Origin of the sequence: Ramlibacter sp., from assembly GCF_050250995.1 — a bacterium.
In the GTDB taxonomy this organism is placed as follows: Bacteria; Pseudomonadota; Gammaproteobacteria; order Burkholderiales; family Burkholderiaceae_C; genus Ramlibacter.
Genome location: NZ_JBFWNP010000047.1, coordinates 1 through 41,579 on the forward strand (window position 1 = coordinate 1; position 41,579 = coordinate 41,579).

The window sequence follows — 41,579 nt, forward strand, 5'->3', positions numbered from 1 at the left end:
AGAGGAAGGCGATCTCGAGGTCGAACAGGATGAAGAGGATGGCGACGAGGTAGTAGCGCACGTCGAACTTCATGCGCGCGTCTTCGAAGGCCTCGAAGCCGCATTCGTACGGCGAGTTCTTCGCCGCGTCGGGCTTGTGGAAGCCCAGGAATTTGGAGGCGCCCCAGCCGATCACCTGCGGGGCGACACCGACGCCGATGCCGACAAGGATGAACAGGAGGACAGGGAGGTACTGGTCGAGGTTCATCGTTGGAGGCAGGGTCCGGTCCGCGCTGGACGCTCGCGGGTGCGTTGCCCGCGAGCCTGTTGTGTTGGTGCCGTCGGCGAGACTCGAACTCGCACAGCTTTCGCCACTACCCCCTCAAGATAGCGTGTCTACCAATTTCACCACGACGGCTATTTTTACCTTGCCCGGACAGGCGTGAGGACTGCGTTCCGGACAACCATGGAGTGTACTCCGATTCGCGACCGCTTCCTTCGCGGTCGCGTCCCGTGTCGCACTACCGCGCAGGGATTTGCGCGGCGCCCGAGGCGGCGCTGGCGGGCACGGCGGGCGCGGTCGGAATCGCGGCCGTCGCGGCGGACTGCGGCGCGGGGATCAGCGCGGCGCCCGACGCCGGGGCGGCGGGAACGGGCGGCACGGCCGACGCCGGCGCGCCCGCGCGATCGAGCACGCTGCCGCCGTCGACCGGACGCAGGTTGCCGAAGTAGGCGAGCGCGAGCGTGCAGGCGAAGAACACGGCCGCCAGCACGGCGGTCGTGCGGGAGAGAAAGTTCGCGCTGCCCGTCGCGCCGAACAGGCTGCCCGAGGAGCCGCTGCCGAAGGCCGCGCCCATGTCGGCGCCCTTGCCGTGCTGGATGAGGATGAGGCCGATCATGCCGAGGGCCGTGAGCATCTGCACGGCGAGCACGATGGTCAGGATTGCATTCATGGGGTTCGTAGCTCCGAGGGTGTGTGTGCTCAGCGTGACGCCGCGTTCGCCGCGGCCACGATCTGAAGGAAGTCCGCCGACTTGAGCGACGCGCCGCCGATGAGGCCGCCGTCGATGTCGGGCTGCGCGAGCAGCGTGGCGGCATTCGCCGCGTTCATGCTGCCGCCGTAAAGAATGTGGACGCGTTCGGCGTGTTCCGTCGCGGCCGCGAGCTGCTTGCGCAGCAGCGCATGCACCTGCTGCGCCTGCTCGGGCGTCGCGGTCTTGCCGGTGCCGATGGCCCAGACGGGTTCGTAGGCGACGACGATCTCGCTGATGCAGTGGCCGTTGACGTGGATCACCGCGGCCATCTGGCGCTTGACCACGTCCTCGGTCCGCCCGGCTTCGCGCTCGGCGAGGGTCTCGCCCACGCAGACGATGGGCGTGATGCCGCTGGCGAGCGCCGTCTTCGCCTTCTCGGCGACGAGCGCGTCGCTCTCGCCGTGGTATTGCCTGCGCTCGGAATGGCCGACGATCGCGTAACGCACGCCGAACTCGCGCAGCATGGCCGCGCTCACCTCGCCCGTGTAGGCCCCCTGGGCGTGCGGCGACACGTCCTGCGCGCCGAGCTCGAGGGGCGTACCCGCCTTGAGCATCTGCACCTGCGCGAGATACGGCGCGGGCACGCACACGGCCACGAGGCAGGAAGCATCCTTCACGCCCGCCGCGACGGCGCGCACGAGCGCGTCGTTGGCCTCCAGCGTGCCGTTCATCTTCCAGTTGCCGGCGACGAGTTTCTTCTTCATTGCCTCATTGCCTCACTGCCAAGTGAGCACGATCTTGCCGATGTGCTGGTTGGTTTCCATCAGCGCATGCGCCTGCGACGCATCGGCCGCGGCGAACTTGCTGTGAATGACCGGCTTGATCCGGCCGCCTTCGATCAGCGGCCAGACCTTCGCCTTCAGCGAAGAGGCGATGTCCGTCTTGAAGGCGACCGGGCGCGGACGCAGCGTCGAGCCCGTGATGGTCAGGCGCTTGCGCAGCACGAGGCCGGCATTGAATTCGCTCTTCGTGCCGCCCTGGATCGCGATGATCACGAGCCGCCCGTCTTCGCTCAGGCTCTCCACTTCGCGGGCAACGTACGCGCCCGCGACCATGTCGAGGATGACGTCGACGCCCTTGCCTTCGGTGATCGTCTTGATCTCGGCCGCGAAGTCCTGGGTCTTGTAGTTGATCGCCTTGTCTGCCCCCAGCGACAGGCACGCCTGGCATTTCTCGTCGCTGCCCGCGGTCGCGATGACCTTCGCGCCGAGCGCCTTGGCCATCTGGATCGCGGTGACGCCGATGCCGCTCGTGCCGCCCTGCACCATGAACCACTCGCCGGCCTGGAGGCGGCCGCGGTCGAACACGTTGCTCCAGACGGTGAAGAAGGTCTCGGGCAGCGTCGCGGCCTCGATGTCGCTCAGGCCGCCGGGCACCGGCAGGCACTGGCCCACCGGCGCGACGCAGAGCTCGGCATAACCGCCGCCCGCGACGAGCGCGCAGACACGGTCGCCCTTGCTGAAGCCGGCGGCCGCCATCGCCTGCTCGTCGCCGCCGACGATCTCGCCGGCGACTTCGAGGCCCGGGATGTCCGACGCGCCCGGCGGCACGGGGTAGTGCCCCATGCGCTGCAGCACGTCGGGCCGGTTCACGCCGCTTGCTGCGACGCGGATCAGCACCTCACCCGCCGAAGCGACGGGATCGGGCCGCTCGCCGATGCGCAGGACCTCGGGCTTGCCGTACTGGCCAATCTCGACGGCTTTCATGGCGCTCAGGCGTTGCTGCTGCCCGAGCCGCCCTGCGGCGGATACGGGTCGCGCGGCTGCTGCTGCGGCGGCTGCTGCGACGGTTCGCCGTCCTGCACCAGCGGCAGCTGGCCGCCGTCCTGCGGGCGGCGTTCGCCGCGCGTTTCGCCACGCGATTCGCCACGGAACTCGCCGCGATCGCCACGCGGCTCGCGGTCGCCACGGGGTTCGCCCCGGTCGCCACGCGGCTCGCCACGGTCGCCGCGAGGCTCACGGTCGCCGCGCGGGGGACGGTCGCCCCGGTCGCCGCCGCCGCGGTATTCGCCGCGCGGCTCGCGGTCGCCCCGGTACTCGCCGCGCGGCTCGCGACGCTCGCGCGGCGCTTCCTCGGGCATGCCTTCCGGACGATCGAGCAGCGCCTTCATGGACAGCTTCACGCGGCCCTTGTCGTCGGTCTCGAGCACCTTGACCTTGACCACCTGGCCTTCGCTCAGGAAGTCGGTCACCTTCTCCACGCGCTGGTGCGCGATCTGGCTGATGTGCAGCAGGCCGTCCTTACCGGGCAGCAGGTTCACGAGCGCGCCGAAGTCGAGGATCTTGGTGATCGGGCCCTCGTAGACCTTGCCGATCTCGACTTCCGCCGTGATCTGCTCGATGCGCTTCTTCGCCTCGGCGGCCTTGTCGGCGTCGGTCGAGGCGATGGTGATGGTGCCGTCCTCGCCGATGTCGATCTGCGTGCCGGTCTCCTCGGTCAGCGCGCGGATGACCGCGCCGCCCTTGCCGATCACGTCGCGGATCTTCTCGGGGTTGATCTTCATCGTGTAGAGGCGCGGCGCATAGTTGCTGACCTCGGTCTTGGCCTCGCCCATCGCCTCCTGCATCTTGCCGAGGATGTGCATGCGCGCTTCCTTGGCCTGCGCCAGCGCGACCTGCATGATCTCCTTGGTGATGCCCTGGATCTTGATGTCCATCTGCAGCGCGGTGATGCCGTTCGTGGTGCCGGCCACCTTGAAGTCCATGTCGCCCAGGTGATCCTCGTCGCCGAGGATGTCGGTCAGCACGGCGAAGCGGTTGCCGTCCTTGATCAGGCCCATGGCGATGCCCGCGACGTGCGCCTTCATCGGCACGCCCGCGTCCATCAGCGACAGGCAGCCGCCGCAGACCGAGGCCATCGACGAGGAGCCGTTCGACTCCGTGATCTCGGAGACCACGCGCATCGTGTACGGGAACTCTTCCTTCGACGGCAGGCACGGGATGAGCGCGCGCTTGGCCAGCCGGCCGTGGCCGACTTCGCGGCGCTTGGTGGAGCCCATGCGGCCGACTTCGCCGGTGGCGAAGGGAGGCATGTTGTAGTGGAACAGGAAGCGGTCGTGGAACTCGCCGGCGAGCGCGTCGATGCGCTGCGCGTCCTGCTCGGTGCCGAGGGTGGTGATCACGAGCGCCTGCGTCTCGCCGCGCGTGAAGAGCGCCGAGCCGTGGGTGCGGGGCAGCACGCCGGTGCGGATCTCGATGGGGCGCACGGTGCGCGTGTCGCGGCCGTCGATGCGGGGCTCGCCGGAGAGGATCTGGCTGCGCACGATGCGCGCCTCGACGTCGAACAGCAGGCCTTCGACCTTGACGGCGTCGAATTCGCCGCCCTCGGCCTTCAGCGAGGACAGCACGCCGGCGGTCGCTTCGCGAAGGGCTTGCGTGCGGGCCTGCTTGCTGCGGATCTGGTAGGCCGCGCGGATCGGGCCTTCGGCGAGTTGCGTGACCTTGGCGATGAACGCCTCGTCCTTCGCGGGCGGCTGCCAGTCCCACACCGGCTTGCCGGCTTCGCGCACGAGTTCGTGGATGGCGTTGATCGCGATGTTGCCCTGCTCGTGGCCGAAGACCACGGCGCCGAGCATCGCCTCTTCGGACAGCTGCGACGCCTCGGACTCGACCATCAGCACGGCGGCTTCGGTGCCGGCGACCACGAGGTCGAGGCTCGACGACTTGCGCTGCGTCTGGCCGGGGTTGAGCACGTACTCGCCGTTGATGTAGCCCACGCGCGCGGCGCCGATGGGGCCGGCGAAGGGGATGCCCGAGACGGCCAGCGCGGCGGACGTGCCGATCATGGCGGCGATGTCGGCGTCGACTTCCGGGTTCAGGGACACGGTATGGATCACCACGTGGACTTCGTTGAAGAAGCCCTCGGGGAACAGCGGACGGATCGGGCGGTCGATCAGGCGCGAGGTGAGCGTCTCGTGCTCGCTCGGCTTGGCTTCGCGCTTGAAGAAGCTGCCGGGGATCTTGCCGGCGGCGTAGGTCTTCTCGATGTAGTCGACGGTCAGCGGGAAGAAGTCCTGGCCCGGCTTGGCGGACTTGGAGGCGACGACGGTGGCGAGCACCACGGTGTCGTCGATGTTCACCAGCACCGCACCGCCGGCCTGGCGCGCGATTTCGCCGGTTTCCAGGGTGACGGTGTGGCTGCCCCACTGGAAGGTCTTGGTGACTTTGTTGAAGATGCTCATGTTCGCCTTTCGTTGGCTTTGGGGGGCGCCGGGGGCCGAACACGATGCCATTCCATCAGGAACCGGGGGTTCCTCATGGAATGACACAGCGCGCGTTGCAGTCCTCGGCTTCGGAGTGAAAAGTGAAAAACGCCTGAGCTAGAGGTCTCTAACCCAGGCGCTTTCCATGTGCGGTTCGCTTCGCGGTGCGCTTACTTACGCAGGCCGAGCTTGCCGATGAGGGCCGTGTAGCGCTCGGCGTCCGTCTTCTTCAGGTACGCGAGCAGGCTCTTGCGGCTGTTGACCATGCGCAGCAGTCCGCGGCGGCCGTGGTGGTCCTTGGCGTGCGTCTTGAAGTGCGGGGTGAGTTCGTTGATGCGTGCGGTGAGCAGCGCGACTTGAACTTCGGGGCTGCCGGTGTCGTTGGCGCCACGGGCGTGGGCCTTGACGACTTCGGCCTTGTTGAGGGCGGTCATGTCTGTCTTTCCTGGGGTGACTTGCGCCGTCGCGGGAATTCGCGGCGGCGTGCGCTCTGCGGGGAGCAAAGCCTTGGAATTATAACGCGCTGCCGCGAGTTCAGCCCAGCCATCGCCGAAGGCGCGCCACGCCCTCGACCAGCCGCGCCGGATCCTTGCTCGCGAAACACCAGCGCAGCCACCCCTGCGCCTCCGGCGCGAAGGCATTGCCGGGGGCGAGACCCAGGCCCGCTTCGGCCACCAGCCGCTTGGCGACGGCCAGGCTGTCGTCGAAACCGTCGAGCTGGAAAAAGGCATACATGCCGCCCCGGGCCGGCTGGACCCGGACCCGCGGCAACTGCTGCAGGAGCGGCACGAGCGTGTCGCGGCAAAGCTTGAGATGCGCCACCACGCGCGGCGTCACCTCGTCCGTGCGCTCGATGGCGACCTGCGCGGCGCGCTGCGTGAAAACGCTGGCGCACGAGGTGTTGAACTCGATGAGCTTGCCCATGTGATGCGTCAGCATCGTCGGCATCACGAGCCAGCCCAGCCGCCAGCCGGTCATGAGGAAACTCTTGGAGAAGCTGTGCGCGACGACGAGCCGGTCGTCGGCCGTTGCGAGGTCGAGAAAGCTCGGCGCGCAGCGGTTCGGCGTGTCCTCGTAGTACAGGCGTTCGTAAACCTCGTCCGCCAGGATCCACGTCCCCGTCTTGCGGCAGTGATCGAGGATCGCCTGCTGTTCCTCGCGCCCGAGCGTCCACCCCGTGGGGTTGTTCGGCGCATTGATCACGAGCAGCCGGGTGCCGGGCGTCACCGCGGCGAGCAGTTCGTCGACATCGAGCTTCCACTCCCCCTCGTGGGGCTTCAACGACACCCGCACCAGATCGGCGCCCAGGATGACCGGCTGCGCGGTGAGGTTCGGCCACACCGGCGTCACGCACACCACGCGGTCGCCCGCATCCACCAGCGCCTGGACCGCGAGCATCAGCGCATTCACGCCGCCGGAGGTGATGGCGATCCGCTCGCTCGCGACGGGCCCGTGCAGCTTCGTCGTGTATGCGGCCACCGCCTCGCGCAACTCGGGCAGGCCGAGGTTGTGCGCGTAGAAGGTCTCGCCCTTGCGGATCGATTCGATGGCGGCTTCGCGGATGAATTCCGGCGTGGCTTCGTCGCTCTCGCCGAACCAGAACGCGAGCACGTCCGCGCGGCCCATTCCCGCGTTGGCGACTTCGCGGATTTTCGATTCTTCTAGATTCTGGATGGCGGTGCGCATTCCTGGAGTTTCACCCAGGTCGGATCATCCTGCAGGTGTGGGGCATTTCGGCCTGGTTCGGCGCCACGCGGCGGACCACGCGAAAGCCATACCCCGACCCCTCCACGTCGAACTTCACGCCCGGCGTGCCCTGGCGGTCCATCACGCCGACGGCGAGCCCCTGCTGGAACTGGTGGTCCGCCGCGCGCATCGTGCCGGTCTGGCCCGCGAACGTCACCGAGACCCGCTCCAGCGCCGTCGCCACGGCGACCGCCTCCACCGTCCCCGCGCGGTCGATCGCCTGCGCGAGCGCCTCGATCATCAGCTGCATCCGCATGTGGACGTAATCGTCCGCAGGGCTGGGATAGCGCTGGCGGAAGGCGCGGTAGAACGCCTCGCTCTCCGCCGTGGGCACGTTGGGCAGCCAGTCGGCCACGGCGAACACGCGGCCGATGCCCGCCTCGCCCATCGCCGCCGGCGCACCCAGCGCATTGCCGTAGAAAGTGTAGAAGCGGCCGTCGAATCCGGCCTCGCGCGCGGCCTTCACGAGCAGCGTGAGGTCCGCACTGAAGTTGCCGGTGATCACCGCGTCGGCCCCGCTCGCCTTGATCTTCGATGCATACGGCGCGAAGTCCTTGATGCGCAGGAGCGGATGCAGCTCGTCGCCGACGATGGCCACGTCCGGCCGCTGCGCGCCCAGCTGCCGCCGCGCCTCCCGCAGCACGGCCTGGCCGAAGCTGTAGTCCTGCCCGAGCAGGTACACCGACTTCAGCGCCTTGTCCTCCTTCATCACGGACATCAGCGCGGCCATGCGCATGTCGGCGTGAGCGTCGAAGCGGAAATGCCAGAAGCTGCATTTCTCGTTCGTCAGGATAGGGTCGACCGCGGAGTAGTTGAGGAAGACCACCCTGCGCTGCGGCTCGCGTTCGTTGTGCTTGTTGATCGCATCGATCAGCGCGGCCGCCACCGACGACAGATTGCCCTGCACGATGAAGCGCGCGCCGTCGTCGATGGCCGACTTCAGCGCCGAGAGCGCCTCCTCGATCTGGCCCTTGCTGTCGTAGCGAACCAGCTCGAGCATGCGCGCGCCGTCGCGGGTCTTCACGCCGCCGCGCTGGTTGACGCGCTCCACGGCCCACACGAGGTTGCGGAAGACCGCCTCGCCGCCGTTGGCGTTTCCGCCGGAGAGGCCTTCGACCATGGCGATCCGGATCGTCTCGACGCGGGGCTGGGCGAACACGGCCGGCGTCAATAGGGTCAGGCCGGCGCTTTTCAAGAGCAGGCGGCGCGCAATTTTCATGGAAAAACTTTCTTGAAAAACTTCGAGATGCGCACACCTCTTGCGGTGCGGCGATTACTGTTGGCGCCGCAAAGTTTACGGGGGTAGCGGTACGAATCCGTGCCGAGCCACCCGCTTTCAACGCCAAGGAGACCTGCCATGTTCTACGCCCCTGTCCTTCGCACCCGCGGCTACGTTCCCGCTGCCCGCACGCTCGACCGCAGCTTCGACCGCTTCATCAACGACACCTTCTTCAGCCCCGCCCAGAGCGGCGTGCAGGTCACCCAGGACGACAGCGCCTGGACCGTGACGCTCGACCTGCCCGGCGTGGCGCGTGACCAGCTCACCGTCGACGTCGAAGGCGCCGCCGTCCGGATCGCCACGACCGAGACCGCGCAGCGCAAGTTCAAGGCTGCCTACGAGCTGCCGGAGGAGATCGATGTCGAGGCGACCGAAGCGAAGCTCGAGAACGGCGTCCTGACGCTGAAGCTCGGCAAGAAGAAGCCGGTGTCGAACGCGCGGTCGATCGAGGTGAAGTAACGTCGGACGTCATTCCCGCGAAGGCGGGGACGACGAATCAAACCTCCGCCAGAGGCCACCTCGGTTTCACGTCGAAAGCGTAGACCGTGGTGGCCTCCTGCATTCCGGCCTGCAGGCGCATGGCCGCGGCCATGGCGATCATCGCGCCGTTGTCGGTACACAGGTGCAGCTCCGGGTAGTGCACGCGCACCCCTCTCTTCGCGCAGGCGGCATTCAGCTGCTCGCGCAGCACGCGGTTGGCGCCCACGCCGCCCGCCACCACCAGACGCTTCTCCCCGGTGCGGTCCAGCGCCGCAAGGGACTTCTTCACCAGCACCTCGACGATGGCCGCCTCGGTCGACGCGGCGAGGTCCGCCGTGCGCGCACCAAGTTCGTCCCCCAGCTTCTTCGCCTGCGTGAGCACGGCGGTCTTGAGGCCCGCGAAGGAAAAATCCAGGTCGCCGCTGTGCAGCAGCGGGCGCGGCAGCTTGAACGCGGTGCCGCTGCCGCCCTGCGCCGTGCGCGACAAGGCCGGCCCGCCCGGGTAGCCGAGGCCGAGCAGCTTCGCCGACTTGTCGAAGGCTTCGCCCGCCGCGTCGTCGATGGTTTCTCCGAGGAGCTCGTAGCGGCCCACGCCCTCCACCCGCATCAACTGCGTATGCCCCCCGGAGACGAGCAGCGCGACGAAGGGAAAGGACGGCGGATCGGCGCTGAGGAACGGCGAGAGCAGATGCCCCTCGAGGTGATGCACGCCCAGAACCGGCTTGCCGAGCGACGCGCCGAGCGCGCAGGCCACGCCGGCGCCCACCAGCAGTGCGCCGGCCAGGCCCGGCCCGCGCGTGTAGGCCACCACGTCGACGTCCTCCACGGTCCAGCCCGCTTCGGCCAGCGCGTGACGCGCGAGCGGCAGCACGCGCCGGATGTGATCCCGGCTGGCGAGTTCGGGCACCACCCCGCCATAGGCCTGGTGCATTTCCACCTGGCTGTGGAGGGCCTGGCCGCGCAAAACGGGCAGCTGCGACCCCAGCGCCTCGACCAGCGCGACGCCCGTCTCGTCGCACGAGGACTCGATGCCCAGAACCTTCACGCAGCCTCCGCCCGATGGACCCCGGAGGGGATTGCAAAGCATGGAAAGGCCGACGGGAGCATCATCATGTTCCGCCCAGTTTAAGTGCGCGGCACGGTTGTTGCTGGTGCAAGGCCATCCATGAAGTCGGGACTGAGTTTTCTCCTCGCCGCTCGCGAATGCGAGATCGCCGAGCTCGAGCGCCTTGCGCAGACGAGCGAGCTCGTGAGCATGCTCGGCCGCTTCATCCACGCGGTGCAACGCGAACGAGGCATGTCGAACATCTACATCGCCTCCGGCGGCAAGCGGGCCTCCGGCGAGCGCGGGCTGCTCGCCCTGCAGACCGACGCCGGCCACCGCGAAGTGCTGGCGCAGTTCGACGCGCTCGACACCGAGCCGAGGCGCGCGCACAACGGCGCGCGCCTCTTCAGCCGCATCGCCGTGGTGCTGCACGGGCTCGAAGGCCTGCCCGAGCTGCGCGAACGCGTGAGCCAACTGGAGATTTCCAGCGCCGAGGCGACGGGCGCCTACTCCCGCATCGTGTCCAGCCTGCTCGCCGTCGTCTTCGAGGCCGCCGACAGCGCGGGCGACCCCGAGATCTCGCGCGCGCTGGTGGCGATGTTCAATTTCATCCAGGGCAAGGAGTTCGCGGGGCAGGAGCGCGCGGTGGGCGGCGGCGTCTTCGCCTCGGGGCGCGTCGACGCGACTGCGCGCCAGCAGTGGACGCACCTCATCGACCTGCAGCAGGGCTGCTTCCAGCTTTTCCTCGATTTCTCCGATCCCGGCGTGCTGGCCGTCGAGCATGCGAGCCACGACCTCGCCATCGACGCCGACATCGAGCGCATGCGCCGCCTCGCCACGTCCCCCTCGCCGCGCAAGGAGGTCGACACGGCCCTGACCGAGCGCTGGTACGAGGCCTGCACCCAGCGCCTCGATGCGATGCGCACCGTCGAGGACGCGCTCGCGCTGAACCTGCGCCGCGTCTGCGCGCGCCAGATCGAGCATGCGCGCGAGGAACTGCGCGACCAGCAGGCGCTGCTCGCCGAGCTGCTGCGCCCTCCGGGGGAGTTGGGGGAGTTGCCGGCCACGCTGCCATCGCGCTTCGGCCCCAATCTCGAGCGTTCGATCGTCGCGATGGTGCAGGACCAGTCGAAGCGGCTGCAGGCGGTGAGCAATGAACTCGACACCGTGAAGGCCGCGCTCAACGACCGCAAGGTGGTCGAGCGCGCGAAGGGCCTGCTGATGGCGCATCGCCAGCTCACAGAAGACGAGGCGCACCGCGTGCTGCGCACGATGGCGATGAACCAGAACCGGCGGCTGGTGGATGTGGCCGAGGCCATCCTGACGATGGCCGAGGTGCTGCCGGGGCGCACACACACATGATTTTGCAAAGCTGGCACGGTCCCTGCTAACTCTCCGTCAAGCCCGGGCCAACGTCGGCCCGGGCGCACCGGACAACGGCGTCCATCTCCCGCAGGCCTCCACTCGGCCAGGCGGTCGATGGGCGCCATTTTTTTTGGATTTTCTTTCTTCAAGCCACCAGGAGCCCGCCCATGAACGACGCATCTTCCTCCACTCCTCTGTCGCGCCGCACCCTGCTGCAAGGCGCCGGCGCCGCCGCCGTGGGCAGCCTGCTGCCGGTGGCAAGCGTGCGCGCGCAGGCCGCGCTGGAGACCAAAGCCGCGAAGCTGGGCTTCATCGCGCTCACCGACGCCGCGCCGCTCTTCGTGGCCGACGAGAAGGGCTTCTTCAAGAAGCACGGCATGACGGACGTCGAGGTGCTCAAGCAGGCGTCCTGGGGCACCACGCGCGACAACCTGGTGCTCGGCTCGAAGAACAACGGCATCGACGGCGCGCACATCCTCACGCCGATGCCCTACCTGATCACAACGGGCGCCGTGACGGCGAACAACGTGCAGGTGCCCATGAACATCCTCGCGCGCCTGAACCTCGGCGGCCAGTGCATCTCGGTGGCCGAGGAATACAAGGGCCTGAAGGTCGGCGTCGACACCAAGGAGTTCGGCAAGGCGCTGCTCGCCAAGCGCATCAAGACGGGCAAGCCCGTCAACGCCGCGATGACCTTCCCCGGCGGCACGCACGACATGTGGATTCGCTACTGGATGGCCGCGGGCGGCGTGGACCCCAACAAGGACATCAACACCATCGTCGTGCCGCCCGCGCAGATGGTGGCGAACATGAAGGTCGGCAGCATGGACAGCTTCTGCGTGTGCGAACCGTGGAACCTGCAGCTGATCAACCAGAAGATCGGCTACACCGCGCTCACGACCAGCGAGCTGTGGATGAACCATCCCGAGAAGGCGTTCGCGATGCGCGCCGACTGGGTGCAGGCGAACCCCAACTCGACCAAGGCGCTGCTCAAGGCGGTGATGGAAGCGCAGATGTGGTGCGAGGATCCGAAGAACCGCGCCGAGGTCGCCGAGATCTGCTCGCGCCGCCGCTGGATCAGCGCCCCCGTCGCCGACGTGCTGGATCGCGTGAAGGGCGACTTCGACTACGGCACCGGGCGCGTCGAGAAGAACAGCAAGTTCCAGATGCGCTACTGGAAGGACCAGGCGAGCTACCCCTTCCAGAGCCACGACCTGTGGTTCCTCACCGAGAACATCCGCTGGGGCTACCTGCCCGCGAACCTCGACACCAAGGCGCTCATCGCCAAGGTGAATCGCGAAGACATCTGGCGCGTCGCGGCGAAGGAACTCGGCGTCGCCGCCGCGGACATTCCCGCATCCACCTCGCGCGGCGTCGAGAAGTTCTTCGACGGCAAGGTGTTCGATCCGGCGAATCCGAAGAAGTACCTCGACTCGCTGTCGATCAAGTACCTGAAGAACGCAGCCTGAACGGAGTGATCCAATGACTGCCGAAACCATCGAATCCTTCCCGCTCGCGCAGCCGGCCGAGCCCGGCCCGCTGCGCGCCTTCCTGCTGCGCGCGATCCGCGGCTTCGTCACGCACGTGCTGCCGCCGCTCATCGTCATCGGCCTGCTCCTGCTCGTGTGGCAGATGCTCGGCTCGCGCCCGGGCTCGGGCCTGCCGGCGCCGAGCAAGGTGGTGCAGGAGACCTGGGAGCTCATCGTCAATCCGTTCTATGACCGCGGCGGCAACGACGTGGGCATCGGCTGGCAACTGCTCGCGAGCCTGAAGCGCGTGGCCTACGGCTACTCGCTCGCCGTCGTCGCGGGCGTGAGCCTCGGCGTGCTGGTCGGCCAGTCGACCTGGGCGCTGCGCGGCCTCGACCCCGTGTTCCAGGTGCTGCGCACCGTGCCGCCGCTCGCGTGGCTGCCGATCTCGCTCGCGGGCTTCCGCGACGGCCATCCGTCCGCGATCTTCGTGATCTTCATCACCTCGATCTGGCCGATCATCATCAACACGTCCATCGGCATCCGCAACATTCCGCAGGACTACACGAACGTGTCGAAGGTGATCCGGCTCAACGGCTTCGAGTACTTCGCCAAGATCATGCTGCCGGCCGCCGCGCCCTTCATCTTCTCGGGGTTGCGCATCGGCGTGGGCCTGTCCTGGCTCGCCATCGTCGCGGCGGAGATGCTGATCGGCGGCGTGGGCATCGGCTTCTTCATCTGGGACGCGTGGAACTCCTCGCGCATCAGCGACATCGTTCTGGCCCTGCTCTACGTCGGCCTGATCGGCTTCGCACTCGACCGCATCGTCGCCTTCATCGGCAAGAAGGTCACACGCGGCACCTCGGCCAGCTGACGGAGAAAACTCATGAGCAATCCCTACCTCACCCTCTCTCGCGTCGACATGACCTTCGGCGCGGGCGCCGCCGCCAACCCGGTGCTCAAGGGCATTGACCTCGAAGTCCAGCGCGGCGAGTTCATCTCGCTCATCGGGCACTCGGGCTGCGGCAAGTCCACGGTGCTCAACATCGTGGCCGGGCTGCTGAAGGCCACGTCGGGCGGCGTCATCCTCGACAGCCGGGAAGTGAACGCGCCCGGCCCCGACCGCGCCGTCGTGTTCCAGAACCATTCGCTGCTGCCCTGGCTCACCGTGTACCAGAACGTGGAGATCGCGGTCGAGAAGATCTTCCGCGACACGCGCACCAAGGCCGAGCGCAAGGAGTGGATCCTGCACAACCTGCGGATGGTGCATATGGAGCATGCGCTGCACCGCCTGCCCTCCGAGATCTCGGGCGGCATGAAGCAGCGCGTGGGCATCGCCCGGGCGCTGGCAATGGAGCCCAAGGTGCTGCTGCTCGACGAGCCCTTCGGCGCGCTCGACGCGCTGACGCGCGCGCATCTGCAGGACGAGGTGATCCGCATCCAGGCCGATCTCGGCAACACGGTGATGATGATCACGCACGACGTGGACGAGGCGGTGTTGCTGTCCGACCGCGTGGTGATGATGACGAACGGCCCCTCGGCGACCATCGGGCAGATCCTCGACATCGACCTGCCGCGGCCGCGCAACCGCATCGCGCTGGCCGAGAACGCGACCTACAACCATTGCCGCCAGGAGATCCTGAGCTTCCTGTACGAGAAGCAGCGCAAGGTGGAGCCCATCTCGGCGCGCGCGGCCAAGGCCGCACCGGCAAAGGAAACCGTGGCGCTGCGCGCCTGAGGACACCGGGATGGCCGCAGTACTGCCCCTGGATTCCGTCGCCGCGCCGGCAGGTCGCGTGCGCCAGCCGCGCGCGGCGTCCCGCGCCTTCGCCTTCGGCAAGTACCGCGAGATCATCGTCGCGGTCGCGTTCTTCCTGCTGTTCGACCTCGGCGTGCTGGTCCTGAACTTCTACACGTCGTTCAAGATCGACCAGGACACGGTGGCCATCAACCTCGCGGGGCGGCAGCGCTACACCTCGCAGCGCATCGCCCGGACCCTGCTCGAGCTCGACGCGGCGCGCGCGGCCGGTCAGGGCCATTCGGCCGCCACGCTCGCGGAGCTGCGCGGCGGCGTCCGCATCTTCGACATCTCGCAGACCGCGTTCAAGACCGGCAGCACGGTCCCCGGCGGCGACGGCAAGCCGGTGTTCCTGGAAGCCGTGACCTCGGAGCGCGGCCGCGCGCTCGAGGCGGACATCGATGCGGTGTGGAAACCCTACCTCGAGAAATTGCAGCCGCTGATGAAGGACGGCTTCACGAACGAGGAGCTTGCCGCCGCCCTCGCCTACAGCCAGGCGAACAACAGCAAGCTGCTTTCCATCGCGAACGACTTCGTGACCGAGACGCAGCAGCTCGGCGCGTCGCGGGCCAGCACGCTGCGCATGGTGCAGACGGGCGGCATCCTGCTCGCGCTGCTCAACTTCGCGTTCATCCTGTTCAAGTTCCTGCGGCGGCTGCAGACCTCGGACGCCGCGATCGAAGCGGCGAACGACGAGAACCGCGAAATCCTGCAGAGCGTGCGAGAAGGCCTCTTCCTCATCACGCCCGACTTCCGGCTCGGCTCGCAGCTCTCCAAATCGGCGCGCACGCTGTTCGGCCGCGAGATCGCGCCCGGCGACAACTTCTTCGCCCTGCTCGCGCCGCTCCTGAACGACAAGGCGCTGGTCGATGCGCGCGACTATGTGGAGCTGCTCTTCTCCCCGCACGTGAAGGAGGCCCTGGTGCAGGGCATCAACCCCCTGTCGGAAGTCGAGGCCGTCATCAAGAACCGCCTGGGCGTCGAAGTCACGCGCCACCTCTCGTTCCACTTCAACCGCGTCCAGGATGGCGGCGCGGTGCGCCACCTGCTCGTGACGGTGCAGGACATCTCGCAGCGCGTCGAGCTGGAGCAGAAGCTGAACACCGAGCGGCTGCGTTCGCAGAAGGAATTCGCGATGCTGCTGAAGGCGGTGGACGCCGACCCCGCGCTGCTGCGCCAGTTCGTCGCCCGCGCCGAGGCGCTGCTGCTCGAGGTCAACGACCTGCTGCGCTCGACCTCCGCCGCGCATGGCGAGGCCGCGATGCTCAAGCACGTCGACGAGGCGCGGCGCCGCGTGCACGCGATCAAGGGCGATGCGGCGACGCTCGGCCTCGAAACGCTGGCGAGCCAGGCGCACCAGTTCGAAAACGATCTCGAGCGCGTGCGGCAAGGCGGTGGCGACGTCGGCGCGGCGCTTCTCGCACTTCCCATGCCGCTGGAGGAACTGCTCAACAAGGTGGCCGCGCTCAAGAGCCTGGCCGGCATGAACCGCGCATCCGCGCCTGCCGCGGCCGACTTCGACGGGCTGCTTCGCCGCCTCGCCGGCGACGTCGCGCGGGATCACGGCAAGCAGGTCGAAGCCGAGGTGGACGTCTCGCTCGCCGCGCTGCCGCCGGCCGAGTCCGACCTCGTGCGCGAAGTCTCCGTTCAGTTGCTGCGCAACGCAGTGGTGCATGGCGTCGAGTCCCCGGCCTCGCGCCGCGCGGCCGGCAAGCCCGCGGCCGGCCAGGTCGCGGTACGCCTGCTGCGCGGCGAGGGGGAATGGACGCTCTCGGTGCGCGACGATGGCGCGGGCCTGTCGGCGCCGCGCATCCGCCGCAAGCTGATCGAACTCGGCTGGTACACGGCCGAACAGCTCGAGAACTTCAACGACCGCCAGGTCGTGGCGCACATCTTCAAGCCCGGCTTCTCCACGGCCGGCGCCGTCGACATGCATGCCGGCCGCGGCGTGGGCCTCGACGTCGTGCAGGCGAACGTGCAGCGCCTCGGCGCGCGCATCCAGCTCTCGTCCACGCCGGGCGAGTTCACCGAATTCAAGATCCGCTTCGCGGCCTAGGAGCATTCATGCGTCTCCTCATCGTCGACGACTCCAACATGATCCGCTCGCGCATCTCGCGCGTGGTGCAAAGCGGCGGCGTCTCCAACATCTCGCTGGTGGGCCTCGCGCGCAACGGCGCGGAGGCGCTGCGCATCGCCCGGGCCACCCAGCCCGACGTGGTGACGATGGACCTGACCATGCCCGAGATGGACGGCGTGGAATGCATCGGCGAGCTGATCCGGCTCTTCCCGAAGACGCACATCCTCGTGGTGAGCGCGCTGTCGGACAAGTCCACCGCCATCGCCGCGCTGAAGCTCGGCGCGCGCGGCTTCCTCGCCAAACCCTTCACCGACGACGAGCTCAAGATGGCGCTGCTCGACGTCGTCGCGACGCACTGAGGAGGATCGTCATGGACGCACTGAACGAATCCGAACTCAAGCTCTTCGTCGACTCCGTGCGGCGCTACTTCCAGGTGATCGCCAAGCAGGAGCCGCAGATCACCTCGGCCTACCTCGCCACGGGCGACCTCGACGCGCACGAGTTCAACGGCATCGTCGCGTTCTCGGGCACCTACAACGGCCACGTGATGGTGTCCATGCCCTCGCAACTGCTGAAGGAACTGCTCCTCCTGCAAGGCGAGACGGACGTCTCGGAGGGCAACCTGCTGGACGCGGTGGGCGAGATCGCCAACACGCTCGGCGGCAATGCCCGCAAGACGCTCGGCGCGGGCCTGCAGATTTCGGTGCCGGTCAAGCTGCGCGGCGTCTCGGGCATCACCGCGCGCGTGCGCAAGCACCCGTACGTGATCACGATGCGCTGGAACCACCAGCCGGCGCTCGTGTGCGTGGACATGAGCAAGCGCTGATGGCCGCCCTCCCCCCATTCCCCGGAGAAACGAAGTGAAGAAATCCAGGCTCGTCATGATCGGCAACGGCATGGCCGGCGTCCGCACGATCGAGGAGTTGCTGAAGATCCAGCCCGAGCTTCACGACATCACGGTATTCGGTGCGGAGCCGCATCCCAACTACAACCGCATCCTGCTGTCGCCCGTGCTCGCCGGCGAACAGACGGTCGACGAGATCGTGCTGAATTCATGGGAGTGGTATCGCGAGAACGGCATCACGCTGCATGCCGGCAAGAAGGTCGTGGAGGTCGACCGCGTGCGCCGCATCGTGCGCGCGGAGGACGGCACCGAGGCCGAATACGACCGCCTGCTGCTCGCGACCGGCTCCAACCCCTTCATCCTGCCCGTTCCCGGCAAGGACCTCGCGGGCGTGATCGCCTACCGGGACATCGCGGACACCGAGGCGATGATCGACGCGGCGCGGAAATTCAGCAAGGCCGTGGTCATCGGCGGCGGCCTGCTGGGCCTCGAGGCGGCCAACGGCCTGAAGCTGCGCGGCATGGATGTGACCGTCGTCCACGTCATGCCCTGGCTCATGGAGCGACAGCTCGACGACGTGGCGGGCAGGATGCTGCAGAAGTCGCTGGAGGACCGCGGCCTGAAGTTCCTGATCGGCGCGCAGACGCAGGAGCTCGTGGGCGGAGACGATGGCCGCGTGAAGAAGATCAGGTTCAAGGACGGCAGCGAGATCGACGCCGACCTCGTGGTCATGGCCGTGGGCATCCGCCCGAACACGGCGCTTGCCGAGGCGATGCGCATTCATTGCAACCGGGGCATCGTCGTCAACGACACGATGCAGACCGTGACCGATGCGCGCGTGTACGCGGTCGGCGAATGCGCGGCGCACCGCGGCATCGCCTACGGCCTGGTCGCGCCGCTGTTCGAGCAGGCGAAGGTCGCCGCGAATCACCTCGCGCAGTTCGGCATCGGCCGCTACAGCGGCTCGCTCACGTCCACCAAGCTCAAGGTCACGGGCATCGACCTCTTCTCGGCCGGCGAGTTCATGGGCGGCGAAGGGACCGAGGAAATCGTGATGTCCGACCCCTTCGGCGGCGTCTACAAGAAGCTCGTGATCAAGGACGACAAGCTCGTGGGCGCCTGCCTGTACGGCGACACGGTCGACGGCAGCTGGTATTTCAAGCTGCTGCGCGACGGACGCAGCGTGAGCGACCTGCGCGACAAGCTCATGTTCGGCGAGTCCAACATCGGCGACACGGGGCACGAGGGCCACAGCAAGGCGGCGACGATGCCCGACGACGCCGAGGTGTGCGGCTGCAATGGCGTGAACAAGGGCACGATCTGCAAGGCGATCAAGGAGAAGGGCTTGTTCACCCTCGACGAGGTGCGCAAGCAGACGAAGGCGAGCGCGTCCTGCGGCTCCTGCACCGGCCTCGTCGAGCAGATCCTGATGTTCACCGCGGGCGGCGACTACTCCGCCGCGCCGAAGAAGAAGGCGCTGTGCGGCTGCACGGACCACAGCCATCAGGACGTGCGCGAGGCGATCCGCGCGGGCAAGCTGCTGACCATCGCGAACACGATGAAGGCGCTGGACTGGCGCACGCCCAACGGCTGCGCGACCTGCCGCCCGGCGATCAACTACTACCTGATTTCCACCTGGCCGAAGGAGGCGCGGGACGATCCGCAGTCGCGCTACATCAACGAGCGCAGCCACGCGAACATCCAGAAGGACGGCACCTATTCGGTCATCCCGCGCATGTGGGGCGGCGAGACGACGGCGGCGGAACTGCGCCGCATCGCGGATGCGGTGGACAAGTACAAGATCCCGACCGTGAAGGTCACCGGCGGCCAGCGCATCGACCTGCTCGGCGTGAAGAAGGAGGACCTGCAGGGCGTGTGGCAGGACATCGGCATGCCCTCGGGCCATGCGTACGCCAAGGCGCTGCGCACCGTGAAGACCTGCGTGGGCAGCGAGTGGTGCCGCTTCGGCACGCAGGATTCCACGCAGATGGGCAAGGACCTCGAGCGGGCGCTCTGGCGCATGTACGCGCCGCACAAGGTGAAGCTCGCGGTGTCGGGCTGCCCGCGCAACTGCGCGGAGTCGGGCATCAAGGACGTCGGCGTGATCGGCGTCGACTCCGGCTGGGAGATCTACGTCGGCGGCAACGGGGGCATCAAGACGGAGGTGGCGCACTTCTTCGTGAAGCTCAAGACCGCCGAGGAAGTGCTGGAGTACAGCGGCGCCTTCCTGCAGTTGTATCGCGAGGAAGGCTGGTACCTCGAGCGCACGGTGCATTACATCGCGCGCGTGGGGCTCGACTACGTGAAGAAGAAGATCCTCGACGATGCCGAGGGCCGCAAGGCGCTGTGGGAGCGGCTGCAGTTCAGCCTGGACGGCGAGCCCGATCCGTGGTTCGAGCACGAGAAAGCGCGGGTCGACGTGAAGCAGTTCGATCGCATCGAGGTGGCGAAGGTATGAACATGGGCGAATGGACTTTGATCTGCCGCGTGGACGAGATTCCCGTGCTGGGGTCGCGCCGCGTCGGAAGGCCGCGTGGCATGGACGTCGCCGTGTTCCGCAACGACCAGGACCAGGTGTTCGCGCTGCTCGACCGCTGCCCGCACAAGGGCGGGCCGCTGTCGCAGGGCATCGTGTTCGGCACGAGCGTCGCCTGCCCGCTGCACAACTGGACGATCGGCCTCGCCGATGGCTGCGCGAAGTCGCCCGACGAAGGCTGCACGCCGAAGTTCGGCGTGAAGGTCGATCAGGGCGCGGTGTACCTGAGCGCGGTGGAACTCGCGAGCCTCGCCATCGATGCCGTGCCTCCGAAAGCGGGGCCTTGCGCGTCGTCGGGTGCGGTGGGCGACGCGACGCACGACGTGCAGGCGCCGCACACGGCATGAGGCATCGCGCTTGCCGACCATGAAGGAAACGCGTTCGACGTGCCCGTACTGCGGCGTCGGCTGCGGGGTGATCATCGCGTCCGACGGCGAGCAGATCACCGGCGTGCGCGGCGACCCGGACCACCCGGCGAACTTCGGCAAGCTGTGTACCAAGGGATCGACGCTGCACCTCACCGCGGCCGCGCCGGTGACGCGGCAGGCGCGGCTTCTGCATCCGATGCGGCGCGAACACCGCGGCGATGCCCCGAAGCGCGTCGATTGGGACCAAGCCCTCGACTTCGCCGCGGAGAGTTTCGCGCAGGTGATCCGCGAACACGGACCGGACGCCGTCGGCTTCTACATCTCGGGACAGCTGCTCACCGAGGACTACTACGTCTTCAACAAGCTCGCGAAGGGCCTGATCGGCACGAACAACGTCGACACGAACTCGCGCCTGTGCATGAGCAGCGCGGTGGCCGGCTACAAGCAGACGCTCGGCGCCGATGCGCCGCCCGCGTGCTACGACGACCTCGCGCTGGCCGACTGCCTCTTCATCGCCGGCAGCAACACCGCATGGGCGCATCCGATCCTCTTTCGCCGCATCGAAGAGGCACGCGCGCAGCGGCCCGGCATGAAGGTGATCGTGGTCGACCCGCGCCGCACCGACACCTGCGAGATCGCCGACCTGCATCTCGCCATCGCGCCGGGCACCGACGTGCTGCTGTTTCACGGCCTGCTGCACATCATGCTGTGGGAGGGCTGGACCCAGCCGGGCTATATCGCCGCGCACACGAGCGGCTTCGACGCGCTGAAGGCGCGCGTGCGCGAATGCACGCCGGACGTCGTGGCGCAGGCATGCGGCGTGCGCAAGGAGGACCTCTTCATGGCAGCGAAGTGGTTCGCCACGTCGCCCGCCACGCTGAGCCTGTACTGCCAGGGGCTGAACCAGTCGTCGAGCGGCACGGACAAGAACGCCGCGCTCATCAACCTGCACCTCGCCACCGCGCAGATCGGCCGTGCGGGCGCGGGTCCGTTCTCCCTCACGGGCCAGCCGAATGCGATGGGCGGACGCGAAGTCGGCGGTCTCGCGAACCTTCTCTCGGCGCATCGCGACCTGTCGAACGCGGCGCACCGCGCGGAGGTTGCCGCGCTCTGGGGGGTCGACGACGTGCCGGCGACGCCGGGCAAGACCGCCGTCGAGATGTTCGAGGCCGCGGCCGACGGCGAGATCAAGGCGCTGTGGATCGCCTGCACGAATCCCGCGCAATCGATGCCCGACCAGGCGACGGTGCGCCGCGCGCTCGACCGCGCCGAGTTCGTCGTCGTGCAGGAAGCGTTCTCGACGACCGCGACCTGCGACTACGCGGACCTGCTGCTGCCCGCCACGACGTGGGGCGAGAAGGACGGCACCGTCACGAACAGCGAGCGCCGCATCAGCCGCGTTCGCCCCGCCGTCGCTGCCCCGGGCAGCACGCGACATGACTGGCGGATCGCGGTCGATTTCGCCACGAGGCTCGAACGCCTGCTCGCTCGCCCCGGTGCCTCCCTCTTCCCCTATTCCCACCCCGAATCCATCTGGCTCGAACACCGCGAATCCACGCGCGGGCGCGACCTCGACATCACCGGCATGTCGTACGCGATGCTCGATCGCACCCCCTTGCAATGGCCGATGCCGCAAGGCGCGTCGGCGGGCAAGGCGCGGCTCTATGAAGACGGAATCTTTCCCACGCCGGATGGCAAGGCCCGCTTCGCGGACGTCGCCTATCGCCCCGTCGCCGAGCCGCGGGAGGCGCGCTACCCGTTTTCGCTCACGACCGGGCGGCTGCGCGACCAGTGGCACGGCATGAGCCGCAGCGGCACGCTCGGCCGCCTCTTCGGCCATGCGCCCGAGCCGGCGATGCAGATGAATCCGCAGGACATGGCGCGCCGCGGGCTCGCGGATGGCGAGCTCGTCCACGTCACCTCGCGGCGCGGCTCCATCGTGCTGCCGGTGGAGTCGAGCACCGACGTCGGTTACAGCCAGGCCTTCATCGCGATGCACTGGGGCTCCGAAGTCCTGGGCGGCTGTTCCGCCACCGGCCAGCCGCTCGGAGGCGTGAATGCGCTGACGCCGTCCGCCTGCTGTCCCACGTCGAAGCAGCCGGAGCTGAAGCACACGGCCGTGAAGATCCTGAAGGCTGAACTGCCCTGGTCGCTGGTCGCCGTGGCGTGGCTGCCCGACGAAGACGCGCTGCGCGTGCGCGAGCAGCTCAAGCCGATGATGGCCGGGTTCGGCTTCGCCAGCTGCGTGCCCTTCGGCCGCGAGCGCAGCGGCGTGCTGTTCCGCGCGGCGGCGTACGAGTCGCCGCCGGAAGCGGCGATCGCGCGCATCGAACACCTGCTGGGTCTCGACGGCGCGGAGACCTTGCGCTACGCCGACCGCAAGAAGGGACAGCGCCGCGCGATGAAGCTCGTGCGCGCGGGGGATGCCGCCCGGCTCGAAGCGTTCCTGCTCGCCGGCGACACGAGCGCCGAGGCGTGGATCAAGGCCCTCCTGCAGGACGAGCTGCCGGCGCAGACTTACGGACGCTTGCTGCTTGCGCCGGGCGCGAAGCCGCCTGTGGCGGTACAGGCTCGGGGGCGGCAGGTGTGTACTTGCTTCAACGTGAGCGAGCCTGAGATCGCGTCGCATCTGCAGGGCTGCGCGGGCAGCGACGACGAACGCCTGTCCTCGCTGCAATCGACACTGAAGTGCGGCACGAACTGCGGCTCGTGCCTGCCGGAGCTCAAACGACTCGTGCGTCAGGCGCTTCCTTTGAAGCAGGCCGCCTGATCGACCCGTCATTCCCGCGAAGGCGGGAATGACGAGCGACGCCCGGATGGCGGACCGCACATTCACCTAATACCCGAAAGTCATCAACCCTCTGGGACAATCCGGGCTCCCATGGGCATCAGTCACTACCTCAAGGAGATCGGCCGCGGCAAGCAAGGCGCGCGCGCGCTTTCGCGCGAGCAGGCCGCGGACCTTTTCGGGCAGGTGCTCGATGGAACGGTCACCGATCTCGAGGTCGGCGCGTTCTGCCTCGCCATGCGCATCAAGGGCGAGACGCCGCAGGAGATGGCGGGCTTCCTCGACGCGACCGCGGCGCGCATGAACCGTGTGGCGTCGGCCGACGGCCAGCCGGTCGTCGTGCTGCCCAGCTACAACGGCGCGCGCCGCCTCCCCGTCCTCACGCCCCTGCTCGCGCTGCTCGTGGCGCGCCGGGGCCTGCCCGTGCTGATCCACGGCGCCGCCACGGAGTCCACGCGCGTCTTCGTGGGCGAGGTGCTGCGGGCGCTCGACATCGAGCCGATGTCCACGCTCCATCCGCTGGCGGCGGGACATGCGTATTACGCCCCGACCGAATTGCTGCATCCCGGCCTGAAGCGCCTGCTCGACGTGCGCCGCGTGGTCGGCCTGCGCAACAGCGCGCACAGCCTCGTGAAGCTGATGAACCCGTGCGACGGCCCGGCCGTCATCGTGAGCAGCTACACACATCCCGAGTACGCGCTCTCGATGGCGGCGGTGTTCGAACTCATGCAGTCGACCGCGCTCCTGCTGCGCGGCACGGAGGGCGAAGCGGTCGCCGACGCACGCCGGCTGCCGCAGATGGACGGCTTCGTGGCGGGACGGCGCGTCGTGCTGCAGGAAGGTCAGCGGGGCACGCTCACCGACCTGCCCGACCTGCCGAAGGACACGGCCGCAGCGTCCACCGCCGCCTACATCCGCGACGTGCTCGCCGGCCGCCAGCCCGTGCCATCCTCGCTCGCGCTGCAGGTGGAACACATCTTGCGTCTCGCCTCCCCATCATGAACACAGGCAAAGTCACCCTCGTGGGCGCCGGCCCGGGCGATCCGGAACTGCTGACGCTGAAGGCGCTCAAGGCGATCCGGGCCGCGACGGTGCTGTTCGTCGACGACCTGGTGAGCGACGAGATCGTGGCGCATGCCTCGCCCACGGCACGCGTGGTCCACGTCGGCAAGCGCGGCGGCTGCAAGAGCACGCCGCAGGCCTTCATCCAGCGCCTGATGGTCACCGCGGCGCGCGAGGGCGAGAACGTCGTGCGCCTGAAGGGCGGCGACCCGTTCATCTTCGGCCGCGGCGGCGAGGAGGTGGAGCATCTGCGCGAATGCGGCATTTCGGTCGACGTCGTCAACGGCATCACCGCCGGCCTCGCCGCGGTCACGTCGCTGGGCGTGCCGCTCACCCATCGCGACCATGCGCACGGCGTGGTGTTCGTCACCGGCCACGCGCAGCCCGGCGCGAATGGACCCGACTGGCGGCTGCTCGCCGCCGCCGCGCGCGATGCGCGGCTCACGCTTGTGATCTACATGGGCGTGAGCGGGGCGGCGCGCATCCAGGACGAATTGCTGAGCGCCCTGCCGGCCGATACGCCGGTGGCGATCGTGCAGCACGCGTCGCTGCCGCAGCAGCGTCATGCGGTGACGACGCTCGGCCGCCTCGCATCGACCATCGAAGAACATGGCCTGGCGAGCCCGTCGGTCATCGTCGTCGGCGACGTGATTTCGGGCGTGGCCGCGGCGGAGAGCGACCTGCGCATCCAGCGCGCGTGACTTCGCTCCCTCTCTCTGGAAGAGGGAGAGGGAGCCCATACACTCCGCGGATGAATTTCGACGCCGTCATCGTCGGCGCGGGCGCCGCCGGCCTGTTCTGCGCGGGCATCGCCGGCCAGCGGGGCCTGAAGGTACTGCTCGTCGACCATTCCGCGAAGGTCGCCGAGAAGGTCCGCATCGCCGGCGGCGGCCGCTGCAATTTCACCAACCGCGACCTCGACCCGCGCGCGCCGCACAAGCACTTCCTCGGCGACAACCCGCAGTTCTGCCGCTCCGCGCTCGCACGCTACACGCCGGCCGACTTCATCGCGCTCGTGCAGAAGCACGGCATCCCCTTCCACGAAAAGCACAAGGGCCAGCTCTTCGGCGACCGTTCGTCCGAGGACTTCATCCGCATGCTGGTAGCCGAATGCGACGCCGGCGGCGTGACGCGCTGGCAGCCCTGCCCGGTGAAAGCCGTGCGCCATGGCGACGCCGGGTACGAACTCGACACCGACCGCGGCGCGGTGCGCGCGAAGTCCCTCGTCATCGCCACCGGCGGACTCTCGATCCCGCAGATCGGCGCGAGCGACTTCGGCTACGGCATCGCGAAGCAGTTCGGACTGCGCATCGTGCCCACGCGCCCCGCGCTCGTGCCGCTCACCTTCGACGGCGCGGCCTGGGCGCCGTTCGCCTCGCTGGCCGGCCTCTCCCTGCCGGTGCACATCGAGACCGGCGGCAAGAAGGACCGCATGGCCTTCGACGAAGACCTGCTTTTCACCCATCGCGGCCTGAGCGGGCCGGCGGTGCTGCAGATCTCCAGCTACTGGCGCGAAGGCGCACCCATCCGCGTGAACCTCGCGCCGGCCGCCGACATCGGGGAGGCGCTCACCGAAGCCAAGACGCGCTCGCGCAAGCTCATCGCCAACGAACTGGCCGCGTTCGTGCCCTCGCGCCTGGCCGATGCGTGGGTGCAGGCCGACGCCGCGTGGCAGCGACCCGTCAACGAAGCCGGCGACAAGGCGCTGCAGCAGCTTGCGCAGAAGCTCTCGCATTGGGAGCTCGTGCCCACCGGCACCGAGGGCTATCGCAAGGCCGAGGTCACGGCCGGTGGCGTCGACACGCGCGATCTCTCGTCGCAGACGATGGAGTCCCGGCAGCCCGGCCTGTATTTCATCGGCGAAGTCGTCGACGTCACGGGCTGGCTCGGCGGCTACAACTTCCAGTGGGCGTGGGCGAGCGGGTATGCGTGCGCCCATGCGCTGGGCGCCTGAGCGCCTCGGATTCGACGGGGCTCCCCCACGCGATTCATCCGGCTATAATGGCGGGCTCTGCCAGGCATCCCCCACCGGCCGCAAGACATTTCGAGGTGGGACAGAACCGGCGGGCGTCCTCGATCTACGCTCGCCACCTAAGAATTCAGAGTGTCATGACGACCATTCGTGTCAAGGAAAACGAGCCTTTCGACGTCGCGCTGCGCCGTTTCAAGCGCACCATCGAGAAGCTGGGCCTGCTCACCGAGCTGCGTGCCCGCGAGTTCTACGAAAAGCCCACCGCCGAGCGCAAGCGCAAGAAGGCGGCCGCGGTGAAGCGCCATTACAAGCGCGTGCGCAGCATGCAGCTGCCCAAGAAGCTGTACTGAGCCCGGGCCAGGAGCCCCGCACCGAAGCCCGCCCGGGAACACCCCGCGCGGGCTTTTTTCTTTTTACTTTCGTTTTGTATTTCGCCGAGGAGAAGCCGCAATGACGCTCAAGGAACGCATCACCGACGACATGAAGGCCGCCATGCGCGCCAAGGACGCCGAGCGCCTGGGCGCGATCCGCATGCTCACGGCCGCCATGAAGCAGAAGGAAGTCGACGAGCGCGTCGAGCTGGACGACGTGGCCGTCATCGCCATCGTCGACAAGCTCATCAAGCAGCGCAAGGACAGCATCGAGGCGTTCCGCAAGGCCAGCCGCCAGGACCTCGCCGACAAGGAAGAAGCCGAGCTGAAGGTCCTGTCGGCCTACCTGCCGGCCCGCCTGTCGGCCGAGGAGGTCGCCGCCGAGGTGAAGGCCATCGTTGCCGAGCTGGGCGCCAAGGGCCCTGGCGACATGGGCAAGGTCATGGGCGCGGTGAAGGCAAAGCTGGCCGGCAAGGCCGACATGGGGCAGGTGAGCGCCGCGGTGAAGGCGGCGCTGGCGGGCTGAGCTAGTTCCCGGCCACCTTCATCCGGTTCACAAGGATAGAGCCCACCGCCTTGGCGCCATAGTTGTAGACATCGGCGCCCACGGCGTCGATGCCCATCAGCATGTCCTTCAGGTTGCCGGCGATCGTGATTTCCTGCACCGGGAACGCGATTTCGCCGTTCTCGACCCAGAAGCCGCTCGCGCCCCGCGAGTAATCGCCGGTGACGTAGTTGACGCCCTGCCCCATGAGCTCGATCACGAAGAGGCCCGTGCCCAGCTTCTTCAGCATCTGCACGAGGTCGTCGCCCGGCTCGGTGAGCCGCGAGCTCAGCGCCAGATTGTGCGAACCGCCGGCATTGCCGGTCGTCTTCATTCCGAGCTTGCGCGCCGAATAGCTGCTGAGGAAATAGCCTTCCACCCGGCCGCCATCGACCACCTTGCGCGGCTTCGTGCGCACGCCCTCCTCGTCGAACGGGCCGCTGCCCTTGCCGCGCTTCACGAAGGGGTCTTCCAGCACATCGATGTGCGGCGCGAACACGGGCTTGCCGAGCGAGTCGAGCAGGAAGGTGCTGCGGCGGTAGAGCGCGCCGCCGCTCGTGGCCTGCACATACGCGCCCAGCAGCCCGGCGGCCAGCGGCGACTCGAACAGCACGGGGCATTCGCGCGTGGTGATCTTGCGCGACTTCAGGCGCGACAGGGCGCGTTCGGCCGCGTACCGGCCCACGGCCTCGGGCGAGGCCAGCTCGGTGGGGGAACGCATCGAGCTGTACCACGCATCGCGCTGCATGCCGTCGCCCCGGCCCGCGATGGGCGCGACCGAGAGCGAATGACGCGAACTCGCATAGCCGCCGCGAAACCCGTGCGTGTGGCCCGAGTAGAAATGACTTTGCTGCGCCGAGACGCCCGCGCCTTCGCTGTTGGTGATGCGCTTGTCCACCGCGAACGCCGCGGCCTCGCAGCGCAGGGCGAGCTCGGCCGCCTCGGCGCTGTCGATGTCCCAGGCATGGAAGAGGTCGAGATCGACATGCTCGTGCGCCGCGGCGATGTCCTCGCGGTCGGGAAGGCCCGCCACCGGATCCTCGGCCGTGAAGCGGGCGATGTCGTAGGCGGCCTGCACGGTCTGCTCGATCGCCTTGCGGGAGAAGTCCGACGTGCTCGCGTTGCCGCGCCGGTTGCCCGCGTAGACGGTGATGCCGAGCGACTTGTCGCGGTTGCGCTCGACGGTCTCGAGCTCGCCCTTGCGAACCGAGACGCTGAGGCCGCAGCCCTCGGACGCTTCCGCGCCGGCATCGGTGGCGCCGAGCTTCGCCGCATGCGCGAGCGCGTACTCGACGAGTTCCTCGAAGTCGGACCGCTTCCAGGCGAAGCCCGCTTCCTTGGTCGCCGCGGTGCCCCCGGATCGGGCGCGCGGGTTGTTGTCTTTCATGGCGGCTTATCATACTTGCCACATGTCCCGCAAACCCAAGAGAGGCTATTACGTTCGCGGCCAGTTCGTCGCCGAAGGGAGCGAGCTCGACCTCGAACTCCAGGCCGAACGCACCGGCGGCGAGCCGAGCCGCACCGAACTGAAGAAGGAGAGCGAGGATCTCCAGAAACTCGGAGAAGCGCTGCTCGACCTGCGCACGGGCCTGTTCGAGCGGCTCGATCTGCCCGAGAAGCTGGTCGACGCGCTCGCGGAGGTGCGCCGCATCACCAACTTCGAGGGCCGCCGGCGGCAGATGCAGTACGTCGGCAAGCTGATGCGCGGGCTCGACGAGGCGCAGCTCCAGGCCATCCGCGACGCCATCGACGAGCAGCAGGGCGGCTCGGCCGCCGAGACGCTCGCGCTGCACGAGGCCGAGCGCTGGCGCGACGACCTGATCGCGCGCGACGAGGCGCTGCACGACTGGATCGCGAAGCATCCCGAGACCGACGTGCAGCAGCTGCGCGCGCTGATCCGCCAGGCGCGCAAGGACACGCAACCCGACGCCGAATCGGTATCGAAGGGCCTCGTGCCGCGCCGCGGGCGCGCCTACCGCGAAATCTTCCAGCTCGTGAGGGAGCAGCAGGACCATGAATGACTTCGAGCCGGTGAAGATCGGCATCGTCTCCATCAGCGACCGCGCATCGACCGGCGTCTATGAGGACAAGGGGCTGCCCGCGCTGAAGGACTGGCTGGCGCGCGCGCTGAAAAATCCCATTGCCTTCGAGCCGCGCCTGATTCCCGATGAGCAGGACGTCATCTCGGCAGCCCTCGTCGAGCTCGTCGATGCCGGTTGCTCGCTCGTGCTCACCACGGGGGGCACCGGCCCCGCGCCGCGCGACGTGACACCGGAGGCTACGCTCGCCATCGCCGAGAAGGAAATGCCCGGCTTCGGCGAGCAGATGCGGCAGATCAGCCTGAAATTCGTGCCGACCGCGATCCTGTCGCGGCAGGTGGCGGTGATCCGCGGCAAGAGCCTGATCGTCAACCTGCCGGGGCAGCCGAAGGCGATCCAGGAAACGCTGGAAGGGCTGAAGGACGTCGCGCCGGGAATCTTCGCGGCCGTGCCGTACTGCATCGACCTGATCGGCGGACCCTACCTCGAGACGAACGACGAGGTGTGCAAGGCGTTCCGGCCGAAGAGCGCGATCCGGGCTCGCTGAACGCTACTTCCCCACCAGCTGCGTCAGCTTCTCGGCCTCGAAGCACTCCTTCGTCTGCGCGCCGAGCGGCACGCAGTCCTCTTTCGACTGCGTCGACAGTTTCTCGATGGCCTGCCACAGCAGAGTGATCTGGTGCTCCTGCGTGGTCGCGTTGTCGATCAGGCCCTTCATGGCCTGCGACAGCGGATCGTCCTCCAGCGTGATGCCGTAGGCCGCGAACTTGCCGGCGGTGCCCGTCACGTCCGCGCTCGTGCCTTCCTTCGAAGGAATGATGCGCGCCGGAATGCCCACGGCGGTCGCGCCGGCGGGCACGGGCTTGATGACGACCGCATTGCTGCCGATCTTCGCGCCGTCGCCGACCTCGAAGCCGCCGAGCACCTTCGCGCCCGCGCTCACGACGACGTCCCGCCCGAGCGTGGGGTGTCGCTTCGTGCCCTTGTAGAGCGAGGTGCCGCCCAATGTCACGCCCTGATAGATCGTGCAGCCGTCGCCGATGACGGCCGTCTCGCCCACGACGACGCCCATCGCATGGTCGAAGAACACGCGGTCGCCGATCACCGCGCCGGGATGGATCTCGATGCCGGTGAGCCAGCGCGTAAACATCGACAGGAAGCGGCCCGGCCACTTGAAGCCGTGCGTCCACAGCCAGTGCGCGCCGCGATGCAGGACGATCGCGTGCAACCCCGGATAACAGGTGAGCACCTCCCACTTGCTGCGCGCGGCAGGGTCGCGGTCGAGGATGCACTGGATGTCGGAGCGGAGGCGATGGAACATATTCAGGGCGCAGTCTAAGCTTTTCGCTTACCTGCAGCCTCCGACATCGCCTTGGCAACACCACGCAGGATGTGGATTTCCTCGGGCGTCGGTTGCGCGCGGTTGAAGAGCTGGTTGAGCCTCGGCATCAGCTTCCTGGGTGCCGCAGGGTCGAGGAAGCCGATGTCGACGAGCGACTGCTCCCAATGCTTGAGCATGCCCGCGACCGATTGCGCGTCGGCCGCGGGATGCGGCTCGTGGCTTGCCGCGCCCCGGGCGTCCAGGCAACTTCGCCATTCGTACGCGATGACCTGCATCGCCGCCGCGAGGTTCAGCGATCCGTAGTCGGGCGCCGTGGGGATCGACAGGGCGACATGGCAGCGATAAACGTCCTCGTTGCGCATGCCGTAGCGCTCGGACCCGAAAACGAAGGCGACGGACTGGCCGGTCGCGGCGAGCGCCGGCAAGTGCTCGCGCGGCGTTCGCGTGGGCGGGCCGAAGTCGCGCGGCGTCATCACGGTGGCGCAGGCGGTCTGCACGCCGTCGAGCGCCTCGTCGAGCGTCGCGACGACACGCGCCGTCTCCAGCACGTCGCCCGCGCCGCTGGCGCGTTCGATGGCTTCCGCGCGCGTGAGAACGTCGGGCCAGCGCGGCGCGACGAGCACGAGATCGTCGAAGCCCATCACCTTGATGGCGCGCGCCGCGGCGCCCACGTTGCCGGCGTGGCTGGTCTGGATCAGGATGAAACGAGTCGGCATCGTGCAAGCATCGGTACGCAATTGCCCGTAGGAGCGAGCCGTCAGCATCGACGACGGTCGCCGACAGGCCCGGGCGGTAAAATCGCGCTATTGTCCACTCGCCGCATCGCCGGACGAGTGTTCGCTTCCTCCCCGGAAGCTCCAGCTCTTGCACAACTCATGTCGTCCAACCAGCACCCCATGCTCAATGTGGCCGTCAAGGCCGCACGCGCCGCCGGCGCGATCATCAACCGCGCCGCGCTCGACGTCGAGTCGGTGCGCATCTCGCAGAAGCAGGTCAACGATTTCGTCACCGAGGTCGACCATGCGAGCGAGCGCGTCGTCATCGAGACCCTGCTCGGCGCGTATCCCACGCACGGCATCTGGGCCGAGGAGTCGGGCCGCGAACACGGCAATGCCGCGAGCGACCATGTGTGGCTGATCGACCCGCTGGACGGCACGACGAATTTCATCCACGGCTTTCCCGTCTACTGCGTCAGCATCGCGCTGCTCGTGAAGGGGCGCGTCGAGCAGGCCGTGATCTACGACCCCACCCGCAACGACCTCTTCACCGCCACGCGCGGCCGCGGCGCCTACGTCAACGACAGGCGCATCCGCGTGTCGAAGCGCACGCAGATGAAGGACTGCCTCGTCTCCACCGGCTTTCCCTTCCGCCCCGGCGACAACTTCAACCACTACCTGCGCATGATGTCCGACGTGATGCAGCGCACCGCCGGCCTGCGCCGTCCGGGCGCGGCCGCACTCGACCTGGCCTATGTTGCCGCGGGCTTCACCGACGGCTTCTTCGAGACCGGCTTGTCGCCCTGGGACGTCGCCGCGGGATCGCTGCTCGTGACCGAGGCCGGCGGCCTGATCGGCAACTTCACCGGCGAGGCGGACTTCCTCGAGCAGCGCGAATGCGTCGCGGGCAACCCGCGCATCTACGGGCAGCTCGTGAACATCCTGCAGAAGTACAGCAAGTTCGCCACCGTCGCCCAGAAGACGGACCTGGCGCGGACGACACCCAACATCGTCGACCCCGCGACCCGTCCCGGAACCCAGGTCGAAGACGACCCCGCTCCCGAGGCCACGCCCTGACGTCCGGCCCGGTGCGGGCGCGTCGGCCACGCCACTGCACATCGAATCCATGACCTTCTCGCAACTCGCGGCCCTTCTGCAGGGCCACCCCTGGACCCTCACCTTGCTGTTCGCCCTCGCGGCGGTGATCGCCGCGGGCGTTGCGCACCGCCTCGTCCACGCGGCGCTGCGGCGCGTGACGCGCGGGCGCGCCGTGCTGCGCGCGATCGTGGAGGCCACGCAGGGCGCCGCCGCCGCCGCGTGGCCGCTCGCGGCGCTGCAGTTCGTGTGGCTTTCCGCGCCGGATGACCTGCGCTACATCGCGCGCATCCAGCACCTGAGCGGCGTGCTTCTCATCGGCGCCCTCACGTGGCTGGTCGCCTGCGCGATTCGCGGCGTGGCCGACGGCATCGTCGAGCGCAACCCGCTGACCGTGGCCGACAACCTGCATGCGCGCCGAATCCGCACGCAGACCGAGGTGCTCGCGCGCACGGCCATGGTGATCGCGGTCATTGCCGGCACCGCGATCGCCCTGCTCACCTTTCCGGGGGCGCGGCAGGTCGGCGCGAGTCTGCTGGCCTCGGCCGGCGTGCTGGGCATCGTCGGCGGCCTGGCGGCGCGGCCCGTCTTCAGCAACCTGATCGCCGGGTTGCAGATCGCGCTCGCGCAGCCGATCCGGCTGGACGACGTCCTCATCGTCAATGGCGAGTGGGGCCGCGTCGAGGAGATCACCGGCACCTACGTCGTGCTCAGGATCTGGGACGAGCGTCGCCTCATCATCCCTCTGCAGTGGTTCATCGAGAACCCGTTCCAGAACTGGACGCGCAACACCTCGCAGATCCTCGGCACGATCTTCGTCCATGTCGACTACGCGACGCCGGTGGAGGCCGTGCGGGCCGAGGCGAAGCGGATCGCCGAAGCCTCGGACGAGTGGGACCGCCGTGCGTTCGCCGTGCAGGTCACCGACTTCACCGAACGCACGATGCAGCTGCGCGTGCTGGTGTCCGCAGGCGATGCGGGCAAGGCGTTCGACCTGCGGTGCAAGCTGCGGGAGGGCTTGATCGCATTCCTTGCGCGCGAGTATCCGGCGTGCCTGCCGCAGATGAAGGTGGCGCAGGTGAACGATCCGCGCTTGCCTGTCCAGGAAACGGCGCAGGGATGAGTTGCGATCTTCGCTTTCGGAGACCTTCGTAGAGGGCGTGGCTACCGGCCGTTACATCGTCACGCTTCACGCTGAGGACTTCGACTTCGCGCCACGCAGCCCCTTCGGGCTCTTCGCCGCTACGGCGCTTTCGCGCCGAGTCCTCGCGGATTTTCCAGGCGCCTTCTCGACGACAAGTCCACTTGCCGTACGGCGACTCCCTTCCGCAGTGCCCTTCTTCGGCGATTCCGACTGCCAAGGCCTGTAGTTCCTGAGCACGGCTCGCTCGCCACTCTCGGCGACCACGACGAGCTCCAGACGAAGTCCAAGGCTCTCGACGTAACGGTTCAGGGTGGAAAGCTGCACGTCGGATCGGGCTTCAAGCTGCGAAACAGCGTTCTGTCCAATTCCCATCAACTCTGCAACTTCGCTCTGCTTTTTCTTCGCGGCCTTGCGAACCTGATCCAGACGCGCAGCGTCTTCCATGGCCTTGAGATGCTCCCGCGAACGTCGTGTCACCTCCCTGCGCCCGGCGGGCGTCAGTTCCGCGATCAAATCCCTCAGCTTCACATTCATTTCGCGCTCCTATCCTGCTTGAGAGGCGTCCTGAGGCTGCGCAAGTGCGACTCGAGTCGCCGATTGGCCTTCTTCAACAACAACTCATAGAACCTGACCGATTCACGGCCCTGCTTCTCGCCCGCGACGAGAACGATCGCACGCTTCTGAGGGTCGAATGCAAAAGCCGCCCGCCAGACCTGCGAATTTTCGTGAGCGTTGTAGCGCAACTCCTTCATGTTCGGATGTTCCGGATTCCGCAGCGTCCCGACGAGCGGACGTCCTCCGGCTGGCCCCAACTTCTCCAACACGGCGACCGCCGCAAGAAGGGCCACCCGCTGCTCCTCGTCCATGCCTCGGAACTCCGCCACGAAGTCGGGATGGAACTCAACGTCCCACTTGCGCGATATTTCTCGCACCATAGCTCTCTCTCCAGCCCCATCCCCCATATCACTTTAACATGATTTTATGGGCATCGCTGCCTTGAACCGAGCAGGAATCGAAGCTCGCGTACCCCGACCCCGGATAATCGCGCCCAATGAGCCGCAATCCCGCCTCGCCCGACCTGAGCGCGCACACGCCCATGATGGCCCATGATTGGCGCGAACAAGCACCGGCGCGGCTTAGCGCGTGGTTTTGCGTGATTTGGCGGATTTTTGGTGGACACTTTTTCGCGCCTCGCTAGCTAGCCGCGCCAAGGCGGTTTCTAAACACCCTTCGCGCATAGACTTCCGGCACCGGCTCCGGACCAATCCCGAAAAATTGGCGGACACCCTCGCGAAGCGGCGGCATCAAACGCGACGCGGGCAGAGCCGGTCACCCGATGGGCATGCGCCCAAATTCGAGGGTTGTGGAGAGCTTGTGTCTCCAGGACGGACCCCGAATCACCGCGAGCGGCTGCCGCCGATCGCAGCCGCTAGGAGCGAGGTCGCTTCGAAACCGGCGTCCGAACGGCCAAGGACCAACGCCATGCGCGTGGGCCTTGGCTCCGTTCGGAGAGCCGAAAGTGAAGAAGACGCAGGCCGGCGCGGATCGCGCCACCCGTCCCGCCGAGGAGGTCGTCCCCGCCTCCACCGCCAACCAACGCGGCATCGTCGCCGCCACCCACCGGCTCGCCCGCATGCGATTCGGCAGCGAGATCGAATTCGAGGTCCGCGCGGCCCGAGTCGAGGGCGAGTGGATCGCTGAGCCCATCTGGGCCTGCCGCGATGCCTCGATACCTCTCGACGCGCGCCCGCTTAGCGCCTTGAAGAGCAAGCGTTTCGCGTCGCGCTCCGAAGCGATCGAGGCAGCGATGGACCGCGGCTTGCGCGCCATCCATGAGCAGCGGCACCGCGCCTCGGGCACGGAGGCTTGGGACGACAAGGTCCACCGGCTGACGTCGTGGATGGCCGACACCGTCAGGGAGCATCGCCAAACCGACGAGACCCTTCCGCTACGCGGCGTCACCTTCGTGGATCTCTTTGCGGGTGGCCACGGCGGCTTCTCGATGGCTCTGGCGAGCCTGGGAGCCTCTATCGAGCTCGCATGCGAGATCGACCCGGAGGCGCGCAGGGTGTTCCAGCGCAACGTGCAGCCGAAGAGGATGCACGACGACATCTGCACGCTCGACTGCTCGAAGATGAAGGTCGACGTCGTGACGATGGGCCTGCTCTGCCAGGCGTTCTCCGCGGCCGGCAAAGGCCTCGGCTTCGCCGATCCACAGCTCTCCGCCGCCTACGTCCACGCCATGCGAGTGGTGGCCGAGATCGACGCCAAGGTGGTGATCGTGGAGTGCGCTCGCCAGTTCATGACGCTCGACTACGGCAAGCACGCCGACGAGTTCGTCGACACGATGCTCCAAGCCGGTTACCGGGTGCAGCACCGCGCCCTCAACGCCAAGGGCTTCGGAGTGCCTCAGGACCGCGAGCGCTCGATCTTGGTGTGCTCCCGAGCGGGCCTCGATGTCGACGACATCCTGGGCGTTGCGTTCCCCGAGGAGGTGGCGCCCACGACATGCGTCGAGGACGTGTTGGAGCCGGGGCTCGACGCGTCGATCCCGGAGTCTGCGCTGACCGACGCAGTCGAGGAGCCGGAGTCGCGCGTCGGCCGCCTGTGCAAGGTCGCCTCGATCGACGGCCGTGCGTCCCAGGGCTATCGCGTCTACTCGCCCAAAGGGTTGGGCCCCGCCCTCACCGCCTCCGGCGGCGGCAAGGCCCGCTTCACCGGCGCGTTCCGAGTCCGGGGAGGCGCTCGCCCGCTCACGACGCGAGAAGCCGCCCGCATGCAGGGGATGCCGGAGTGGGCCAAGCAGCACGAAGTGCACCGGCATGCCATGCGGCACGCAGGCAATGCCATCGCCGTGCCGCTCGCGCGCGAACTCGCCCGGGGTTTGAAGGTTGCGCTCGGTGTGAAGTGACGTCAGGACTTCTTGGGCGCGGCCTTCCTCGTTGCCTTCGCGGCCGCTTTGGCAGGCTTCTTGCCCGGCGTCTTCGCTGGCTTCACGCCCCAGGCTTTCGAGAGCTCCTTCACGGCAGCCTTGGAGCCGTGGGCCACGAGCGCGCCCAATAGCTGATCGAGGTTGTAGGGGGGATCCTCCAAATCCGAGGCCGCTTTGCGAACAGCGTCGGCGGTTCGGTCGTCCTTGGCGAACTTGTCGATGAAGGCGCCAGGCGTCAGGACCTCGACGCCCAGCGCCTTCATCTGTTCGACGGCCAGGTGCCGCAAGTTGTTCGTCACCAAGCAAACTTCGCCAGACTCGCCCTCTTCGTCGAGCGCCGCGCGAAGTTGAAGCGCGGCAGCCGCCACGTGCTTGTCGTTGGCTTGCACCTCGGCGGGCACCTTCGAGAGGATCTCGGGCCTGAGGTGGCCCATGATCTCGTATTCCTCCGTCACTCCCCGGTAGCAGTCGAGCCGGTGTTGCGCGCCCTTCTTCAACTGGCGAGCGTCCACCGCTTGGTCTTTGACCACCACGCTGCCCCAGTTCCTGAGGAACTCCTTTTCAATCTCCTCCGACCAGCGAGCCTTGTAGAGGCCCGCTCCTTGAAGGTCGAAGAGAACGTCGGAGAGCCGCGGAGGCAGAAGCGCGTTGGCGTCCAACACGCCATAGACCTGGATCGGCGCGGTGGGCTTCTTAGCGGCCACGCTTGGCCGCCTCCACCCATTCCTCCTCGGGGATGTCGTAGATGCCCGCGGCTTTGCCTGCGGCGCGATAGTTCGCGTCGCGCTTCTTGGCAGCGTCACGTTCCTTCTTCAACGCGAGCACCGACGCTTCGGGCACGCGCCGGTGGCCGCCCTCAGTGCGCGTCGCGCCGGGCAGCCTGCCGGCGTCGATCAGCATCGCCACATGCGGGCGGCTGCAACCGAGCAGCTCCGCCGCCGCTTCCGTGGTCAGCGTCTTCTCTTCCATGGCTTCGATCGCGCGCGAGACGTCGACAACGTCTCGCGTCTCTTGCTCAACCAAGTGCGACATCAAATACACGCGCACGGTCCGCGAGTCGGGGCCGTCCAAAAGTCGGTGAAGCTCGCTAGCGAGCTCCGCCGGTGAAACTTTGAGGCGGGAGCTCACGCGATCGGCGATCAATTCAAGAGGGTCGGGCCTTGCGGTTCTGCGATGGGTGAGAGTGGCATTCATCTTTGGGCCTCGTTTCGATTTCACAGTCAGTCTAATCAAATTCGAAACGAAAACGCAATAAGACAAGGCCCTGGACAAACCTGTATATTCATACAGTATGAACGATCTGCACTCCCCTTCTCAGTGGATTGCGGCCTGCGCTGTCGAGCTAGCGGCAAGGTGGCGGACGGTGCCGCCGGCACTTTTGGAGGAGCTCGCTGTCGACCTGTGGCGCGACGAACGGCTTCGCATTCTGGATCCGGCGGCGGCGGCGCGGGCATGGCTCGCGCCGGTGGGCGCGGCTTGGCCTCACGTCTCCGAAGCCGCCGGGGAGCCGCCCGCTACGATGCAGCGATGAGCTCAATCCGCTTCGCCGTCCGGAGCCGCGCGCGATGCTAGGCAACCTCGTCCGCGTCGTCTTCGCCCTCACCGCAATCGCCCCGTTGTCGATATCGGTGGCCTATGTGTTCGCCGTGAAGGGGCAGAACCTGCGCTGGGCGTTCATCGCCTTCTGCTTCTGCCTGCTGCTGGGCGCGCTCGCGCTCTGGATCGTGGGCAACGCCAGCGCGCGCCTCGAACGGCTGCCGATCACCATCAAGAAGGCCAAGAGCGCCGACAAGGAGGTCATCGGCTTCTTCGTGGCCTACGCCCTGCCTCTCCTGTTCAAAGGCGAAGTCAGCGCGGACCTGGGAGCCTGGGGCTTGGCGGCCGCACTGCTTCTCTTTGTCCTTTGGACCACGCACGCCCTGCAAGTCAACCCAGTGCTTGGCATGTTCGGCTTCCACTTCTACGAGGTGGAGACCGCCGACGGCATCACGTTCCTGTTGATCACCAGGCGCAAGATCAACAACGCGCTGTCGATCACGCACGTGGTGCAGCTCAGCGAGTATGGAATACTCGAAGCGAAGAAGAGCTAGGGCATAGGAGAAGGACATGGGCCTGTTCGCGATCACCAACAACCCGGCCGCGCGCGTCGTGCGCTTCCCGCTGACCGCGGAGCTAGGCCAGGAGATCGACGCCGTGTTCCAGGAGCAGTTCGCTGACCATCAACGTCAGGAAGTAGTCGCAAGCGGATCGCCCTCATAGCGTTATCGCAAGGGGGCCGCGTCGAATTCGGCCACCCACTCCTTGTGCTCTTGCATCGCCGTGGCTTGGCGTTCAAGCCCCATGATGTATTCGGTGATGCGCTCGGCGTCCTTGGCGGCCGCGAAGATCGCGGACGGATCCTTCGAGAGCGCCTTGATCCAGGACTGCAAGTAGCCCGCGTGCGAGGCCATGTGCTTGGCCCGCTGCTCCCCGTTCATCTGGATGCCCATATCGGAGGCCATGATCGCGCTCGCGATCTCGGCCCGAAGCTCCTCCAAAGCGTAGGCCTCGTCGCCCCAGCGCTTGCCCAGAGCGTCTCGCCGGTCCAGGCGGTGCTTCGCAAGCGAGCTGTGCGCGCACTCGTGCAGCGCGACGGCATAGTAGTCGTAGACGCTCTTAAAGGCCTTCTTCGCGGGCAGCCGCACTTCGTCGAGCCCCGGCACGTAGCAGGCCTCGTTCCCCCCGTGCTTGATCTTCAAGCCAGTGCGCTCCTGCATCGCTTTGAGCACCGCCTCCGCCTTGTCGACGGGGTGGAAGTCGAGCTCGCCAGGCGGCTCGAGCTCCGGCATCCCCTCGATCTGGTGCGCGCCGAACACGTAGTAGCGCCGCAGGATCACGTTGCGCCGCGCGTTCGCATCCTTCGATGAGACGGGCTGTGCCGCGCCTTGCTCCTTGGCGGGGTCGAGCTCCACGACCTTGACGATCATCGCCCCCTTCTCGCCCTTCCGAACTTGCCATCCTTGGGCCTGCGCCTGGCGGTAGGTGACCCAGAGCCCGTTCCCGCCAGCGAGCGATAGCAGAATGCGGTTGATGCCCTTGTAGGCGTTGCCGGTGACGGGGTTGCGAGGCCGCATGGACTGCGAGCTCCACGGCTTCTGCCAAGGCGTCTCGCCCTTCTGCATCGCCTCGATGAGCGTCTTGGCGACGTCCGACTTCACGTCGCTCCAAGCGGGCTCCTTGGGCTGCTCGCGCGCCTGGTCTTTCGCCTCCTCGCCCTCGATCCGCTCCTTGGCAGCCATGTCGCCTCCCCTTGTTCTTCTTCTTTGCCGGGCTCAGACGGCGGTCGCCTTGGGCGAGTAAGCCACCGGCTTTCTCGCGTGCTGTCGCGCGTTCGGCGCAGCCGATCGCGCTTTGCGCTCCTGCGGGATGTCGGCTTGGCGCGGCAGCGGCCCGAGCGCCTGCTCGGACAGGCGGATCCACTCCTCCTCGGGCACCCTCGGTTGCATCCAGGGATCGGGCTCGGGCGCGGGCGTCCGCAGGAGGTCCGCGGCAGCGCGCGCGCGGTGGCGCAGCCAGGCGAGCCGGGTGGGCGGCTCCGGCGGCGGCAGGTCGCGCCAGTAGTCCGGGCGCTCCGACATGGAGCCGTCCGGGTCCATGTCAGCCCAGAACGAATCCGGGGTCTCCGTTCCTGGATCCAGCTGGTCTTCCTGACGGCGCCGCTTCGAACCCGTCGCTTCGCTTCGGCTCATGCGCCTTCTCCCGTTGATGTCTTCCTGGATGGGCCGGCAAGCGGATCGCGCTGGACGAGGAGCTGCCGACGCGCCGACAGGCGGGCGCGTTGCTCGCCGCGAGAACGCGCGGGAGAATGGATCTAGGAGGCGGCATTGGCGCGAATTCCACGCATAGAGCACGACCCACAGTCGGCGTCGGACCCGCGCCGCGTCGCGCTGCGGGCGACGTTGTCGCAAGCGGCAGCGAAGCTTCGCGGCTGGTGGCCGGAGGAGCCGAGCGCCGCAGCGACCATCCAAAATCGTGACCGGCGACAAAGTCGAGACTCGCACGACCGAATCGCGCGCCCCTGGCGGCTTTGGCTCAGTCGCGGTGGCTTTCGGGCTGGACGCCATGGCCTCGCCCGCGGCGGCGCACTTCTCGACGCTGGGCTACGACGACGTCTCAATTGCCACGTTGTTGCTTGCGCACGAGACGTTCCACTGCTCCGAATGGGCGCGCGCGCGGGAATGCGGCGCGCGCTTCGAGGTGCTGGGGTCCGGGTTCGCGCAGGGCATGGAGCCAGGCATGTCGCAGCCGTGGCGCGACTTGGCCAATCTGCTTGCGGCCACCTATCCCTCGCGGCAAGTAATGGTTCCGGAAGTCGCGCGAGCGGCGGACATCGTCAGCGAGCTGCGCGCCGACGTCAGATGCCTCGACGCGGCTCGCGCGCTCGGGTTGGGCTGGCCGGAGGTCGCCAGCGATCTGCTCGCGCTGCGATCGGACGACGAAGCGCGCTCCGGAGCAGACGCTTACTTGATCTCCGAGGCGATGAGGGAAGTCGTGGCGGCGCAGCTGGGAGAGATGGACGCGATCCCCCTGCTTTGGGCGCGCGCGGCTGACATCTTGCGGACCATGCGCCACGGGGACGAAGTCGACGAGGCGCTTAGCGCGGTCGCGGGTCAGCCGTTCCACGCGAAACAGCCGAAGCCGCGCATGTGATCAGCGGCTCGCGCGGACCTCGAACGATCCCAGCCAAGGGCCATGGAAGCGCAGCCAGAGCTTGCCTTCCTCGAGCGCCGCACGCGCGTGGCGGTGGGCGGCAAGGTCGAACGCGACGACTCGGCCGCCATCTTCGGCAGCCAAGAGCCATCCATCTTGCGACCAGATTCGGGCGGGAGGCTCGCCGAGCGCCTCGCCCGCGTCCACGAGCGTCCGCTGGGCCGAATGGTCCAGGATGCGGGGCAGCGACCACGCCTCCGTCGCGATGGACGGGCAACCGGCGGGGGGACGCCTCGCCTCGTCCAATGCGCGAGCGGCCAGCGGCCCATCTTCGCCATCGCGCCAGCCGCTGGGGACCGCCAGCCATTTGACGTCGAGGCCCAGTCCTCCCGAAGCGCCGGGCTTTCCATTCTGGCAAATCATCAGGGTTTCGACGCCGGCCAAACTGGGCGCTTCGAACTTCCAAATGCCCTCGGGCTGGCGCAGGTATATGCACGCCCCGTCGAAGCCCCACAGAGGCGTCGAGAAGCCAGGCAGCGGTTGAGAGAGCCAAACGTCCACCTGGGACTGGCCCGCTCCGGAGAGCGTGGTCAACGCAGGCAGCGCCTGGTCCGCCTCGGTGAGGAAAGGATGCGTCGCGCCACAAAGCGCTTCCCACCTGCCT

At 67.7% G+C, this 41,579-nt stretch carries 43 protein-coding genes, 1 tRNA gene and 1 pseudogene; 25 read left to right on the forward strand and 20 right to left on the reverse strand.

Translation table 11 applies throughout. From position 1 onward, the window contains the following. From ndhC to AB7E83_RS22220, 9 genes and pseudogenes are all read right to left on the reverse strand, one after another. Positions 1–247: NADH-quinone oxidoreductase subunit A (gene ndhC, locus AB7E83_RS22180; protein ID WP_428572997.1), on the reverse strand; the 247-nt coding region annotated here is incomplete at its 3' end. A gap of 65 nt (positions 248–312) precedes the next feature. Next, a tRNA-Leu gene (locus AB7E83_RS22185) sits at positions 313–397 on the reverse strand. A 103-nt stretch (positions 398–500) separates the two neighbouring features. Beyond that, a complete protein-coding gene (gene secG / locus AB7E83_RS22190) occupies positions 501–932 on the reverse strand; it encodes a preprotein translocase subunit SecG (RefSeq protein ID WP_428572998.1) in 432 nt (143 codons plus the stop codon). A gap of 29 nt (positions 933–961) precedes the next feature. After that, a complete protein-coding gene (gene tpiA / locus AB7E83_RS22195; protein WP_428572999.1) occupies positions 962–1,717 on the reverse strand; it encodes a triose-phosphate isomerase in 756 nt (251 codons plus the stop codon). Between the two features lie 12 nt (positions 1,718–1,729). Further along, a complete protein-coding gene (locus tag AB7E83_RS22200; RefSeq protein ID WP_428573000.1) occupies positions 1,730–2,719 on the reverse strand; it encodes an NAD(P)H-quinone oxidoreductase in 990 nt (329 codons plus the stop codon). A gap of 335 nt (positions 2,720–3,054) precedes the next feature. Next, positions 3,055–5,193 (reverse strand): annotated as a pseudogene (gene pnp, locus AB7E83_RS22205) (polyribonucleotide nucleotidyltransferase); the annotation flags it as partial. Between the two features lie 191 nt (positions 5,194–5,384). After that, positions 5,385–5,648, reverse strand: coding sequence for a 30S ribosomal protein S15 (gene rpsO / locus AB7E83_RS22210; RefSeq protein ID WP_428573001.1), 264 nt, complete (start codon positions 5,646–5,648; stop codon positions 5,385–5,387). A gap of 100 nt (positions 5,649–5,748) precedes the next feature. Continuing rightward, the gene (locus AB7E83_RS22215; RefSeq protein ID WP_428573002.1) at positions 5,749–6,900 is read right to left on the reverse strand and encodes a pyridoxal phosphate-dependent aminotransferase; all 1,152 of its coding nucleotides are present in this window, start codon (positions 6,898–6,900) and stop codon (positions 5,749–5,751) included. Between the two features lie 10 nt (positions 6,901–6,910). Further along, complete coding sequence (locus tag AB7E83_RS22220; protein WP_428573004.1) at positions 6,911–8,179, reverse strand: branched-chain amino acid ABC transporter substrate-binding protein; 1,269 nt, start codon at positions 8,177–8,179, stop codon at positions 6,911–6,913. Positions 8,180–8,317: 138 nt separating this feature from the next. Here AB7E83_RS22220 and AB7E83_RS22225 point away from each other — a divergent pair, with 138 nt between their 5' ends. Next, complete coding sequence (locus AB7E83_RS22225; RefSeq protein ID WP_428573005.1) at positions 8,318–8,698, forward strand: Hsp20/alpha crystallin family protein; 381 nt, start codon at positions 8,318–8,320, stop codon at positions 8,696–8,698. Positions 8,699–8,735: 37 nt separating this feature from the next. Here the strand turns inward: AB7E83_RS22225 and tsaD are convergent, their stop codons facing one another. After that, positions 8,736–9,764 carry a tRNA (adenosine(37)-N6)-threonylcarbamoyltransferase complex transferase subunit TsaD gene (tsaD, locus tag AB7E83_RS22230; protein ID WP_428573006.1) on the reverse strand — a complete coding sequence of 343 codons (1,029 nt, stop codon included), beginning with the start codon at positions 9,762–9,764 and terminating at the stop codon, positions 8,736–8,738. Positions 9,765–9,884: 120 nt separating this feature from the next. Between tsaD and AB7E83_RS22235 the strand changes: the two genes are divergently transcribed. The 15 genes from AB7E83_RS22235 to AB7E83_RS22305 all read left to right on the forward strand — a co-directional run bounded on the left by AB7E83_RS22235 (position 9,885) and on the right by AB7E83_RS22305 (position 26,940). Further along, on the forward strand, positions 9,885–11,126 hold the full coding sequence (locus AB7E83_RS22235; protein WP_428573007.1) for a nitrate- and nitrite sensing domain-containing protein: 1,242 nt from the start codon (positions 9,885–9,887) through the stop codon (positions 11,124–11,126). 170 nt (positions 11,127–11,296) lie between these two features. Next, entirely contained in the window at positions 11,297–12,598 is a 1,302-nt protein-coding gene (locus AB7E83_RS22240; RefSeq protein WP_428573008.1) for a CmpA/NrtA family ABC transporter substrate-binding protein, read from the forward strand. A 13-nt stretch (positions 12,599–12,611) separates the two neighbouring features. Then, on the forward strand, positions 12,612–13,472 hold the full coding sequence (gene ntrB / locus AB7E83_RS22245; protein WP_428573009.1) for a nitrate ABC transporter permease: 861 nt from the start codon (positions 12,612–12,614) through the stop codon (positions 13,470–13,472). Between the two features lie 12 nt (positions 13,473–13,484). Continuing rightward, positions 13,485–14,336 (forward strand): ABC transporter ATP-binding protein, encoded by an 852-nt coding sequence (locus AB7E83_RS22250; RefSeq protein ID WP_428573010.1) that lies wholly within the window; start codon positions 13,485–13,487, stop codon positions 14,334–14,336. A gap of 10 nt (positions 14,337–14,346) precedes the next feature. Beyond that, complete coding sequence (locus AB7E83_RS22255; RefSeq protein WP_428573011.1) at positions 14,347–16,452, forward strand: ATP-binding protein; 2,106 nt, start codon at positions 14,347–14,349, stop codon at positions 16,450–16,452. 8 nt (positions 16,453–16,460) lie between these two features. Then, entirely contained in the window at positions 16,461–16,832 is a 372-nt protein-coding gene (locus tag AB7E83_RS22260; RefSeq protein ID WP_428573012.1) for a response regulator transcription factor, read from the forward strand. 11 nt (positions 16,833–16,843) lie between these two features. Then, positions 16,844–17,299 (forward strand): chemotaxis protein CheX, encoded by a 456-nt coding sequence (locus AB7E83_RS22265; protein WP_428573013.1) that lies wholly within the window; start codon positions 16,844–16,846, stop codon positions 17,297–17,299. 34 nt (positions 17,300–17,333) lie between these two features. Then, the gene (nirB, locus tag AB7E83_RS22270) at positions 17,334–19,775 is read left to right on the forward strand and encodes a nitrite reductase large subunit NirB (protein WP_428573014.1); all 2,442 of its coding nucleotides are present in this window, start codon (positions 17,334–17,336) and stop codon (positions 19,773–19,775) included. Positions 19,776–19,777: 2 nt separating this feature from the next. Then, positions 19,778–20,200, forward strand: coding sequence for a nitrite reductase small subunit NirD (gene nirD / locus AB7E83_RS22275; RefSeq protein WP_428573015.1), 423 nt, complete (start codon positions 19,778–19,780; stop codon positions 20,198–20,200). A 19-nt stretch (positions 20,201–20,219) separates the two neighbouring features. Next, a complete protein-coding gene (locus AB7E83_RS22280) occupies positions 20,220–22,991 on the forward strand; it encodes a molybdopterin-dependent oxidoreductase (protein WP_428573040.1) in 2,772 nt (923 codons plus the stop codon). 111 nt (positions 22,992–23,102) lie between these two features. Next, positions 23,103–24,011 carry a DNA-binding protein YbiB gene (ybiB, locus tag AB7E83_RS22285; protein WP_428573016.1) on the forward strand — a complete coding sequence of 303 codons (909 nt, stop codon included), beginning with the start codon at positions 23,103–23,105 and terminating at the stop codon, positions 24,009–24,011. Next, on the forward strand, positions 24,008–24,772 hold the full coding sequence (gene cobA / locus AB7E83_RS22290) for a uroporphyrinogen-III C-methyltransferase (RefSeq protein ID WP_428573017.1): 765 nt from the start codon (positions 24,008–24,010) through the stop codon (positions 24,770–24,772). Before ybiB ends, cobA begins: the two co-directional genes overlap by 4 nt. 50 nt (positions 24,773–24,822) lie before the next feature. Further along, positions 24,823–26,025, forward strand: coding sequence for an NAD(P)/FAD-dependent oxidoreductase (locus tag AB7E83_RS22295; RefSeq protein ID WP_428573019.1), 1,203 nt, complete (start codon positions 24,823–24,825; stop codon positions 26,023–26,025). A 155-nt stretch (positions 26,026–26,180) separates the two neighbouring features. Then, positions 26,181–26,393 (forward strand): 30S ribosomal protein S21, encoded by a 213-nt coding sequence (gene rpsU / locus AB7E83_RS22300; protein ID WP_012346814.1) that lies wholly within the window; start codon positions 26,181–26,183, stop codon positions 26,391–26,393. Between the two features lie 100 nt (positions 26,394–26,493). Next, positions 26,494–26,940 (forward strand): GatB/YqeY domain-containing protein, encoded by a 447-nt coding sequence (locus AB7E83_RS22305; protein ID WP_428573020.1) that lies wholly within the window; start codon positions 26,494–26,496, stop codon positions 26,938–26,940. A 1-nt stretch (position 26,941) separates the two neighbouring features. On the opposite strand, the gene pmbA is transcribed toward AB7E83_RS22305, so the two are convergent. After that, positions 26,942–28,345, reverse strand: a complete 1,404-nt coding sequence (gene pmbA, locus AB7E83_RS22310; protein ID WP_428573021.1) for a metalloprotease PmbA — start codon at positions 28,343–28,345, stop codon at positions 26,942–26,944. 22 nt (positions 28,346–28,367) lie between these two features. Here pmbA and yjgA point away from each other — a divergent pair, with 22 nt between their 5' ends. Together yjgA and mog are read left to right on the forward strand one after the other, a co-directional pair. Then, the gene (gene yjgA, locus AB7E83_RS22315; RefSeq protein WP_428573022.1) at positions 28,368–28,979 is read left to right on the forward strand and encodes a ribosome biogenesis factor YjgA; all 612 of its coding nucleotides are present in this window, start codon (positions 28,368–28,370) and stop codon (positions 28,977–28,979) included. Beyond that, entirely contained in the window at positions 28,972–29,544 is a 573-nt protein-coding gene (gene mog / locus AB7E83_RS22320) for a molybdopterin adenylyltransferase (RefSeq protein ID WP_428573023.1), read from the forward strand. The genes yjgA and mog overlap by 8 nt, the downstream gene beginning before the upstream one ends. 3 nt (positions 29,545–29,547) lie before the next feature. Here mog and cysE read toward each other — a convergent pair whose 3' ends face one another. After that, entirely contained in the window at positions 29,548–30,318 is a 771-nt protein-coding gene (cysE, locus tag AB7E83_RS22325; protein ID WP_428573024.1) for a serine O-acetyltransferase, read from the reverse strand. Positions 30,319–30,332: 14 nt separating this feature from the next. Beyond that, the gene (locus AB7E83_RS22330) at positions 30,333–31,055 is read right to left on the reverse strand and encodes an RNA methyltransferase (protein ID WP_428573025.1); all 723 of its coding nucleotides are present in this window, start codon (positions 31,053–31,055) and stop codon (positions 30,333–30,335) included. Positions 31,056–31,214: 159 nt separating this feature from the next. Here AB7E83_RS22330 and AB7E83_RS22335 point away from each other — a divergent pair, with 159 nt between their 5' ends. Further along, positions 31,215–32,132 carry an inositol monophosphatase family protein gene (locus tag AB7E83_RS22335; protein WP_428573026.1) on the forward strand — a complete coding sequence of 306 codons (918 nt, stop codon included), beginning with the start codon at positions 31,215–31,217 and terminating at the stop codon, positions 32,130–32,132. 49 nt (positions 32,133–32,181) lie between these two features. Then, positions 32,182–33,273, forward strand: coding sequence for a mechanosensitive ion channel family protein (locus tag AB7E83_RS22340; protein ID WP_428573027.1), 1,092 nt, complete (start codon positions 32,182–32,184; stop codon positions 33,271–33,273). Between the two features lie 66 nt (positions 33,274–33,339). Here the strand turns inward: AB7E83_RS22340 and AB7E83_RS22345 are convergent, their stop codons facing one another. Together AB7E83_RS22345 and AB7E83_RS22350 are read right to left on the reverse strand one after the other, a co-directional pair. Then, positions 33,340–33,828, reverse strand: coding sequence for a helix-turn-helix domain-containing protein (locus AB7E83_RS22345; RefSeq protein WP_428573028.1), 489 nt, complete (start codon positions 33,826–33,828; stop codon positions 33,340–33,342). Further along, entirely contained in the window at positions 33,825–34,160 is a 336-nt protein-coding gene (locus tag AB7E83_RS22350; RefSeq protein WP_428573029.1) for a type II toxin-antitoxin system RelE/ParE family toxin, read from the reverse strand. The genes AB7E83_RS22345 and AB7E83_RS22350 overlap by 4 nt, the downstream gene beginning before the upstream one ends. 653 nt (positions 34,161–34,813) lie before the next feature. Here AB7E83_RS22350 and AB7E83_RS22355 point away from each other — a divergent pair. Next, positions 34,814–36,205 (forward strand): DNA cytosine methyltransferase, encoded by a 1,392-nt coding sequence (locus AB7E83_RS22355; RefSeq protein WP_428573030.1) that lies wholly within the window; start codon positions 34,814–34,816, stop codon positions 36,203–36,205. A 2-nt stretch (positions 36,206–36,207) separates the two neighbouring features. On the opposite strand, the gene AB7E83_RS22360 is transcribed toward AB7E83_RS22355, so the two are convergent. Further along, on the reverse strand, positions 36,208–36,930 hold the full coding sequence (locus AB7E83_RS22360; protein ID WP_428573031.1) for a hypothetical protein: 723 nt from the start codon (positions 36,928–36,930) through the stop codon (positions 36,208–36,210). Further along, positions 36,920–37,420, reverse strand: coding sequence for an excisionase family DNA-binding protein (locus tag AB7E83_RS22365; protein ID WP_428573032.1), 501 nt, complete (start codon positions 37,418–37,420; stop codon positions 36,920–36,922). The genes AB7E83_RS22360 and AB7E83_RS22365 overlap by 11 nt, the downstream gene beginning before the upstream one ends. Before the next feature lie 97 nt (positions 37,421–37,517). On the opposite strand from AB7E83_RS22365, the gene AB7E83_RS22370 reads away from it, so the two are divergent. Genes AB7E83_RS22370 through AB7E83_RS22380 form a run of 3 tightly spaced genes read left to right on the forward strand, consistent with a single transcriptional unit; the run spans position 37,518 to position 38,485 of the window. Beyond that, a complete protein-coding gene (locus tag AB7E83_RS22370; RefSeq protein WP_428573033.1) occupies positions 37,518–37,757 on the forward strand; it encodes a hypothetical protein in 240 nt (79 codons plus the stop codon). 34 nt (positions 37,758–37,791) lie between these two features. Beyond that, a complete protein-coding gene (locus tag AB7E83_RS22375) occupies positions 37,792–38,316 on the forward strand; it encodes a hypothetical protein (protein ID WP_428573034.1) in 525 nt (174 codons plus the stop codon). Positions 38,317–38,332: 16 nt separating this feature from the next. Next, positions 38,333–38,485: a hypothetical protein gene (locus tag AB7E83_RS22380; RefSeq protein ID WP_428573035.1), complete on the forward strand. Its 153-nt coding sequence runs from the start codon at positions 38,333–38,335 to the stop codon at positions 38,483–38,485. A 2-nt stretch (positions 38,486–38,487) separates the two neighbouring features. On the opposite strand, the gene AB7E83_RS22385 is transcribed toward AB7E83_RS22380, so the two are convergent. Together AB7E83_RS22385 and AB7E83_RS22390 are read right to left on the reverse strand one after the other, a co-directional pair. Further along, positions 38,488–39,504, reverse strand: a complete 1,017-nt coding sequence (locus AB7E83_RS22385) for an ArdC family protein (protein ID WP_428573036.1) — start codon at positions 39,502–39,504, stop codon at positions 38,488–38,490. Between the two features lie 33 nt (positions 39,505–39,537). Then, positions 39,538–39,954, reverse strand: coding sequence for a hypothetical protein (locus AB7E83_RS22390; protein WP_428573037.1), 417 nt, complete (start codon positions 39,952–39,954; stop codon positions 39,538–39,540). A 283-nt stretch (positions 39,955–40,237) separates the two neighbouring features. Here AB7E83_RS22390 and AB7E83_RS22395 point away from each other — a divergent pair, with 283 nt between their 5' ends. Then, the gene (locus AB7E83_RS22395; RefSeq protein ID WP_428573038.1) at positions 40,238–40,915 is read left to right on the forward strand and encodes a hypothetical protein; all 678 of its coding nucleotides are present in this window, start codon (positions 40,238–40,240) and stop codon (positions 40,913–40,915) included. On the opposite strand, the gene AB7E83_RS22400 is transcribed toward AB7E83_RS22395, so the two are convergent. Continuing rightward, positions 40,916–41,579 (reverse strand): hypothetical protein (locus tag AB7E83_RS22400; RefSeq protein WP_428573039.1); only part of this gene is annotated, 664 nt, incomplete at its 5' end.

Coding starts and splice junctions, on each gene's coding strand:
- AB7E83_RS22345 (WP_428573028.1), bottom strand. CDS start 33,828: ATGAATGTGAAGCTGAGGGATTTGATCGCGGAACTGACGCCCGCCGGG.
- AB7E83_RS22240 (WP_428573008.1), top strand. CDS start 11,297: ATGAACGACGCATCTTCCTCCACTCCTCTGTCGCGCCGCACCCTGCTG.
- AB7E83_RS22265 (WP_428573013.1), top strand. CDS start 16,844: ATGGACGCACTGAACGAATCCGAACTCAAGCTCTTCGTCGACTCCGTG.
- tpiA (WP_428572999.1), bottom strand. CDS start 1,717: ATGAAGAAGAAACTCGTCGCCGGCAACTGGAAGATGAACGGCACGCTG.
- AB7E83_RS22225 (WP_428573005.1), top strand. CDS start 8,318: ATGTTCTACGCCCCTGTCCTTCGCACCCGCGGCTACGTTCCCGCTGCC.
- AB7E83_RS22220 (WP_428573004.1), bottom strand. CDS start 8,179: ATGAAAATTGCGCGCCGCCTGCTCTTGAAAAGCGCCGGCCTGACCCTA.
- nirD (WP_428573015.1), top strand. CDS start 19,778: ATGGGCGAATGGACTTTGATCTGCCGCGTGGACGAGATTCCCGTGCTG.
- AB7E83_RS22200 (WP_428573000.1), bottom strand. CDS start 2,719: ATGAAAGCCGTCGAGATTGGCCAGTACGGCAAGCCCGAGGTCCTGCGC.
- rpsU (WP_012346814.1), top strand. CDS start 26,181: ATGACGACCATTCGTGTCAAGGAAAACGAGCCTTTCGACGTCGCGCTG.
- AB7E83_RS22340 (WP_428573027.1), top strand. CDS start 32,182: ATGACCTTCTCGCAACTCGCGGCCCTTCTGCAGGGCCACCCCTGGACC.
- AB7E83_RS22250 (WP_428573010.1), top strand. CDS start 13,485: ATGAGCAATCCCTACCTCACCCTCTCTCGCGTCGACATGACCTTCGGC.
- rpsO (WP_428573001.1), bottom strand. CDS start 5,648: ATGACCGCCCTCAACAAGGCCGAAGTCGTCAAGGCCCACGCCCGTGGC.
- AB7E83_RS22370 (WP_428573033.1), top strand. CDS start 37,518: ATGAACGATCTGCACTCCCCTTCTCAGTGGATTGCGGCCTGCGCTGTC.
- AB7E83_RS22350 (WP_428573029.1), bottom strand. CDS start 34,160: ATGGACGAGGAGCAGCGGGTGGCCCTTCTTGCGGCGGTCGCCGTGTTG.
- AB7E83_RS22215 (WP_428573002.1), bottom strand. CDS start 6,900: ATGCGCACCGCCATCCAGAATCTAGAAGAATCGAAAATCCGCGAAGTC.
- yjgA (WP_428573022.1), top strand. CDS start 28,368: ATGTCCCGCAAACCCAAGAGAGGCTATTACGTTCGCGGCCAGTTCGTC.
- AB7E83_RS22335 (WP_428573026.1), top strand. CDS start 31,215: ATGTCGTCCAACCAGCACCCCATGCTCAATGTGGCCGTCAAGGCCGCA.
- ybiB (WP_428573016.1), top strand. CDS start 23,103: ATGGGCATCAGTCACTACCTCAAGGAGATCGGCCGCGGCAAGCAAGGC.
- AB7E83_RS22390 (WP_428573037.1), bottom strand. CDS start 39,954: ATGAGCCGAAGCGAAGCGACGGGTTCGAAGCGGCGCCGTCAGGAAGAC.
- mog (WP_428573023.1), top strand. CDS start 28,972: ATGAATGACTTCGAGCCGGTGAAGATCGGCATCGTCTCCATCAGCGAC.
- secG (WP_428572998.1), bottom strand. CDS start 932: ATGAATGCAATCCTGACCATCGTGCTCGCCGTGCAGATGCTCACGGCC.
- AB7E83_RS22380 (WP_428573035.1), top strand. CDS start 38,333: ATGGGCCTGTTCGCGATCACCAACAACCCGGCCGCGCGCGTCGTGCGC.
- cysE (WP_428573024.1), bottom strand. CDS start 30,318: ATGTTCCATCGCCTCCGCTCCGACATCCAGTGCATCCTCGACCGCGAC.
- AB7E83_RS22330 (WP_428573025.1), bottom strand. CDS start 31,055: ATGCCGACTCGTTTCATCCTGATCCAGACCAGCCACGCCGGCAACGTG.
- AB7E83_RS22305 (WP_428573020.1), top strand. CDS start 26,494: ATGACGCTCAAGGAACGCATCACCGACGACATGAAGGCCGCCATGCGC.
- AB7E83_RS22260 (WP_428573012.1), top strand. CDS start 16,461: ATGCGTCTCCTCATCGTCGACGACTCCAACATGATCCGCTCGCGCATC.
- cobA (WP_428573017.1), top strand. CDS start 24,008: ATGAACACAGGCAAAGTCACCCTCGTGGGCGCCGGCCCGGGCGATCCG.
- AB7E83_RS22375 (WP_428573034.1), top strand. CDS start 37,792: ATGCTAGGCAACCTCGTCCGCGTCGTCTTCGCCCTCACCGCAATCGCC.
- AB7E83_RS22255 (WP_428573011.1), top strand. CDS start 14,347: ATGGCCGCAGTACTGCCCCTGGATTCCGTCGCCGCGCCGGCAGGTCGC.
- AB7E83_RS22235 (WP_428573007.1), top strand. CDS start 9,885: ATGAAGTCGGGACTGAGTTTTCTCCTCGCCGCTCGCGAATGCGAGATC.
- pmbA (WP_428573021.1), bottom strand. CDS start 28,345: ATGAAAGACAACAACCCGCGCGCCCGATCCGGGGGCACCGCGGCGACC.
- ntrB (WP_428573009.1), top strand. CDS start 12,612: ATGACTGCCGAAACCATCGAATCCTTCCCGCTCGCGCAGCCGGCCGAG.
- AB7E83_RS22280 (WP_428573040.1), top strand. CDS start 20,220: ATGAAGGAAACGCGTTCGACGTGCCCGTACTGCGGCGTCGGCTGCGGG.
- AB7E83_RS22365 (WP_428573032.1), bottom strand. CDS start 37,420: ATGAATGCCACTCTCACCCATCGCAGAACCGCAAGGCCCGACCCTCTT.
- AB7E83_RS22295 (WP_428573019.1), top strand. CDS start 24,823: ATGAATTTCGACGCCGTCATCGTCGGCGCGGGCGCCGCCGGCCTGTTC.
- AB7E83_RS22385 (WP_428573036.1), bottom strand. CDS start 39,504: ATGGCTGCCAAGGAGCGGATCGAGGGCGAGGAGGCGAAAGACCAGGCG.